Origin of the sequence: Glutamicibacter sp. NPDC127525, assembly GCF_042672105.1 — a bacterium.
In the GTDB taxonomy this organism is placed as follows: domain Bacteria; phylum Actinomycetota; class Actinomycetes; order Actinomycetales; family Micrococcaceae; genus Glutamicibacter.
The window spans coordinates 516,233-572,990 of sequence record NZ_JBHXVN010000001.1 but is presented as its reverse complement, the minus strand read 5'-3'; the positions used below and the strand labels follow the sequence as shown (position 1 = coordinate 572,990).

Sequence of the window (56,758 nt, the reverse complement as noted above, 5' to 3'; positions counted from 1 at the left end):
TGACCGCTGAGTATGAAGCAGTAAAACCCCCTGAGTCCGAACTCGTGATCGTAACCGGCATGTCAGGTGCCGGTCGCACCACAGTCGCGCATGCTCTGGAAGACCAGGGCTGGTACGTAGTGGAGAACCTTCCACCGGCCATGCTTGGACCCTTGACGGAGATGATGAGCCGTTCGCAGGGCTCCATCCCGAAGATGGCTGTCGTGATGGACGTGCGCTCCAAGGAAATGTTCCCGGAAATCCGCGATGCCTTGGCGAACCTGACAGCCAGCGGGGTGAAGTTCCGCCTGGTCTACCTCGACGCCAGCGACGAGGTGCTGATCCGCCGCTTCGAGCAGGGTCGCCGGCCGCATCCGCTGCAGGATGACGGCCGCATTGTCGACGGCATCAAGCGCGAACGCGGGATCACCGATCAATTGCGTGAAGCTGCCGAAATCATCTTGGATTCCACGACCATGTCGGTGCACGACCTGGCACGTGCAGTCAACGAACTGTTCAGCGAATCCGGGCCGATCATCCTGCGCATCAACGTGATGAGCTTCGGGTTCAAGTACGGCCTGCCCGCTGATGCCAACTACGTGGCAGATGTCCGTTTCATCCCCAACCCCCATTGGGTACCTGAACTGCGCCCGCAGACAGGCAAGGACAAGGAAGTGTCGGACTATGTGCTGAGCCAGGAAGGCACGAGCGAGTTCATCGAGAACTACCTCAAGGCATTGGAACCGGTCTTTGAAGGTTACCGCCGCGAGAATAAGCACTACGCGACTATTGCCGTGGGCTGCACCGGCGGCAAGCACCGCTCGGTAGCAACCACCATTGAGCTGGGCCGGCGCCTGGCGCAGTTCCCGAACGTCAGGGTGAATATCAGCCACCGTGATCTGGGGCGTGAGTAGCCGCCATGGCCTTTGCTACAGGTCCGATCCCGATCCAGGGACTGACTCGAAGTGATGATTACCGCAACCCATCGGTGGTGGCCTTGGGCGGGGGACACGGGCTGTCCTCGTCGCTCTCTGCCCTGCGCCGTCTGACTACCGACCTCACCGCCGTAGTAACGGTGGCCGATGACGGCGGCAGTTCCGGGCGGCTTCGGGGATCCTTCGATGTGCTGCCCCCGGGAGACTTGCGCATGGCGCTGGCTGCGCTGTGCGACGACAATGACTGGGGCCGTACCTGGCGCGATGTCATGCAGTACCGCTTTGAATCGACCGAAAACGCCGACGAGCCATTGAACGGCCATGCCGTTGGCAATTTGCTGATCCTGGCGCTGTGGGAGTTGCTCGATAACCCGGTAGCTGGCCTGCGTTGGGCAGGTGCCCTGCTTGGCGCGCGCGGGCAGGTCCTGCCAATGAGCACGGTTCCGCTGTCCATCCATGGCGAGGTTCTTGAATCCGACCCGGTGAACGACACCTTGGTGCGTCGCCGAATCGATGGGCAGGCCAAGCTGGCTCGCGCCGGTTCCGGCGGCCTGGTTACCCACGTGTACCTGGAACCGTCCGATGCGCCGGCCTGCTCCGAAGCGCTGGAATCCATCGATCTGGCGGACTGGGTGATTCTCGGTCCCGGTTCCTGGTACACCTCGGTGCTCCCGCATCTGCTGCTGCCGGATATGCGCCAGGCCCTGGCATCGACCACGGCCAAGAAGCTGCTGACCATGAACCTGGCCTTTGATACGGCAGAGACTTCCGGGATGGACGCCGCGGCGCACTTGGAGGTGCTGGGACGTTACGCACCCGAGGTCAAATTCGATGCAATTATTGCCGACGAATCAAAGATTCTTAACAGGGATCGATTTGAGCTGGCAGCGCAAAAACTCGGTGCGCGTGTCTTTTTTAGTACAGTAGGAGTATCTGACGGTCGTGCTGTGCACGACCCGTTGCGACTAGCGGCGGCCTATCACGAGGTGTTTACCGCGATCGGGTCTTAGGAAGATCCAAGTAAGGGAGTTTGATTCATGGCATTGACGGCTTCCGTCAAAGACGAGCTGTCGCGGGTAGAGATTCGCAAGCCATCGGTCCGCAAGGCCGAGGTTTCGACCATGCTCCGCTTCAGCGGCGGGCTGCACATCGTCTCCGGACGAATTGTCATCGAAGCAGAAGTGGACCTCGCGGCGACGGCCCGGCGGTTGAAGATTGCTATCGGCGAGCTGTACGGCCACGATGCCGAAATCGTCATGGTTTCCGGATCGGGCATCCGCAAGGGGAGCCGCTACATTGTGCGTGTTTCCAAGGACGGCGAAGTGCTTGCACGCCAAACTGGCCTGCTTGACCAGCGCGGCCGGCCGGTACGCGGCCTGCCCTCGGTGATCGTCAACGGTTCTACCGCCGACGCTGAAGCTGTATGGCGCGGCGCATTCCTGTCCCACGGATCGTTGACCGAACCCGGACGCAGCTCCGCTTTGGAAATCACCTGCCCTGGGCCAGAAGCCGCTTTGGCGCTGGTCGGTGCAGCTCGCCGCCTGGGACTGACGGTCAAGGCGCGTGAAGTGCGCGGTGTGGACCGCGTTGTGATCCGTGATGGCGATGCCATCGCCCAACTGCTGACCCGCATGGGCGCTCACGATGCGCTCATGGTCTGGGAAGAACGGCGCATGCGCAAGGAAGTGCGCGCGACGGCGAACCGCTTGGCGAACTTCGACGACGCCAACCTGCGGCGCAGTGCCCAGGCAGCGGTAGCTGCCGGTGCCCGCGTTGAGCGTGCACTGGGCATCTTGGGCGACGAGGTTCCCGAGCACTTGCGCTATGCGGGACTGCTGCGCCTTGAGCACAAGCAAGCCTCCTTGGATGAGCTCGGCCGCATGGCCGAACCGCCAATGACCAAGGACGCCATCGCTGGCCGAATCCGCCGCCTTTTGGCTATGGCGGATAAAAAGGCGAGCGATCTGGGAATACCAGGTACGGAGTCCAGCGTTCCAGGAGATGAACTGGAACATTAAAATGTCCCCGCGGGAGCCCTCCCGCGGAGATTCAACCAATTGAGAAGATTGAGGAGAATCATGGCTGTTTATTCACTGCCAGAACTGCAGTACGACTACGCCGCACTGGAGCCGAACATCTCGGCTCGCATCATGGAACTGCACCACTCCAAGCACCATGCAACTTACGTTGCTGGCGCAAACTCGGCACTGGAGCAGTTGGCTGAAGCTCGCGAAAAGGGCGAATTCGGCAATATCCCTAAGCTGTCCAAGGACCTGGCGTTCCACCTGGGTGGCCACACCAACCACTCGATCTTCTGGAACAACCTGTCCCCAGAGGGTGGCGACAAGCCTGAGGGCGAGCTGGCAGCGGCCATCGACGACTTCTTCGGTTCGTTCGACGCTTTCCGTGGCCACTTCACCGCTTCGGCCATGAGCCTGCAGGGCTCGGGCTGGGCAGTGCTGGCTTACGACGCACTGGGCGGCCAGCTGGTCATCGAGCAGCTGTACGACCAGCAGGGCAACATCCCAGTGGCAACCACCCCGCTGCTGATGCTGGACATGTGGGAGCACGCCTTCTACCTGGACTACGTCAACGTCAAGGCTGACTACGTCAAGGCATTCTGGAACATCGTGAACTGGGCAGATGTCCAGGCTCGTTTCGAAGCTGCCCGCAACGGCGCAGCAGCGCTGATCCTTCCAGGTAAGTAAGACTTATCTGGTAAGTTAGCTCACATTCTGCGCTAATGTAGCGTAGTATGTTTCAAGTGTGTTGCGGATCCCGGCAATTCGTTGGGATCCGCAAGCACGGCACAACGGAGTGTCCTCTTAAAGAAGGCCACCTCCGCTCGCGTGCGGTCGTGGCATCATCATCCCATTTAGAGGAGATAGTCACGTGACAACCCGTGTTGGAATCAATGGTTTCGGTCGTATCGGACGCAACTTCCTGCGTGCAGTTCTGGCCCATAAGGCAGACATTGAAATCGTCGCCGTCAATGACCTTGGTTCAATCGATTCGCTTGCTCACCTGGTGAAGTTCGATTCCGTGCTCGGCCCAGTGGGCGAGCCGGTATCCGTGGACGGCGATACCATCGTCGTCGGAGAACGCCGTATCAAGGTTCTGTCTGAGCGCGAGCCAGCCAACCTTCCATGGGGCGAATTGAACGTCGATGTCGTCATTGAATCGACCGGATTCTTCACCAACGCAGAAGACGCCAAGAAGCACGTAGCTGCTGGCGCAAAGAAGGTCATCATCTCGGCTCCTGCCAAGAATGAAGACATCACCATCGTGATGGGCGTCAACCAGGACAAGTACGATCCTGCAAACCACGCCATCATTTCGAACGCGTCATGCACCACCAACTGCCTGGCTCCAGTAGCCAAGGTGCTGAACGAAGAGTTCGGCATTGTTGATGGCCTGATGACCACCATCCACGCTTACACCGCAGACCAGCGCCTGCAGGATGCACCGCACAGCGACCCACGCCGTGCCCGCGCCGCGGCGCTGAACGTCATCCCGACCTCGACCGGTGCCGCAAAGGCCATCGGCGTGGTGCTCCCAGAGCTGAAGGGCAAGCTGCACGGTTACGCTATGCGCGTACCAGTTCCAACCGGTTCGGCCACCGACCTGACCGTGAACCTGGCCCGCACCGCAACTGTGGAAGAAATCAACGCAGCATTCGAGAAGGCAGCTGCCGAGGGTGCATTGAGCGGATACCTTGAGTACTCCACCGATCCACTGGTTTCTTCGGACATCGTGACCAACCCCCACTCGGCAGTTTTCGACTCCGGTCTGACCACCGTGATGGGCAACAGCGTGAAGGTCGTCGCGTGGTACGACAACGAGTGGGGCTACTCCTCGCGACTTGTTGACCTCGTTGAATTCGTGGGATCCAGCCTCTAGTCGATAACCTAGAGACATGTCTTCTCACACCATTGACGAATTGATCGCTGACAACGGCGTCCGCGGACGGTACGTTCTGGTCCGCAGTGACCTGAACGTACCGCTCGACGGTGCAACTGTGACCGATGAAGGCCGCGTCCGCGCGTCGCTGCCAGTCATCGGCAAGCTGGCTGAAGCTGGCGCAAAGGTCATCGTAATGGCCCACTTGGGACGCCCCAAGGGCCAGTTCGATGCCAAGTACTCCATCGCTCCTGCGGCTAGCCGCCTGGACGAACTGGCTGACTTCGACGTCGCTGTTGCCGAAGACGTGGTGGGCGACTCCGCTCGCCAGTTGGCGGCAAACCTCGAAGAGGGCTCCGTGCTGGTTCTGGAGAACGTCCGCTTCGATGCTCGCGAAACCTCCAAGGATGATGCGCAGCGCGAAGAGTTCGCCAAGGAATTGGCTGCGCTGACCGGTCAGAACGGCGCTTACGTGAACGACGCTTTCGGTGCTGTGCACCGGAAGCACGCTTCGGTCTACGACATCGCCAGTCTGCTCCCTAGCTACCAGGGCGACCTGGTTGCTACCGAGGTCAAGGTCCTCAAGACCCTGACCGAGGCCCCGAAGCGCCCATACGTTGTGGTGCTTGGAGGGTCCAAGGTATCGGACAAGCTCGCTGTCATCGACAACCTACTGGGCAAGGCCGATCAGCTGCTGATCGGTGGCGGCATGGCCTTCACTTTCCTCAAGGCGCAGGGCTTCGCCATTGGCAGCTCGCTGCTTGAAGAAGACCAGATCGCGACCTGCCAGGAATACCTGCAGCGGGCCGAGAAGCTCGGCTGCGACATCATCGTGCCTAGCGACGTCGTAGTGGCAAGCAAGTTCGGTGCCGACGCAGAGCACGAGGTGCTGGCCGCAGACAAGATCGAAGAAGCCAGCTTCGGCTCCAACGGCCTTGGCCTGGACATCGGACCAAAGTCCGCTGAACTGTTCGCAAGCTACATCACCAGTGCAAATACCGTATTCTGGAATGGCCCGATGGGCGTCTTCGAGATCCCTGCTTTCGCCGAAGGTACCCGTACCGTCGCGCAGGCTCTGGCGGACTCGGAAGCGTTCAGCGTCGTAGGCGGCGGCGATTCCGCTGCAGCCGTGCGCGCACTGGGCTTCTCGGAGGATGACTTCGGCCATATCTCCACCGGTGGCGGCGCTTCGCTGGAGTACCTCGAAGGCAAGACCCTGCCGGGTGTTGCCGCATTGGAAGGCTAATAATGACCATTTCGCAGAACGGCGCCTTTGTGCGCCAGCCGCTGATTGCCGGCAACTGGAAGATGAACATGGACCACGTCCAGGGCATCACCCTGGTGCAGAAGCTGGCGTGGACCCTGAAGGACCATGAGCACGATTACGATCGTGCCGAGGTCGCAGTGTTCCCTCCCTTCACCGACATCCGCGGCGTGCAGACTCTGACCCTGGGCGACAAACTGGATATCGTCTACGGTGCCCAGGATCTGTCCGCACAGGACTCAGGTGCGTACACTGGTGAAATTTCGGGGCAGTTCCTCAAGAAGCTCGGCTGCACCTACGTATTGGTAGGCCACTCCGAGCGTCGCGAGTACCACAATGAAACCAACCAGGTGATTGCCGCCAAGCTGGCTGCTGCCTACCGCCACGACCTGACCCCGATGCTCTGCGTCGGCGAAGGCCTGGAAGTACGCAAGGCCGGCGAGCATGTGGCATTCACCCTGGACCAGTTGGCTGAATCGCTGGAAGGCGTAACCGCTGAGCAGGCCGCAAGCCTGGTCATCGCCTACGAACCAGTCTGGGCCATCGGTACGGGTGAAGTTGCCGGACCAGCTGACGCGCAGGAAATGTGCGCCGCAATTCGCGGTGCGCTGGCTGAACGCTTCGGTGCAGAGATTGCCGAGAAGACTCAACTGCTCTATGGCGGTAGTGTTAAGGCAGCAAATGCCGCATCGATCATGCGCGAACGCGATGTTGATGGCGTGTTGGTTGGCGGTGCCAGCCTGGATGCCGAGGAATTTGCTAATATTGTCAGGTTCGAGCATCATCTCGTCACCGACTGAATCTAACTAAGGAACCGTCGACTTGGATATTATCAAGATCATTTTGCAGGTATTGCTGGGCATTACAAGCGTCCTGCTGACCCTGCTGATCCTTTTGCACAAGGGCCGTGGTGGCGGTATGTCCGACATGTTCGGCGGCGGCATGACCAGCTCAATGGGATCTTCGGGTGTAGCCGAGCGCAACCTGAACCGCATCACCATTATTCTTGGTCTGATCTGGGGTGCCGTGATTATCGGCCTCGCTCTGGTCCTGCGATTCAGCATCGAAGCCTAGGCAGTACCCTTCCGTAGCAGTCAATAGGCGCCTTCCACATCATGTGGAAGGCGCCTATTGCGCGTCTCAGGCCAGTTGCCCGAACTTCTCGGTATCGGCAATCGATCCCAGCACGAGGATCTTGTCTCCGGTCTGCAGGACGGTGTTTCCGTCCGTGTTCTTCCATTCGCCGGCCGCATTGGTCGTGGCAGCGATGGTCACCCGGTATTTATTGCGTACCCCGGCATCACTGAGTTTCACACCGTGCAATGTGGCTGGTGCGCTCATTTTCACCATGGCATAGCCTGGATCGACTTCCAGGTAGTCCATCATGGATCCGCGCACCAGGTGGGCGACTCGCTTGCCCATATCCTTCTCCGGGTAGACGATGTGGTGGATTCCGAGCTGCTCCAGGATCAGACCGTGCCGATCGTCCTGCGCCTTGGCCCAGATCTGCGGGATCCCCATGCTGACCAAGAGCGAGCAGCACAGGATGGATGACTGCAGGTGGCTGCCTACGGCAACCACCACGCGGTCGAATTCGTGGATCGCGAGCTGTTCAAGGATTTCCCGGCTTGAGGCGTCGGCGCGAACCACCTGAGTCAATTCCCCGTTCAGGGACTGGACGATGTTCTCGTGCACGTCAATGCCCAGGACATGGGTACCGGACTTCATCAGTTCCAGGGCCAGGGATTCGCCAAATCGCCCGAGCCCGATCACTGCAACGGAGTTCGCTTTCGACAGGCCCTTGGCGTCATTTCGAAAATTCAGTAGCTTAGCCAATTGAAGGCCTTTCCTTGGGGAGTTCGTAGAGCGCTTTTCGATCGCGCAGGGCCAGCGCGGAGCCCAGCGAGAGGACCCCGACGCGGCCCAGGTACATCAATGCAATGAGGATGCCCTTGGCAGGGTCCGGCAAATCCGGGGTAATGCCGGTGGACAGCCCGACGGTGCCGAATGCGGAGGTGGCTTCAAAGAGGCAGCGATCCAGGGAGTAGCCGGTCAGCAGGAGCAGTCCCATGGTGCCGACGAATACCGCCGCTACGCCCATCAGCGCCACCGTGATGGCCTGGCGATGGACCGAGCGGGACAGGCGCTTGCCCAGGACGTTGACGGCGGTCTCGCCGCGAAGTTCGGTCATGATGATGAACAGCAGGATCGCAGCCGTGGTGATCTTGATGCCGCCGGCGGTGCCGGCCGGCCCTCCGCCGATGAACATCAGCACATCCATGCCCAGCCAGGATGCTGGATGCATCGCGCCGATATCGATGGAATTGAAGCCAGCGGTACGTGTCTGCACTGAGTGGAAGAATCCAGCCAGGATCCGCTGGGCAGGTTCAAGCTCGCCCAGCGTCTTCGGATTGGACCATTCCATGGCGGTGATGAAAATGGTGCCCCCAAGCAGCAGCAATGCGGTCATGAGCAGGACCAGACGAGTGTTCATCGTCCACTTCAGCGAATTCCGCCAATGATGCCTGAGCTGGACCAGAACCGGGAAGCCCAAGCCGCCGAGCATGATGGCGATGCTGATGGGGATGCATAGCCACGGATCCGCCACGAAATCCATCAGGTTATTCGAGTAGAGGGCGAATCCCGCGTTATTGAAGGAAGAGACCGCATGGAACAGGCCATGCCAGATCGCCCTGGCGGGGTCGTAGTCGTAGGCCAGCCAGAAGCGGAGGGCCAAGACGAGCGCCACTGCGGATTCGATAGCCAGCGACAGCTTGATGATCATCAATGCCGAGGTGCGCACGTCGGCGCCGGAAACGGCGGAGCTTTCCCGCTGGGTGGAGAGCCGGGTCAGGTAGCCGATGCGGCCCATGACCAGCATGCTCAGCAATGATGCGACGAGCATCAGGCCCAGGCCGCCGGCCTGGATCAGGATCAGGATGACGATCTTGCCGAAGAGGGTGTAGTGGGTTGCCGTATCCAAGACAGTCAGGCCGGTGACGCACACCGCTGACGTCGCGGTGAAGATCCCGTCCACCAAGGATGTGAAGGTGCCTTGCGTGTTGGCCGCCGGTGAAGCCAGGAGCAACCCGCCAATGAGGATTGCGCCGGCAAAGGCGAAGGCTACTGCGCGTGCGGGTTTGGCCAGCACGCTGTGCTGCGCGGCGGACCGCGCATTGTGAAGATTCATGGAGATCGCAATGGTCGAAATAACGTCTCGCGAAACCGTGGGACGAGTAGTACGAATGAAATAATACGCTCGGAAAAGCCGGTGTCAATGGTGATTCCCGTCACCTGACGCGTGGTTGATGGCGGACCTGCGGGAGCGAGTGGGCGGATCTGCCGCAGCCGCGCCGCCGGTTAAAGCAGACCGGCAGCCTCGCGGAAAAGCGTAGCTGCCGGTTGGACGCTGGTGCTGCTAGGTTTCGAGCAATTCCACGACCCGCTGTGCGGTACCCCAGGAAAGGGTGACCCCAGCCCCGCCGTGGCCGTAGGCCGCAATGACAGGCACAGCGTGCCCGTCGACGCGCTCCAGGCGGATCGTCTCGCGTGCCGGGCGCAGCCCCACCTTGTGCTCCAGGATCTCGCAGCCGGCCAGCTGGGGGACCAAGACGATGGCACGGCGCAGCATGTCGGTGGCGGTCTGCGGGTCGACCTCGGCGTTGAAGTCGTTGGCCACGTCGGTACCGCCAACAATGATGTCATCGCGGCGCGGAATGATGTAGGTAACGCCCTGGGGATGCTCGTCATAGCAGAGCCAGTGGACCAACCCTGCGGTGTTTGCCAGGCGGATCACCTGGCCTCGGATGGGGTAGACAGTGCCGTCATCCCCGGTGAGTTCGCCGCCACGCAGGCCCGTGGCCAATACCACGGCGTCGGCCTCTTCCTGCAGCTCGTCGATGGATTCGATGGTGCGCTGGATGAACTTGACGCCCTTGGCCAAGGCTTGTTCATGCAGCCAGGAGAGGTAGAGAGGCATAGTGATCACCGGGACGGTGGCACGCATGCCGGCGGCGGCAATGCGCGGGATGTCTTCTGCCGGGGCTTCGGCGGCGTTGGCGACGATCTGTGCCCAAGAGCGGTCTTCCTCCGGGGACGCTTCCAGATTCAGGCCGCGGCGCAGGTCGATGCCGGTTTCCTTGATGCCGGAGAGCTCCTCGAAGCGTGCCAGCGAACGGGCGAGCAGCAGATCGGCGGCTGCGGAGTTCTCCGAGTGGTACGGGAACCAGATGGCTGCGGCCACCGCGGAGACGGTCTGCAGCGGCAGCTGGTCGGCGATGACGGTGACCTGGTGGCCGGCGGCAGCCAGCTCATGGGCGGTGGAGAGCCCGATGACGCCGGCGCCGATCACCGTGACCTTGCGGGATGGCTGCGCGGCATCGGGCAGCGGGGCGGAATGCATGGGAACCTTTCGGGCAGGTGGCGAGGGGAAAGCAAAGGCCGGTGCCGTGATCCTGGAGTGCAGGATCGCGGCACCGGCGATGCGGTGCAGGCTAGAGCAAGGTGGCCGCGGCGCGGTCGATGATCCAGCGGGTCGCTTGGGTGCCGTGCACGGCGGAGGCCGGGACAGCGGTCTCGTTGACCTCGTGCTGGGCCTTGGCCAGCGCCGGCGCCTTGTCGGCACCGGCCACGATCAGCCAGACCTCCTTGGCGGTGTTGATGGTGCCCATGGTGAGCGTGACGCGGTGCGCAGGCGGCTTGGGGGAGTCGTGGACCGCGATGACTCCTGGCTCGTCGGACCGGGTGTGGTTCGGGAAGAGCGAGGCGACATGCGAGTCCGGGCCCATGCCCAGCATCAGCACATCGAACGCGGGGTTCAAGGCGCTGTCTTCGGCTTCCCCGGCCAGTTCCTCGGCGTAGGCCGCGGCGGCCTGCTCGGCGGACTCGTACTTGTCGCTGGCGCCCATGGCGTGCACGGTGGCGCGGTCCAGGCCCAATTCATCCAGCGCGTCGAACAGGGCTGCGGCCTGCAGCACGTTGCGATCTGCTGAATCGGTGGCGACAAAGCGCTCGTCGCCCCACCAGAAGTGCACCTGCGACCAGTTGACCGAGGCCTTGGCGGGGTTGGCCGCGACGGCTTCCAGGGCGGCGATGCCCAGCGAACCGCCGGTCACCACCACGTGGGCAACTCCGCGGGCGGCCAGTGCATCGGCGATCGAGGTGATCAGCCGGGCCGCAATGGCGTGGGCGGTAGCTTCCGGGTTCTCATGGATCAGTATTTGCCTAGCGATCACTGGATCTGATGCTCCTCAGGTTGGTCAGGTTCAGGCCCTTGGTGATGACCTCGCCGAAGACGTCATCGGCGTCCAGGCGGCGCATCTCTTCGGCCAGGCATTCGGCCACCGAACGCCGTGGCAGGGAGATGCGTTGCGGGGCCGATCCGGGCAGGTAAAGGTGGGCTACCGCGCCGGAAGGGCGCGAAAGCTCCACGTCGCCGGCTTCGCGTGCCAGCCGGACGCTGGAGAGCCCGCCATTGGACTTGTCCGCGGCGATGGTCACCGGGACGTCCAGGCACAGGGTCAGCCAGGCGGCCAGCAAGGTGGTGGACGGGGAATTATCCGAGCCCTTCACGGTGATGCCCGAGAGCCCCTCGGTGCCGATCAGGTCGATGATGCTCGCCAGCTGGGCACGCCACAGGGTCAGCCGCGTCCAGGCGAGGTCGGTGTCGCCGGCCTGGTAGGTCTCGATGCGGCTGAACAGCGCGGCGGTGGGGTCTTCGGTTTCCGCCGAATCGGTGATGCGGCGGTGCGCCAGCTTGCCCAGCGCGGTGCCGGCCGGATCCTGCGGCACGCCATGCGGCCACCAGGCCACGATCGGCGCATCGGGCAGCAGCAGTGCGGAGATCAGCGCCTCGTCGGCCACGACATCCGGGCCGTAGGTGCGCATCACGATCACCTCGGAGGCGCCGGCGTCCCCGCCCACGCGGATTTGCACGTCCAGTCGGTTGGCCTCGGACTTGTTGCCGCGGACCACCACGATGATCCGGCAGGGGTGCTCGCGGCTGGCCAGGTTGGCCGCCTCGATCGCGTTCTCGGCGAACCCCTCGCGGGTGATGACCACCAGGGTCATCACGCGGGAGAGCGCTACCACGCCGTGGGTGCGGCGCGAGGAGATCAGCTTCTTGGCCACCTTGGAGGTGGTGGTGTTGGGAAGATCGATCATCATGGTCGTCTCCAGGTCCTTCCATCCTTGGCCATCAGCTCATCGCTGCTTTCGGGTCCCCAGGAGCCCGGAGCGTAGGGATCGGGCTGGGTGGGCTGCGAGGCCCAGAACTCCTCGAAAGGATCCAGGATGCGCCAGGACTGCTCGACTTCCTCATGGCGCGGGAACAGCGGCGGCTCACCGAGCAGCACATCGAGGATCAGCCGCTCGTAGGCCTCGGGCGAGGATTCGGTGAAGGCGTTGCCGTAGCCGAAGTCCATGGTCACATCGCGGATCTCCATCTGGGTGCCGGGCACCTTGGAGGAGAAGCGGATGGTCGCGCCTTCATCGGGCTGCACGCGGATCACGAACGCGTTCTGGCCGAATTCGTCGTCCTTGTGGTCGGTGAACAGCAGGTTCGGCGCCTTCTTGAAGACCACCGCGATTTCGGTGACGCGGCGGCCCAGGCGCTTGCCGGCACGCAGGTAGAACGGCACCCCGGACCAGCGGCGGGTATTGATGTTCAGGCGCACCGCCGCGTAGGTCTCGGTTTTGGACTTCGGGTTGAAGCCCTCCTCGTCGAGGAAGCCGACGACCTCCTCGGCGCCCTGCCAGCCAGAGGTGTACTGGCCGCGGGCACTGGCCGCGCCCAAGTCCTCGGGCAGCTGGACGGCGGTGAGCACCTTCTCCTTTTCGCTGCGCAGGTGGTCCGCGTCGAAGGAAATGGGTTCCTCCATGGCGGTCAGCGCCAGCAGCTGGAGCAGGTGGTTCTGGATGACGTCGCGGGCCGCGCCCACACCGTCGTAGTAGCTGGCGCGGCCGCCAATGCCGATGTCCTCGGCCATGGTGATCTGCACGTGGTCCACGTACTTGTTGTTCCACAGCGGCTCGAACATCTGGTTGCCGAAACGCAGAGCCAGCAGGTTCTGCACGGTTTCCTTGCCCAGATAGTGGTCGATGCGGAACACCGCGTCCGGCGGGAACACGGACTCCACGATCTCGTTCAGTTCGCGGGCGCTTTGCAGGTCGTGGCCGAAGGGCTTCTCGATGACCACGCGTTCCCAGCCCGGGTTCTTGTCCTTGGCCAGCTTGTGCTCGGAGAGCTTCTGGCAGACAACCTCGAACCAGCTCGGCGGGATCGAGAGGTAGAAGGCGTGGTTGCGCCCGGTGGACCGGGATTCGGCCAGTTCGTCCAGGGTCGCGGCCAGCTTCTCGTAGGCGCCATCATCGTCGAAAGCGCCGGAGATGAAGCGCATGCCGGCGGCCAGCTGGGCGAACACGGTTTCGTTGAAGGGGGTGCGGGCGCTGGCGAGGATCCATTCGCGGGCCTGGTCGGCGAAGTCCTGTGCCGTCCAGTCGCGGCGGCCGAAGCCGACAATCGCAAAATTCGGGGGAAGCAGTCCGCGGTTAGCCAGGTCGTAGACCGCTGGCATGAGTTTCTTGCGGGCAAGGTCGCCGGTGATTCCGAAGAACACCAGCGCGCCCGGACCGGCAATGCGGTTAAGCCGCCGGTCGCGGGCGTCGCGTAGTGGGTTGCTCATAGTGCCTTACTTCGCTGCCTCTAGCAGGGCAGCGATTCCGGCGGCGCGGTCCGTGAGGTTCACGCGCAGCACTGGGCGGTTATGTTCGGCGTCAGCCAGTACTGCGCCATCGCCGATCGCCTGGGCGGTGATCAGGCCGCCGAAGGAGTACGGACGCTCCGGGATCCCAAGGTCTTCCTTGTGATCCGCGGTGACCTGCAAGAACACGCCCTGTGCCGGGCCGCCCTTGTGGTACTGGCCGGTGGAGTGCAAGAAGCGCGGACCCCAGCCGAAGGTGACTGGACGGCCGGTCTTCTTGGCGAGCAGATCGCGCAGCGCGGCAAGCTCCTGGTCCGCATTGCGGTTCAGGTATGCCTGGATGGCGAGGTAGCCGTCTGCCGGAAGCTGCGCGGCGAGTTGCTCCACAGCCGCTTCCAAGGTCTTGGCCCCGGTGCCGTAGAGCTCAACTGGTCCGTCCACTGCATCCGGTGCGCTCTGCGCCGGAGCATCGAGCATGGAACGGGCGGCGATCTTCGCGGCCTCGACATCAGGCTGGTCGAAGGGGCTGATGCCCAGCAGGTAGCCGGCCACGGCGGTGGCGTACTCGAAGATCATGAAGGCGGTGCCCAGCGGTGCACTGAAGTGCACGGCGGTGGCGTCCTCGTCGAAATCCTCAGGCAGCGCGTCGTAGACGAACAGCGGCAGCACGTCCTGGGCCGGGTTCGCCAGCTCCGGTGCATCCACATGCGCGGGAACAGGCAGCACGCCCTTGCCTTCCTTGCCGGTGGACTCGGCGATCAGCTGCTCGGCCCAGTCGCCGAAGCCCGGCAGGGCATCGCCCACACAGGCAATCAGCAGCTTGTCGCGGCCCGCGGTAGCCATGGCGGCACCCAGGTGCAGCGCGAGGTTGTCCTCGTCGTCCAGAGCCAGCACATCGTTGATCAGCCCGGATTCTTCAACCAGGGCTTCGATGTCCGCGCCGGCCAGGCCCGAAGGGACCAGGCCGAAAGCGGTCAGCGCCGAGTAGCGCCCGCCGACATTCGGATCCGCAGTGAATACCGCGCGCACGCCATCAGGATTATCCATGGGCGAGCCCGGATCGGTGACCAGCACCAAGCGGGTCGCCGGATCGATGCCGGCAGCCTGGAAAGCTGCGGTGAACGCACGGCGCTGCGAATCGGTTTCCACGGTGGAACCCGACTTGGAAGCAACCACCACGACGGTGCGCTGCAGGTCGGTTTCCACGATCTGCTTGACCATCGACGGATCGGTGGTGTCGCAGATGACCAGTTCCACCTCGTCATGGGCCGCGATGACCTCAGGAGCCAGCGAGGAGCCGCCCATGCCGCACAGCACGATGCGGGTCAGGCCCTCTTCTTGCAGCTCATCGCGCAGATCCAGGATCTGCGGGATCAGTTTGCGAGCTGCCTCGAAGGGGTTGACCCAACCGAGGCGGATGGCCGATTCAGCTTCTGCCTCAGGACCCCAAATGGTCGGGTCCTGGGCGGCGATGCGGCTGCCGATCTTCGCTTCGATCAGCTTCGGGAGCAACGCATCGACGGAGGCCAGGGCCTCGCCGGAGGTTACCAGACCAAGCTCCATCTACTTGGCTCCCTTCAATGCCACAGCCATGTCCTCAAGCAGCTCGTTCCATGCGACGTCGAACTTCTGAACGCCTTCGACCTCGAGCAGGTCCACGACCTCGTTGTAGTCGATGCCCAGTGCAGCGAGCTTGTCCAGCACGCGGTTGGCCGCATCGTAGCCGCCGGCGATCGCGTTGCCGCGCACCTCGGCTTCAGCCGCGGTGGCGTCCAGGGTCTTCTCCGGCATGGTGTTCACGGTCTGCGGCGCGACCAGTTCGGTCACGTACAGGGTCGATGGGTAGGCAGGATCCTTCACGCCGGTCGAAGCCCACAGCGGACGCTGGACGTTGGCGCCGGCAGCTGCCAGCACCTCGTAGCGTGCCGAAGCGAAGGACTCTTCGAAGACCTGGTAAGCCAGGCGGGCATTGGCCACGCCGGCCTGGCCGCGCACGGCGGCCGCGGCATCGGTGCCGATGGCGTCCAGGCGCTTGTCGATTTCCGAATCCACGCGGGAAACGAAGAAGGAAGCGACCGAGTGGATCTTGGACAGGTCCACGCCGGCAGCGTGGGCCTTCTCCAGACCCAGCAGGTAGGCGTTGATGACCTCGCGGTAGCGTTCCAGCGAGAAGATCAGGGTGACGTTCACCGAAATGCCGGCGGCAATGGTTTCGGTGATGGCTTCCAGGCCCTCGACGGTTGCCGGGATCTTGATCAGCACGTTCTCGCGGTTCACGCGCTCGTACAGGGCCTTGGCCTGGGTGATGGTCGGTGCGGTCTCGTGAGCCAGGCGGGGATCGACCTCGATGGACACGCGGCCGTCGAAGCCCTGGGAGGACTCGTAGACGCCCTTGAACAGATCGCAGGCAGCTGCCACGTCGTCGCTGGTGATCTCGGTGATCGCGTCTTCCACCGAGCGGTGCTTCTGCTCGGCGATGGCCTCGCCGTACACCTCTGCCTTGGACAGCGATGCCGCGAAGATTGCCGGGTTGGTGGTCACGCCAACCACGTTCTTCTCTTCGATCAGCTTGGCCAGCGAGCCGCTGGTCAGCCGTTCACGCGAAAGGTCGTCCAGCCAGATGGAGACGCCGGCATCGGACAGGGCCTGGGTATTCGGGTTGCTCATAATCTTTACTTCGGTTCCTTACTTGGCAGCGTTCTGCATGGAGGTTTCGGCAGCGGCTACAACAGCCTCGGTGGTGATGCCGAACTCGGAGTACAGCTTCTTGTAATCGGCGGAAGCGCCGAAGTGATCCAGCGAAATGATTTCGCCGTGCGCGCCGACCAGCTCGCGCCAGCCCTGGGCCACGCCGGCTTCAACCGAAACGCGGGCGGTGATGGCTGCCGGCAGGACCTCTTCGCGGTAGGCCGCGTCCTGCTTGGCGAACCATTCCAGCGACGGCAGCGAAACGACGCGGGCCGCGACGTTCTTGGCAGCCAGGGCTTCGCGGGCCTCGATAGCCAGCTCGACCTCGGAGCCGGTGGCCAGCAAGATGACATCCGGAGTGGTCTCCGCGCCATCGCGCACAGCCTCGGCGAGGATGTAGCCGCCCTTCAGCGTGCCTTCGGCGCCGCGGAAGCCGGTGGCCGCGCGGTCGTAGATTGGCAGGTTCTGGCGGGAGAGGACGATGCCCGACGGGGTGTCGGTCAGCTCGAGGATGCCGCGCCATGCGTAGGCGACTTCGTTGGCATCCGCTGGGCGGACGACGTCGAAGTTGGGGATGATGCGCAGCGAAGCGAGCTGCTCCACTGGCTGGTGGGTCGGGCCGTCTTCGCCCAGGCCGATGGAGTCGTGGGTCCACACGAAGATCGAGGGGACACCCATCAGCGCGGCCAAGCGGATCGCCGGACGCTGGTAGTCCGAGAAGATCAGGAAGGTTCCGGAGAATGCACGGGTCGGGCTGGAGAGCACGATGCCGTTCACGATCGAGGCGGCGGCGTGCTCGCGGATGCCGAAGTGCAGCACGCGGCCGTACGGGCTGGCGGACCAGGAATCGGTGGAGCGGCGCTCGGGAGCGAAGGACTTCGCGGTCTCGATGGTGGTGTTGTTCGAACCGGCGAGGTCGGCAGAGCCGCCCCAGAGTTCTGGCAATTCATCGGCGATCGCGTTGATGACCTTGCCCGACGCGGCGCGGGTAGCCATGGTGGAGCCTGGCTCGAAGGCCGGGATCTTCTCGGTCCAGCCCTCTGGCAATTCGCCAGCCTGCAGGCGCTCAAGCAGGGCGGCTTCTTCCGGATTGGCTGACTTCCAGGCCTCGAAGGTCTCGTTCCACGAGGCGTGCAGCTGCGCACCGCGGGTTACGACCTCGCGGGCGTGAGCCAGTACATCGTCCTCGATCTGGAAGTTCTTCTCGGGGTCGAAGCCCAGGATCGTCTTCAGGCCGGAAACTTCCTCGGTACCCAGCTTCGAGCCGTGGATGCCGCCGGTGTTCTGCTTGGTCGGCGATGGCCATCCGATGATGGTGCGCAGGCTGATGATCGATGGGCGGGAGGTCTCGGCCTTCGCGGCGCGCACAGCAGCATCGAGTGCGGCCATGTCCTCGACGTATTCTCCGGTGACGGTCCAGTCCACGCGCTGGGTGTGCCAGCCGTAGGACTCGTAGCGGCCCAGCACGTCTTCGGTGAAGGCGATGTCGGTGTCGTTCTCGATGGAGATCTTGTTGTCATCGTAGATCACAACGAGGTTGCCCAGTTCCTGGTGGCCGGCCAGCGAGGAGGCCTCGGAGGTGACGCCTTCCTGCAGGTCGCCATCGGAAGCGATGACGTAGACAGTGTGGTCGAACGGGCTGGTCCCTGCCTCGGCAGCTGGATCCAGCAGGCCGCGCATGCGGCGCTGGGAGTAGGCGAAACCAACGGCGGAAGCCAGGCCCTGGCCCAGCGGACCGGTGGTGATCTCAACGCCGGCGGTGTGGCCGAACTCCGGGTGGCCCGGGGTCTTGGCGCCCCAGGTGCGCAGCGCTTCGATGTCTTCCATCTCCAGACCGTAGCCCGAGAGGAACAGCTGCAGGTACAGGGTCAGCGAGGTGTGGCCCGGGGAAAGCACGAAACGGTCGCGGCCGATCCAGTTCGGATCCTTCGGATCGTGGCGCAGGTGCTTCTGGAAAATCAAGTAGGCGGCCGGAGCCAAGCTCATTGCGGTACCGGGGTGGCCATTGCCAACCTTTTCGACGGCGTCGGCTGCCAGGACACGGGTGGTGTCGATGGCCTTACGGTCCAACTCGGTCAGTGAGAATTCTTCAACTAAGGATTCAGTCGCCACAGCGGCGTTCCTTCCATTCAGGCTTGGACGGGAGATATCTCCCGCTGACACGCAATACGCCGTCGCCTCCTGCTTCCTCCGGCTGTGCTTTATTCAGAGGGATGCAGGTCGCGACGGCGCAATCTGAGTCAACTCTATCGCGAAAAGGCGTATTGGGGCGTTGGATTTAGCAAGATGACACAGAATTATTCGGTTTGCGCAGAAGGTGGACTTGATACGGCTATTCATGCCATGGCGTGAGCGAATTGCTCAGGCATTCTGCGCATTCGTGCGCAGGTGGCAGCCGGGGGATATGGGTGGCCGGGCACTTCTGCCAGCCGGTGCACGGCAACCAGCCAACGCTACAAAGAACAAGATTTGTTCCACTAGCGGCCATCAGTTGCCATCTTTGTTCATTTGGGAGCAGGGTCCGGGGGACCGCGCGCAATCTGCCGAAATGCTGTTGGGCATTTGGAACTGGATGAGTTCTCCCGCCGCGCGGGGTTATTCCATCGAAGGCTCCCGGCTTGTCGACTTTGGCGTGCTGCAACGGTACGCGGGAAACGCTGTTTGGGGCGGGGGCTGCCTGCGGAAGATCGGTTCGAGGAGCAGAATCCGATGGGAGCGTGAAGCCGCAAAGGTGCATGGCTAGCCGCCGGGCAGGCGATTGTAGCGTCTTGAATTGAGCCAAATCACCATTTTTCAACTGTGATCCTCTCCTGGGGAGTTTCAATCAATTTCTATCCAGCGTAGAATGACAGTGTCTGTCTTGTACCCGTGAAGAACTGAGTGCGTTTAATTGAAGACTCAAAGTGTCGCCGCAGCATCAGTGCCCCGCGCATCGCGTCAGCCTGATGAAAATGCCGGCGATTTTCTGAAGCGCAAGGCCAATGCCTACGTGGCGTTGACGAAGCCTCGCGTAATCGAGTTGCTGCTAGTGAGCACCCTTCCGACCATGATCTTTGCCGAACGGGGTTTCCCCTCCGTCTGGCTCATGATCTCCACCCTTGTTGGTGGAGCTATGGCCGCAGGTGCTTCTGGTGCATTCAACTGCTATATCGATCGCGATATGGATAAGTTGATGAAGCGTACCAAGGGGCGCCCTTTAGTCACTGGGGACCTCACCCCGAGGGAAGCACTGGTCTTCTCTTGGGTATTGGCCATAGCCTCCCTGGTGGTTCTCTGGGTTGGCACCAATCCGCTGACGACCGCCTTGGGCCTGGCTGCAATCCTCCTCTACGTCGTGTTCTACACTTTGATCCTCAAGCGCCGTACCGCTCAGAACATTGTCTGGGGTGGCATCGCCGGCTGCATGCCTGTGCTGATCGCTTGGGCCGCAGTGACCAACACAATTGAATGGCCAGCGATCATCCTGTTCCTGGTGATCTTCCTCTGGACCCCGCCGCATTACTGGCCGCTGTCCATGAAGTATGCGGATGACTACAACGCGGCTTCAGTGCCTATGCTGGGCGCGATCGCCAACGCTCGCCGCGTTTCGGTACAGGTTGTGCTCTACGCTTGGGCCACTGTCGTTTGCTCGATGCTGCTGGTCCCACTGGGTAGCGCAGGAATCGTTTACACCGCAATCGCTGGTGGCGCGGGCATCTGGTTCGTCTACGAATCGCACGTGCTCTACCGCGAAGCGCAGAGCGACCATAAGCCGGCTGAGATCAACCGCAAGGCCATGAAGGTCTTCCATATCTCCATTACCTACTTGTCGATCGTATTCCTGGCCTTGGCCATTGACCCGTTCGTGGGTAGCCCGCTGTTCGGCTAGGTTCAACGCCGCAGCTGAGCGTCGGTTAGCGCCCTTCCTGGAATCCAAATGAAAATGGATTCCAGGAAGGGCGCTTTTCTGCGTTCGAGCGTAGTTGCCCTTCGCATCGGCCAATGCATGCGCACTATGAGTTTAGGCAGAAATTACTCTCATCGAGGGAAATAAGACTAGATCTTGCTATGCAAGTCTTGCTACGCAAGGTATGGTTATCGCATGTCCGATCAACGCGAGAAAATCGCCACGAATATACGCAAGGGCGTCCTTGAGTACTGTGTGCTGGCTTCGTTAGCCAGCGGAGATAAATACGGGTTGGAGCTGGCAGAAGAGCTCACCGCGCGGAAGCTTACCGCCGGCGAGGGGAGCCTGTATCCGTTGCTGGCGCGCATGAAAGCCACTGGGCTGGTAGAAACCTACTGGGAAGAAGGCGCGTCGGGACGCAAACGGAAGTACTACACCATTACCGAGCACGGGCATCTGATGGTTGGCGAGTTCCGCGGGGTATGGGAAGCAATTTCAATGCAAGTCACCGATCTACTTGGAGAGCAACATGGCATCGACAGCTGAGCAGTACAGTGCGGAAGCGTATTTGCGGGAATTGGGGAAGCTCCTGCGCGGTGCTCCAAGGGATATGGGCTTAGAGCTTCTGGAGGATGTGGCGCAGCATATCGAGGATGGCCGAGCCCTAGGCAGGGATGATGACCAAATCCTCGCCGCGCTAGGCAGTCCTGAAACTGTTGCAGCCCCTCTGATGGCCGAGTACGCGGCTCCGCAGGAGCGGGCCATCCTACGCAGGAATAGCTTGGTGCTCGGTGCGGTGGCACTGGTCCTCGGTGTCCTTGTCTCCATCATCGATACGACTCTGGCAGATACCCTGGGTGACCTGATTTTTGGCGCTTCTGTGCCAGAAGGTGAGGGCAGTAGCTACGACTCGATATATGAGCAAGGCGCATTGCAACTGCTGATCTTCGCAATATTCGGACTTGGCGTAGCGGCCACCGCGGTCATGAAGGGAAAAACGGCACGAATCTACGGCTACGCGGCGGCCTTGTGCATGACAGCGCTCGTTGCCGGATTAATTACCAGCAGTGGAATCTTCTATATCCCGTCAATGGTCGCAGCATGGATGCTAGTCGGAATCAATGGGCGTTCGTCCAAATCGGTGAATCGAGAACCGCGTTCAAAGTTGATCCGCATCATTGGTGGCACTGCTCTGCTATTGCCAGTCGTGCTCCTGGGAGCCGCATCGTTCACGAGTATCGAGCCGAACGTCGCCGTATACGCATACCTTGCCCTGGGCTTGGCCTGCGGCATCGGGTTCTTGTCCAATTCCCGGATTGCTCTATGGGCTACCTGCGCTAACGGCGCCGCCCTTCTTGCGGTTTCCACCGTGGATCAAGGCCTGCTGCTTGCGGCATTCTGGCTAGCCGGAACAGTCTATTTCTTCTTTGGACTTTATGGTTTGATGTGGTTCACGCGCCGTGGAACGGCCGGGGGACAGCGTTAAGCAACTGGGGGTTGCCTTGCACATCGAGTGCAGGGCAACCCCCAGTCATTTACTCAGGATTCTAGGAATCGTTGCGCTGGTATTCCGGAAGGATGGCAGCCCGATCCCAGACGTTTGCGGAGGCGGCAAGCAGCAAGCTCGCGCCGAGCATGTGGGAGAGTACCAGGGCGACTGGCAGCCCATTGAAATGCTGGATGTAGCCAATTGCTGCCTGGACCGCAATTGCCGCGACAAGCCACCAGATGGCGATGCGAAGCTGGATGTTTCCGCCCTGCTTGTAGGCCAGAATCAGCACCACGATGGTTGCGGCAACGAGCAAGTACACCGGAGCAGTATGCATGCGGGTTACCAGCAGTGGATCGAACAAGTGGCGCGGGGCATCGGCATCGCCTGCATGCGGTCCGGTGCCGGTCACGATAGTTCCGAATGCCACTGCGAGCAGGGAGAAGATCCATGCGGCGAAGGAGAGCTGGCGGATCGACTTGCTGCTCTGATCGAACTTGCGGTTCTTCAGTTCCTTGGCGGTGCGGTTCACCTGGAATGTTGCCATGATGACCAGTGCGCCGGAAATCAGGAAGTGCACCGAAACGACCCAAGCGTTCAGTCCGGTCCACACGGTGATGGCTCCGATGAGTGCCTGCAACGCGATGCCGGCGAGCAAGCCGATGGACAACTTGAACAGGGTGCGGTGGGTAGGGCGCATCTTCCAGATGGAGATCAGGAACGCGACAGCGATGACCAGCAGGACAAAGGTCAGCAGGCGGTTGCCGAACTCGATGATTCCATGGATGCCCATTTCCGGGACAGGGGTCATCGAACCGGGAACGCAATTGGGCCAGTGGGAGCAGCCGAGGCCCGAATTCGTCAAGCGTACGGCTCCACCGGTGACGATAATGCCAATCTGCGAGATCAGGGATGCGATCGCGAGACCATGCACGAGGCGAGTGACCTTCGTGGGCAGTTTATCGGCCCAGCTCTGGGTGGCTTGGGCTGAAGACATTGAAATCTCCCTTTTCGGAATTTGGGTGGTGGTCAGCTCCATTTGAACAGCTTGATGGCTGCAAAGGAGCCAACTGCTGACCAAAGGATCAAGAAGATAAGGCCAGCAATGCTGAACTGGCCGTGGATCAGGGCATCGCGCATGGCATCGCCCAGCGCTGCCGATGGCAGCGCATTCAGGGTTGGCTGGGCCCAATCAGGGGCCATGCTCAAGGGGTAGAGGACACCGCCGGCACCGGCCAGCAGGATCCAGGCAAGGTTGGTGATCGCCAACGTCGCTTCAGGGCGGACGGTGCCGGCAATCAGCAGGCCTAGCGCGGTAAACGCGGCTGCGCCCAAGAGCAGGAAGAGTATAGCCGGAGCAATGCCCCAAGGGTTCGGATGCCAGTCCAGGAACAACAAGGAGACAGAGCAGATTAAGACGACCTGGATCAGCAGGACCGACAGCACGGCAATGACCTTGCCGAAAATCAGTCCGGTTTTCCCCAGCGGCGTAGTGGAGAACATGGTCAGCACGCCATAGCGGCGGTCAAATCCGGTGCCAATTCCCTGCCCGGTGAAAGCCGTCGAAATGACGCACAAGGCCAAGACGCCAGGAACGGCGGCATCAATGCTGCGGTCTGCGACATCCTTGACCAGATCGGTCAGGGTGAGCACGAAGAGCGCAATGAGCGGCATGACAACAGCGAGAATGAGCTGTTCGCCATTGCTGAGCATCTGGATGGATTCGTATTTACCCTGGTTCAGGATTCGGCGCAGTGGCGAGACAGCATTGGAGCGTGCCTGTGTTTGGCTCATGCCCTTCCCTCCTTCTGTGCGATTTCAAGGAAAACGTCTTCGAGGCTTCGTGACTGCAAGTTGAGCTCGGTTGGCAAAATGCCCTCCTGGAGCCACCAATGGGTTAGCCAGTTCAAGTGTTCGGGGGAGTTGACCCCGTCGAGCCGGTATTGGCCGGCTCCGGTCTCCTCCAGGTGCAATCCTGCCGGTGGTTCAGGTAGGCGCAGCCCTGCTGGGGCGGAGAAGGACACCGGGCGGGTGTCCTGGTCTTCGGCAGCGCGGGCCGTCAGCTCGGCCACGGTGCCTTGCGCCACGGTGCAGCCCTTGTCGATGATGTAGACGTAGTCGCTGAGGCGTTGCGCGTCATCCATGAGGTGGGTGGTGAGGATGATGGCCTTTCCTGCATCGCGAAGTTCGGCAATGAGGTCGAAGACTACCTGGCGGGACTGCGGATCCAGCCCAGCACTTGGTTCATCGAGGAAGAGCACTTCCGGATCTCCGGCCAGCGCCAGGGCCAAGGCGACGCGCTGCTTCTGGCCACCAGAGAGACGGCGGATCGTGCGGGTGCCAAATGATTCGAGATCCAACCGTGTGATCAACGCATCAATATCAATGGGCTTCTGATAGAGGGAAGCGACGTGCCTCAAGAGCGGAACCGGTCGCATTGAGGGTGGCAACCCTCCGTCTTGGAGCATGACTCCGACGCGGGAACGCAATTCGGGATTGTCGCCGAAGGGGTTCTGGCCCAGGAGTTCGACGGTTCCGCCTTCGGGCTGAAGCAGCCCCTGGGCACAAGCGAGGGTCGTGGATTTGCCGGCTCCGTTAGCTCCTAAAAGCGTGGTGACCTGACCCGGATAAGCTTTTAGGGACACCGACTCCAGGACTCGCAACATGCGATTGTCCAAGGCGGGGACTGGACCTAAATCTTTAGCCAGCTCGTTGATGACAAGGCTGGGAGTTACAGAAGACACTGAAACATTCTACGACATGTCGAACTGGCTGAGCTGAGTGTTTTGTCACCAACCCTCGAGTTCCGTTGAGGTGGGCGGGACAATGGGAGTGTCAGAGGTTCGATTCAAGTAACGCACTAGTCGGGCAAGCATGTCCTTAGTAAGTCCTTCCTTACTAGACCTAGAGCAAAAATTTACGCATGATTGTGTTGTGTATTCATCAAATTCAGAATCAGCTAGTGGCTCCACTGCCGCGACAGTTGGCGCAGTTGGGGATACCGAGGAGCGTACGCGCGACCGCGTCCTGTACGCAGTACTCGAGGACGGGCCGGTCAGTGCTGCCGAGCTTGGAAGCAAGCTGGGCTTCACGCCTGCTGCGGTCCGCCGTCACCTCGACGCGCTCTCAAAATCGGGACTCGTAGAGGTGAAACTGGTAGCCAACCAGAAAACCGGTGCTGGACGTCCGTCGCGTCGCTACGTGCTTTCGCACCGCGGGCAGACGAAGTTGGGCAACGATTACCTGGAGATTGCTTCCGACGCATTGAAGATGCTCGGCGATGCGGCCGGAGAGGACGCGATTCGCAAGTTTGCGCGTAACCGCTTCGCATCAATGGAAGATCGATACGCCAAGGCGCTGGTCGGCGTTGAAGGGCTGGAAGCACGAGCCGAGGTGCTGGGCAATTTGCTCAGTGCAGATGGATTCGTGGGATACACCCGAAAAGTGGATACCAAAGTGGCAACTGCCCTGATGCATAGCGTGCAGCTATGCCAGGGACACTGCCCGATACAAGACTTGGCACGAGAGTTTCCAGTGTTTTGCGACATGGAAACGGAAATGTTCGCCCGCTTGCTAGGCGTCGACGTCCGACGACTGTCGACCTTGGCCGGTGGAGGACACGTGTGCACGACCCACATCCCTGTGGGGCGTGAAAAGGCGCCAATGCGCGCTGAGAAAAGAACTCGAATTCAGTTCACGAAGCAGGAGAGGCCGCGATGACGGATCAGATTGCACAGGAGTCTGCCGACCCGGGTGTAATTTCCGAAATTCTGGAGAAGAACCCCGAACTCCACGGAATCGGCAATTACGAATACGGCTGGTCAGACAAGAACGACGCGGGTGCAAATGCGCGCCGTGGCGTCGACAAGGACGTAGTGGCGAATATTTCCGCCCTGAAGTCCGAGCCAGAATGGATGCTGGAGCGTCGCCAGAAGGCGCTGAAGTACTTCGATCGCAAGCCAATGCCTACCTGGGGTCCAGACCTCTCGGGTATTGATTTCGACAACATCAAGTACTTCGTGCGTTCCACCGAGAAGCAGGCGACCTCCTGGGAAGAACTTCCAGAAGACATCAAGAACACCTACGACAAGTTGGGTATTCCAGAGGCTGAAAAGCAGCGTCTGGTGTCCGGCGTTGCCGCCCAGTACGAGTCCGAGGTTGTCTACCACCAGCTGCGTGAAGACCTTGAAGCCCAGGGCGTCATCTTCCTTGACACCGACACTGGACTGAAGGAGCACCCGGAGATCTTCCAGGAGTACTTCGGCTCGGTCATTCCAGCGGGCGACAACAAGTTCGCTTCGCTGAACACTGCCGTGTGGTCCGGCGGCTCGTTCGTGTACGTCCCGAAGGGCGTACACGTGGAGATCCCGCTGCAGGCTTACTTCCGCATCAACACGGAAAACATGGGCCAGTTCGAACGCACCCTGATCATCGCTGATGAGGGCTCCTACGTTCACTACATCGAGGGTTGCACCGCACCGATCTACCAGTCGGATTCGCTGCACTCTGCCGTTGTGGAAATCATCGTGAAGAAGGACGCCCGCGTTCGCTACACCACGATCCAGAACTGGTCGAACAACGTCTACAACCTGGTGACCAAGCGTGCCGTCTGCGAAGAAGGCGCCACCATGGAATGGGTCGATGGCAACATCGGCTCGAAGGTCACCATGAAGTACCCAGCCGTTTACCTCGTTGGCGAACGCGCCAAGGGTGAGACCCTGTCCATCGCCTTCGCCGGCGAGGGCCAGCACCAGGACACCGGATCCAAGATGGTCCACATCGCTCCGAACACCTCTTCGGCCATTGTGGCCAAGTCGGTGGCTCGTAACGGTGGCCGCTCGGCTTACCGCGGCCTGGTCCAGGTCCAGGAAGGCGCCAAGGGCACCAAGAACTCGGTGGTCTGCGACGCGTTGCTGGTCGACCAGATCTCGCGTTCGGATACCTACCCGTACATCGACGTCCGCGAGGACGACGTAACCATGGGCCACGAGGCGACCGTCTCGCGCGTTTCCGAAGAGCAGCTGTTCTACCTGATGTCCCGCGGCATGGCCGAGGACGAGGCCATGGCAATGATCGTGCGCGGCTTCGTTGAGCCAATCGCACGCGAGCTGCCTATGGAGTACGCGCTGGAACTGAACCGCCTTATTGAACTTCAGATGGAAGGATCGGTCGGCTAAGAATGTCGGAGACCACCACCCATATCCCAGCAGAGAAGGCGCGCATCGGCGCACCATCGATTCCTGGATTCACCGAAGAGGGCGAAGACCTTTCGCCGATCAACGACAACGACAGCTCGCCGCTGGCCGGTGCCTCCACCAAGGCGCACAGCCACGGCGGCGGAGTTGGAGTTCCCGATTCATCGCGTGCCGGTCGACTGACCAGCACCAATGTAGATGACTTCGCCAAGCTGACCGGTCGTGAAGAGGACTGGCGCTTCACCCCGCTCAAGCGCCTGAAGGGCCTGCACAGCGATGACCTCACCGGCACGGCTCCCAAGATAGAGCTCGCCGGCAACGGAATCGCCAAGCTGTCGGTTGTTCCGGCTGGCGACGCGCTGAACGGTGTTGCGCATACCCCGGATGACCGCGTGTCGGCCAACGCTTGGAAGTTCGCTTCCGAGACCCACGTTGTGACGATCCCGAAGAACGCCGAAGGTGCCAACGCAACCCTGCGCATCACCGGCGAGTCGCTGGCAGCGGCGGCTCAGCACCTCATCGTTGTTGCCGAGGAAAATTCCGAGGCTACTGTTGTGCTGGACCACGTCGGTTCGGCAGTGCTGGCACAGAACGTCGAGTTCGACGTCCAGGCCAACGCCCGCTTGACCGTGATCTCCCTGCAGGCTTGGGAAGATGACGCCGTTCACGCTTCCTCGCAGCAGGCGCTGGTAGCTGCTGGCGCTTCGTTCAAGCACATTGTTGTTTCCTTCGGTGGCGACCTGGTTCGCGTGAACCCGTCGGCTCGCTTCACCGGCGAACGCGCTGAGATCGAGCTCTACGGCTTGTACTTCGCAGATGCCGGCCAGCACCTGGAGCACCGCTTGTTCGTTGACCACGCTGTGGCCAACTGCAAGTCGAACGTGCTGTACAAGGGTGCGCTGCAGGGCAAGGACGCACACACCGTGTGGGTTGGCGATGTGCTGATCCAGAAGGCTGCTGTTGGTACCGACTCCTACGAAGCCAACCGCAACCTGGTTCTGACCGATGGCGCCCGCGCTGATTCGGTTCCGAACCTTGAAATCGAAACCGGTCTGATCGATGGTGCTGGCCACGCATCGACCACCGGCCGCTTCGACGATGAGCACCTCTTCTACCTGATGGCTCGCGGCATCGATGAAAAGACCGCACGCCGCTTGGTAGTTCGCGGATTCCTGAACGAAATCGTTCAGCAGATCGGCGATGAGGCTCTGCAGGAGCGACTGACCGACACCATCGAAGAAGAATTGGCTGCTACCGAGAACTAGGTAGTGCTCGCTTCACCAGCTTTTTAGCCTTAGCGCTTTTTAGAAAGAAACGGAACGACGTATGTCTACTCTGGAAATCAAGGACCTGCACGTCTCGATTGACACCGAGCAGGGCGAGAAGGAAATTCTCAAGGGTGTAACCCTGACCATCAAGACCGGCGAAACCCACGCAATCATGGGCCCTAACGGCTCGGGCAAGTCGACCTTGGCTTCGACCATCGCTGGCCACCCGCGCTACAACGTCACCTCCGGCTCCATCACCCTCGATGGTGAAGATGTCCTGGAGATGAGCGTCGACGAGCGCGCCAAGGCTGGCCTGTTCCTGGCTATGCAGTACCCGGTAGAGGTACCAGGCGTAACCATGACCAACTTCCTGCGTACCGCCAAGACCGCCATCGACGGCGAAGCTCCAAAGCTGCGTACTTGGACCAAGGACGTCAAGGAAGCTATGAGCAAGCTGAAGATCGATGCCGACTTCGCTGGCCGTAACGTCAACGAAGGCTTCTCCGGCGGCGAGAAGAAGCGCGTCGAGATTCTGCAGCTGGAACTGTTCAAGCCCAAGTTCGCAGTGCTGGACGAGACCGACTCCGGCCTGGACGTCGACGCTCTGAAGGTTGTCTCCGAGGGCGTTAACCGCGCACAGGACGAGAACGAAATGGGCACCCTGCTCATCACCCACTACACCCGCATCCTGCGCTACATCAAGCCAGAATTCGTGCACGTGTTCGTGGATGGCCGAGTTGCAGAACAGGGCGGCCCGGAACTGGCTGACCGTCTGGAAGAAGAAGGCTACGACCGTTACCTGAACGTCAAGGCCTAAGGTTACAATCATGAGCGAATCGACCGAACAGAGCACGGGAGCCGCTACGACTCCTCTGGAAGACGTTGAGGAAGCGCTCAAGGACGTCATTGACCCTGAACTGGGTGTCAATATTGTCGACCTGGGTTTGCTGTACGGCCTGAAGTACGCGGATGACGGCGTACTCTTGCTGGACCTCACACTGACAACCGCCGCTTGCCCGCTCACCGATATTATCGAAGAGCAGGTCGGCCAGGCGCTGGAGAGCGTTGTGGACGACCACCGTTTGAACTGGGTCTGGATGCCGCCTTGGGGTCCAGAACGAATCACCGATGACGGTCGCGATCAGATGCGAGCCCTGGGCTTCAACATCTAATTTAGGCTGTTTCAAGCAGAACCGCTTGCTCCCTACGGGGGTGAGCGGTTCTGTTCGTTAACGCCCGAGGGGCCTGCATTCCTTCTGGTATCTCGTGGAAGAGCCGAAAGGGAAAGGGGTACCCGGGGCAGAATCGGGGAGCAGCGCATGTCCGAAGCCGCAAATGGTGCACATGAGAGCGCAACGTGGCCGATCGCAGAAATCGACGAAGCACCCAAGGACGTGAATGACCTCGAGCTGGGAGTCAACATTGTTGGCCTGGGCCTGCTTTACGGACGGTGTTTCGACGGCGATTCAGTCCTGGAAATCGACTTGACGTTGACGACGCCTGCCTGCCCGCTGACCGATCTACTCGAAGCGCAGATTGATGAAGTGCTGAAGAACCTTGTCGACGGCCGGAATCAGATGCAGACCTAGGGGTTCAACATCTAGGCCAATGCCCCAAGGGCTCAATGCGGTACTGACTCGAAAGCAACCGCGCTTCCGGTGCCACCCGCGGCGGCCATGAGCGCGATCGCCCTTTGCCCAGGTATCCGAGCCTGGTTGGCCTGCCAGAACAGCCGAGTCGCAAGAATCGCGCCGCTAGCACCGTAGGGGTGTCCCAACGCCAAGGCCCCGCCACCCTGGTTCACCGTCACCTCGGTGATCCCTAGCTCATCGAGGCATGCCAGGGCCTGGACCGCAAAGGCTTCGTTGAACTCGATCAGTGGAGTGCTGGAAGCAGCAGCGGATGGCAGCAGGCCGATGAGCTTGCGGTACGCCGGTACCGCCGCCATGCCGAGAATGCAGGGATCGCAAGCACCTGAAGCAGAAGCAAGGTAGCGCATTGCGAAGGTTGAGTTCAGTCTCTGGCGCATTTGTTCGCTCACCAAGATTACCGCGGCTGCACCATCGTTAATCGGGCAGGAGTTTCCCGCAGTCACGGTGCCACCGGGTAGGAATGCCGGCTTGAGCGCAGCGAGCTTGCGAAGTGTCAGTCCGGGCCTGGGGCAGGTGTCGGCCGCTACTTGCCCGTTGCTTGTATCCACGGTGACAAGCTCGCGATCAAAGAGTCCAGCCGCTTGAGCGCGCAGCGCACGCTGGTGGCTCTGCAATGCGAAAGAATCTTGCCGCTCTTGTGCAATGCCGTAGGACTGGGCAATATTCTCCGCAGCTTCGCCCATTTCGGGGTCCGGGTCTCGCTTTGGAGTGAATCGGGCACGCGAGTAGAGGCGCGGAGGCTGGATTACGGAGGTTTGCTTTTCAACCCGCCATGGCGCGGTACTCACCGACTCCACGCCACCGGCCACCACGACATGCGCTTCACCGCAACGTATCATCCGCGCAGCGGCGGCAATTGCGTCCAGTCCACTGGCACATTGGGCATCGATGCTGGTCGCGCTGACGGTCTTGGGCAGCACCGACGCCAAAGCAGACACTCGCGCTATATTTCCGCCCGGTCCCGCCGCATTGCCGGCAAATACGTGGTCTACATCCGCAGGGGAGATGCCGCTTCGATCTATTAGCGCGTTGATCACCCGAGCCAGCAGTTGGTCTGCGGTAATGCGGGAATACTCCTTGCCTGCTCTGACGATGGGCGTGCGTGCTGCATTGATAATGAAGGCGTCATTCATCTGAGCCAGTCGCTCCGTTCAATGTTCAGATCCTGGAAGTCCAAAGCCGAGGCATTCAATTTTCCGCTGAAGGTCTCGGGCCACGATCGCAAGTAGATGATTTGGTGCGGGATCTTGTACTGGGGCAAATGCTTCTGCAGGCCTGTGAGAAGAGCGGACGGATTGCGGGGTGGCGAAACCGTGTAGGCCAGCAACCTGGCTGGTGCGCTCGATGCATCGATCCGCACTACGGCATTGGCCAGCCCCTCGGCATTAAGCGCTGCGCCCACTTCGCCCGGGTGGATATTGTTTCCGTTGAGATTCATCATCCCGTCGTTGCGACGGGACAGGACGATGCGATTTGAACCCAGGAGCTTCGCCTGATCACCAATGCCGATTGCTGTGCCGCACCGAGCGATGACAGAGTCCGAGCTAAGGTCGTACCCCTTGGCGTTGAACGGGCTATCGATATAGAGCGAGCCAAAGCCTGAACCCGGCGTTGCCTCATGGGTGTGAGCCTGCACCCCGGGAAACAGCTGACCGTCGAAATAGGGAGTTCGCGGATGGTTGGCCAGTCGCTCGCGATACGCGATGAGGCTGTGCTCGCTGCTCCCGAAATATTCAACGCAGCGCGCCGACGGAGCCATCTGGTGAAGCGCTTGAACGGTCGCCTGGTCCAGGGATTCCCCGCCGCTGATGACCAATCGCAGGCTGGAGAACAGTGCCGGGTCATCCAGGGCCAGCACCTTGCCAAGAATTGTCGGTACGCTGACGATACGGGTGCAGCTGACGCGCGCCAGCAAAGACGCAACGCCCTTTTGATCCCATTTTCCGGAAGCCATGAAGGTGCCGCCAGCATGCAGGGACTCGACCATCGCGTAGAGGCCCAGACCGTGGGAAATGGGACTCGGGCAAAGAGTGGAATCCTCTGGCGAAGCGCCCAAAATCGTGGCGCCGGCACTCAGGGACGCTTCCCACGATGCAGCACTCCGGAGCACAGGCTTGGGACGCGATGAGCTTCCAGAAGTGCAAATGATCAGCAGGACTTCAGCGCAATGAGTCTTGGTCGCGGGCACAATGTATTCACCGGGCTCGGGTGGCTCGGGCGGCAAGGCGAATCTTGGGACGCCGGGCAAAGGCCGCGGAACCGTCGATTCAAGCACAAAATCGCATAGAAGAACTGCTGCCATGGAAGTGGCCAGATTTCCGGGCCAAGCAGGGTCAATCACCACCAATGTCTTGCCACTGCGCGCGATCGCATAAAAAGCGATGGCCATCTCAATCGGATCGCTGGTGTGCACAGCGATCCGATTGCCTGGAACGGATTCTAGCCGCTTGGCCAGAGCACCGCTTCTGCTGGCCAACTGCGCATAAGTCAGCCGGCTTTCAACCGTGAGCAGGGCAAGATGATCCGGTCGTTGATTGGCCCACCTTGCCAGTGCCTGCCACAGTTCCATCGAGCTACTTCATCAACCCGCGGTAGCTACGGTGCACGGTCAGGGCCACCAGGGTGGCGACTACGGCTTTGAGGACGTCCCCGGGCAGGAATCCGAGAGACCCCAGCAAGGATGTGCCCAGAGCAAGCCCGGTAACAGCAGCGGTCCACGGAACGCCAAACAGATAGATGACGACGATTCCGCCAAGGAGAGCCGAGGCCAGTCCGGACATGAATCGGGCGACCTTGTTTTCGTAGCGCAGAACCCAGTATTTGAAGAGGGCTCCAATAACGAGTGACCCGAAAATCCATCCAATGAGATATCCGCCGGTCGGCCCGAACAGGACTCCAAGCCCACCACGCCCACCAGCCAACAAGGGCAGCCCTGCCAAAGACAGGACTACGACAACCAGTGAGGCCAATGAACCTCGCCAAGGTCCCAATAAGGCGCCGGCCAGCATGACACCCAGGGTTTGCAGGGTAATGGGTACCGGGATGATCCCCAATGTAATAGGGGGAAGGAGCCCCATGGCCGCGATCATGGCGGCAAAGACTGCGACGTATACCGTATTGCGAGTTTGCGAAGTTGAGTCGGTGCGAGTTGGCATTGTGTTTCCTTGGAAGTGCGAGCGAGATGGAAGTAGCTGACGCGCTTAGCGTCGGTAAGGTGCTGAATCGTAGCCGCGGGCGTCTAACGCTTCGGCTGTCTCGTCAGCGATTTTTAGTGATCTGATAACTAATGGGACACTCACGGCCAACGGATTGTTGCCCAGACCCCGAGCATGCTGGGCTTCGCGGACTTCGAGGTATACCTTTTTCAATTCCGGAATGAACCGTATTGTCATGGACAATCCCAATGCGATTTGCGCTGGATTAGCTCCAAGGAATCGTAATGGAGAGGCAACCTGTTGGAAGAGCTCGAGCATCGCGTCAAAGCTTGTGGTGAGGCTGACGGCGTAGGCCATCAGGCACATGGTCAGCAGCCGCAGGACCGAGACCACGGCGTTGGCCCAATCGGTTTGCAGGGCGAGAAGAATGAAGACGATGCCGAGAATCATGGCCAATGAGAACAGTGGCATGCGCAGTTGCTTGAGGTCGACCCTAGCCGAAAGCAGCAGTATCGCACTGAGAATGAACAGGGGCAGCAAGACCTGCCACGAGCTAATCAAGTAAAGCCCGATGCTCAGAACCAGCAATGTTCCGAATTTCCATCCCGGCTTAACACGCGCTAGATACGAAGTATTCTTGGCCGCGATCATGCGTGGCTCCATTGGCGGTAATGGGCGATTGCTTCTTCCGGTCGGCCATCGAATGCGATAGCTCCGTCGGTGACCACGAGAACGCGGTCGAAATCTTCAAGTATTTCCAAATCGTGCGTCACCACAATTGCACGTTGCGCCAGCTTGGCTATTTCGCGTTGGAACGCGAGTCGATTGCGCAGATCCAGCATCGTAGTGGGTTCATCGAAAACAATGGTTCGTGGCCGCATGGCAAGGACGGAAGCGAGTGCGACCATTTGCTGCTCGCCGCCGGAAAGAGTGTGGCTTTCGCGATCTGCCAGATGCGAGATGTTGAGCTCTGCCAGTGTCTCATGCACGCGCAATTGGCGCTCTGCTTTGGGAATTTGCAAATTCTTCAGTCCGAACGCAATGTCTTCAGAGACCAGCGGCATGATGATTTGATTTGCTGGATTCTGGAAGACAAAACCAACATCGCGGCGGATCTGCTTTGCATGATTCCGAGTGTTCAGGTCGCCAACGTGCACGGATCCTTCAGTAGGCAAAACGAGGCCATTGATGAGCCGGGAGAGCGTACTCTTCCCAGCACCGTTTGCCCCGATAATGCCGATGCGCTGTTCGTTGAGAGTCAATCGCACATCTTTGAGGACATCGCGCTCTTCAAAGCGGACAGTGACATTCTCAAATCGAATTGGGGGTAGTTCCACGAGTGCTCCAGCGCAAGGTTCGTAGCTTGAACGGCGGGCTCCATGATCGGACAGCCATTCATGCTTGCGTTACAGATGACCGAAGAGCCATCGATTAAGAGCATACTTGATCACCGTTCAATTGTCTTGATCAGTGTTCAATAAATTCTTATGCGACGAAGAATTGTTCGTAGACCAAGCCCAGGGCCAAGAGGATCATTATGGTTCCGGAGCACATGGTTACGATGCGTGCCGCCATGGGCCGGGAGCGAAGCAGCACCCTGGCAGCCAATGCAACGGAGAAGTACACGAGGATCGATACCGCGAAATGAGTAAGCCCAAGAGCGCCGGTTTGCAGGGAGAGCGGAAGATCCAGGGATGAATCCAGGTACTGCGGGATGAGGGCCACATACAGCAGTAGTGCCTTGGGGTTAGTGCCGCTGGTGAGCAGGCCCTTGAGGAATTGGCCGCGTAGCGATCGATGACGGACCTTGTCCAACAGCGCGACGGTGCTATCGGTAGGTTCGGGATTGCTCCGAGGGTAATCGCCATCGAGTGCTTCAATTTCGGAGGTAGATGGAGCATTGGCATCAAAGAACCTGGCGTTCCTGCAGGAACGCAGGGTCGCAATGCCTAGCCACAGCAGATAGACCGATCCGGCTGCCGTGAGCCAGAGGAGAAGTGACGGGGAACTCGCGACCAGGGCCGCAATTCCGCACACCAGCAATGCAGTATGAACCAGGTATCCCGAGAGCAATCCCCATACGGCTGGGCGATAGCTGGTTTTGCCCAGTGCAGAGGAAATGATGTACGCCCAGTCGGCGCCGGGCGTGCACGCCAACGTCACCGATACCAAGAGGAACCCGGTGAACTGCGAGAGATCCATTGCTTCTCCAAATCTAGAAACCTGTGCTCTGATAACAGTAAGGAAAAAATCGTGAAATGTGCTTGCCGATTCTTTGGGGATACCCGGCCCTTCGGCAAGAAAAAATTGCTCTGGCGTTAAATGGCGCAAATTATTTGTGCTGTAGTCTGATTTCATGGATGAACTAGACCGTGCGATCTTGGCCGAGTTGCAGAATGACGGACGGATGAGCGCTACCGCGGTAGCTGCAAAAGTTGGGCTATCGGTGGCTCCCTGCCATCGCCGGATCAAAGATCTTGAGCGCAGGGGAGTCATCAGCGGCTACCAAGCGGTGATTGACCCGGAGAAGGTTGGACTGGGATTCGAGGCCCTGGTTTTCGTCACGTTGAAAGACAGAGCGCAGCTTAAGCATTTTGAATTAGCAGTAGAGAGGGAAGAGCTAATAGTTGATGCGCAGCGCCTTTTCGGCGAGCCAGACTTCCTATTGCGAGTCTTTGCCAAGGATCTGCCGCATTACCAGCGTGTATACGACGAGGTCCTAGTTGATCTACCGGGCGTGGAAAAATTGACGAGCACCATAGTCATGCGAAACATCAAGGAGCGTGCGGTTCTGCCCGTCTAGGACGTCTTGTCGGACGGCTTCCGGTTGCGGGTTACCGCCGGCGTCAAGGACAACGAAATAATCAGAACTACCGCGCAAATCCATAAGGCCTGAGGCAACTTCAAGGTATCGACGACGAAACCAATAAATGGTGGACCGCCAAGCATTGCTCCATATCCAAACGCACTGACGATGCTCACCGCTTTTGGACCCAGGCGTTCTCCGCGGGAAGCAGCGATGCTCATGCCCAAGGGGAAGCCGAGCGAGCTACCGAGGCCCCACAATGCTGCACCGAGGCCTACTAGGGAGGGACTTGTGCCGGTGATGAACAAGCCGACGCCGAGAAGGCCGATAATTCCCATGATCAGGAGTGTATTTTTCGTGCCGAAGCGGTCCACAAGGCGACCGCCGACAAAGCGTCCCAGCGTCATTGCTGCGACGAACAAGGTGAACATGAGCGCGCCAATTTGATGCTTGAAACCGTGCCCGTCAACCGAAGTAACGGCAATCCAATCATTGGCCGCACCCTCGCTGAAACTTAAACCGGCGACCATTATGCCAAGCAGCAGCAAGAGTCCCATTTTGTGCGTTGATTGAATTCGGTTCTGGGGGACATCCTTGTTGATTGGAACCAAATTTTCGTTTTCCCAGCAGGTAATACCTCGATGGGCAACGTAAGCGAGAAGAAGAATGATGACCGCGACAAACGAGAAGTGCCAAAGGCTCGAGATATTCAAGGAAATGGTTGCTGTTGCCACCCCGGCGCCAATTAGGGTTCCCAGGCTGAAGAACCCATGAAGGGAAGGCATGATGCTGCGGCCGACACGACGTTCAACCTGTGCGCCGCTGACGTTCATCATGATGTCCAAACAGCCAAAAGTAAGCCCGTAAAAGAACAGGGCTACGTAGGCAAGAGTGGCTTCCTCGGTTATCGAAATGGCTATGCCCAGTACGACCAAACATGCTGCTAATCCGATGGGCAAACAGCACAACAGGCGGCGTGTTGGAACGAATTTGCTCACCGACGGAATAAGGGAGATTCCGAGCAAAGTTCCGATGGTGCTGCAAATCAAGAACGATCCGAGGTTCAAGCCAGAGAAATCGAAAACAGCGTCGATAATGGAGAGGCGGCCTGCCCAAGTCGCAAAAGATAATCCTGCAAGAAGGAATATTAGATTGATGCTGGTGCGTTCCGTGATTCTCTGTCGCGCGAGGTGGGCGACCAGTTGGGTCATCGGGCACTGTCCCTTTCGATTTCTACAATTCCTAGAGTTTATCTCAAATTAGGGGGATAAGTTACTGTTCAGTCGGGATTCTGAGTGATTATGCGCCGCTGCACGGCTCACGATCATGACATTCACAGATTCGACGGCCGGACCAGGAAGAGAAACGGTGGTGAAGAACGAAAGTTCTCGCTAGTCAGCAGATTTCTTTGCGGAAAATACGGGTATGGTGGCATTGCCCACCGGGAAGTACGCTCGAGATGAAAACTCGTAAATTTCTTGCGTGCAGAGGTGGGATCGTGAAGTTGAGTTCCGAACAATGCGGAGTGATCATCGTGGGTGCTGGATTGGCCGGGCTGGTTGCAGCGTCCGAGGCACTTGATGCAGGACTGAGAGTCCGAATCCTGGATCAGGAAAACAGGGGTAATCTCGGCGGCCAGGCTTACTGGTCTTTTGGGGGACTGTTTCTCGTTGATACTCCTGAACAGCGCCGCTTGGGAGTTCGTGATTCTTTTGACCTTGCCTGGTCGGATTGGCAGCATAGTGCACAATTTGACCGGTTGGACGATGAGGACCTGTGGGCGCAACGTTGGGCCAAAGCCTACGTGGAGTTCGCAGCTACTGAAAAACGGTCCTGGATCAAGCAAAAAGGCATAGATCTGACTCCAGTTGTGGGCTGGGCAGAGCGCGGCGATGGTCGCGCCGAAGGGCATGGGAATTCTGTACCCAGATTTCACATCGCCTGGGGAACTGGCACCGGGGTATCGATGCCATTTGTGAATAGGGTGCTCGACGGACTGCAAACGGGACATGCCGAGTTGCTCAACCGCCACAGGGTTACTGGATTGGTGACCACTGACGGTTCAGTTACCGGCGTTCGCGGTGAGGTCTTGTCGCCTGATGACGCTCCACGCGGGCAACAGTCGTCAAGAAACGTGGTTTCGGAGTTCGAGTTTTCGGCTGAAGCAGTGGTGATTGCAACCGGGGGAATAGGCGGAAATCAGGACCTGGTTCGGAAACTCTGGCCCGACAGGCTCGGCATCGCGCCGGGGCGCATGATTACCGGCGTTCCGAATTATGTTGACGGCAGCGGCATTGAACTCTCGCAGGAGGTGGGGGCGCGTCTTGTTAACCGCGATCGAATGTGGCATTACACAGAGGGAATCCAGAATTGGAACCCAATTTGGCCCGCTCATGGAATTAGAATTTTGCCCGGTCCAAGCCCGATGTGGTTCGATGCCGAAGGGAACCGCCTTCGTCCTCCTTGCCTTCCGGGGCACGACACTTTGGGCACGTTGAAATACCTGCGCACCGATCCCACTGCGCGAAAGTACGACTATTCATGGTTCGTGCTAAATCAGCGAATTATCGAGAAGGAGTTTGCGCTGTCAGGGTCGGAGCAAAATCCAGATCTGACTAATCGGGATAAAGCCGGAGTTATCAAGGACCGGTTCTTTGGCAAGGGTGCTCCGGGGCCGGTCACGGATTTCTTGAACAAAGGTGCGGATTTCGTTTCAGCGACTACCGTCGAGGAGCTCGTGACGAAGATGAATGCAATCGCGCCGGAAGCACATATTGATCCGATGCGGCTTCACCAGCAACTAATGGTTCGTGATTCGCAAACTGAAAATCCATTTAGCAAAGATCGCCAAATTCAATCTATCCGCAATGCCCGAAAGTACATCGGAGACCGTTTGACCCGAGCAGTTGCTCCGCACAGGATACTCGATCCTGCGGCGGGGCCATTGATAGCTGTGAAGCTGCACATTCTGACGCGAAAGTCATTAGGCGGACTGCAGACAGACCTATCTGGGCGAGTCCTCAAATACGACGGAACAGTTCTTGACGGGCTTTATGCGGCCGGTGAAGCTTCTGGATTCGGGGGCGGCGGGATGCATGGGTACAACGCGCTGGAAGGAACTTTCTTGGGCGGGTGCTTATTTAGTGGCCGGCAAATAGGACGAGGGCTGGCTGACAGGCTCGGCCGGAAAGGGCCTCAAGCTAGAAATGAGGCCTAACACTGGTCAAATTCCTAGATCTGGATAGATGCGAAAACCGCCGTTCACTTGTATTACCAAGTGAACGGCGGTTTATTTCGTACCCCCGGCCGGATTCGAACCGGCGACCTAGAGATTAGAAGGCTCTTGCTCTATCCAGCTGAGCTACGGAGGCATAACCGAAAATAGTTTAGCTCATTGATCACCAAAAATACGACTTGAGGCCGATAGGCTGGAGAAACGAATGTAGATCATCATCTGATTAGGAGTAGTTAAGTTGCCGAAATTGAGAATCGGTAGCGTGTTGAGCATCGTGTGCTTCTGTGTGCTAAGCGTGGTTTTAGCTTGGGCCGTAGCGTTGCCGCTTTGGATGGGAGAAGGCATAAATGATGCCAAGCTTCCAGGAATCGCCATGGCAATGATGTTTACCCCGACCATCGCTGCTCTAGTGATTGCCATTGTCGAACGCCGGCTAACGAGCTTCACCTCCGAGGTTGGGCTCTGGCCAATCAAGCGTCCGGGGAAGTTTGCCATCGCACTGGTGCTGTCCTATGTGATTCCGCTCGGGCTCATACTTCAAGCGCCCTTCATCGGAACATGGCTAGGGGTCTTCCCTGGTGATCTGCAGAATTTCACCGTACTGCGCGTTGTCTCCGGCCAGGAAGGCCCGACAATCTACCTTCTCGGACAGGCGGGGTTGATAGTTGTCGCTGGCCTCATGAATTCCTTGTTTGCTTTAGGAGAGGAGATTGGTTGGCGGGGATGGCTTTGGATTCGCCTGCAGCCTTATGGGCAACTTGTATCAATTCTTGTATCCGGCGTCGTCTGGGGGATCTGGCATGCACCATTGGTGCTTCTGGGCTACAACTATCCGATGGCTACGGGCGCGTGGGGAGTCATGGCTATGTGCGGCATGTGTACCGTATTTGGCGCCTTCCTTGGCTGGTTGCGTACCTACAGTGATTCCGTATGGCCAGCGGCTTTGGCGCATGGAGCCTTCAACGCCAGCGTGGGATTGGTTTCACTGTTTATGGTGATGGGAGTTCCTTTGGACGCAACAAAAGCATCAATCATGGGTTGGTCCGGCTGGATCTTGCCAGGAATCGTCATAGCCGCCATGCTATTGAAAGGCGCATTCAAACCTCAATGGGCTAAAGATTTATCCACAGGCCGTTGACTTTGCGTCCGACCGGATCTTGCGGTGCGCCATCATCGGATTCAATGGCAGAAAAGGCTTCTGCCATTTGTATCCAATAGGAGGCAGTCCAATGAGCGATCTTGTGACAATCCGCGGAATTGTCGGAACGGAACCTCAACTCAGCATTACGCCCAAGGGCGTTTCTATCTTGAAATTCCGAGTAGCGACGCATGAGCGAAAACGCGATCTTGAAACAGGGCAGTGGGTCGACGGGCCGACCAATTGGTATGCGGTTTCGGCGTTCCGTGCCCTGGGAGAGAATTCCATGGAATCCCTGGGGCAAGGCGACCATGTAATGATTTTCGGAAAGTTGCAGATCCGAGAATTCGAACGAGCAGATGGCTCGCGAGGGAATAGCGCAGATATCGAGGCTTATTCAATTGGTCACGATCTGCGTTTTGGAACGAGTTCCTTCAACCGTGTACGGACAGATACCGGCGAAATGGAGCGTGTGCAGCACCCGTCACGTTCGTCCGACACTGAAGCGAGCTGGCAAAGCGAGGATGGGGAAGCGGCCTGAAGACGCGTGTTCTGGTGGTGTTTGAGGGTTTCGTGTGAATCCGGGCACCACCAACCCAAAATAGTGGTGTGTGGATTCGGAAATGACCCCCGCAACAGACTAGCCTTAAGAACATGGCGGAATTCATTTACACGATGACCAAGGCTCGCAAGGCCGTTGGCGACAAAGTCATCCTTGACAATGTCAGCATGTCGTTCTTCCCCGGTGCCAAAATTGGCGTCGTGGGACCCAACGGTGCTGGTAAGTCAACGATCCTAAAGATCATGGCGGGGATCGATACTCCCTCCAACGGTGAAGCGCGTCTTTCACCGGGCTACTCGGTAGGCATCCTGCTGCAGGAACCCCCACTGAATGAAGAAAAGACCGTCCTGGGCAACGTCCAGGAAGGTGTTGGCGAGATCTATGAAAAGATCACTCGCTTCAACGAAATCTCGGAAGAGATGGCACAGGACGGTGCCGACTTCGACACGCTCCTGGAAGAAATGGGCAAGCTGCAGGAAGCGATTGACGCTGCCGACGCTTGGGACATTGACAATCAGCTCGAACAGGCAATGGACGCGCTGCGCTGCCCACCAGGCGACGAGAAAGTTACCCACCTCTCCGGTGGTGAACGTCGACGTGTAGCACTGTGCAAGCTTCTCCTGCAGAAGCCGGACTTGCTGCTGCTCGATGAGCCTACTAACCACTTGGACGCAGAGTCCGTACTGTGGCTGGAACAGCACCTGGCATCTTACCCGGGCGCCGTGCTGGCCGTAACCCACGACCGCTACTTCCTGGACCATGTCGCCGAATGGATCTGTGAAGTTGACCGCGGTCGCCTGCACCCATACGAGGGCAACTACTCCACTTACCTGGAGAAGAAGCGCGAGCGCATGGAAGTTCAGGGCAAGAAAGACCAGAAGCTTGCTAAGCGTCTGGCAGAAGAACTCGAGTGGGTTCGTTCGAACGCCAAGGGCCGTCAGACTAAGTCGAAGGCTCGTCTGGCGCGCTACGAGGAAATGGCTGCGGAAGCCGAGCGCACCCGCAAGCTGGACTTCGAAGAAATCCAGATTCCGCCAGGCCCGCGCCTGGGCCAGCTGGTAATCGAAGCCGAAAACTTGAAGAAGGGATTCGGCGATCGTGTATTGATCGATGGTCTGTCCTTCTCGCTACCGCGCAACGGCATCGTGGGTGTCATTGGTCCCAACGGCGTCGGCAAGTCGACCCTGTTCAAGACCATCGTTGGCATGGAAGAGCTTGACGGTGGCACCCTGAAGGTCGGCGACACGGTCAAGATTTCCTATGTCGACCAGAATCGCGAAAATATCGACCCAGAGAAGTCGTTGTGGGAGGTCGTTTCTGACGGCCTCGATTACATCAACGTCGGTCAAGTTGAGATGCCATCGCGTGCCTACGTTTCGGCGTTCGGGTTCAAGGGCCCAGACCAGCAGAAGAAGGCAGGTGTTCTCTCCGGTGGTGAGCGCAACCGTCTGAACCTGGCACTGACCCTCAAGCAGGGTGGCAACCTGTTGCTGCTCGATGAGCCTACTAACGACTTGGACGTTGAAACCCTGTCGTCGTTGGAAAACGCGCTGCTTGAGTTCCCGGGTTGCGCTGTAGTGGTCTCCCACGACCGTTGGTTCCTGGACCGAGTCGCGACCCACATCTTGTCGTACGAGGGCACTGAGGAGAACCCATCGAACTGGTACTGGTTCGAAGGCAACTTCGACTCTTACGAGAGCAACAAGGTTGAACGATTGGGTGCCGACGCGGCTAAGCCGCACCGTGTTACCCACCGTCGCCTGACCCGCGACTAATCCACGGGCATGAAAATAGCCGCCACATTTGTGGCGGCTATTTTTATGCCGCAGGAGGCATCGTTCAATTAGCTCGTCGTCGAATCGGCACGCAATCCGGACAATTTCAGATACTCGCGATCCTGGTAAAGCAGGTGTTGCTGTTGCGCATGCCCGAAGAGTACCGCATGGACTTCAGCAGCAATCAGGCGGGAGCCTCCAACGCTGATGGAGGAGTGGATACTGGCGCGGAAAGCAACGGGAGCCTCGATGAAATGTGGCTCGCCGGTGGGCAAGACCCGGAAATGTTGATCGCTGGTAAATCGTGGGGCACCCGGGCGCGCGAAATTATTTGCCAGCTCGTGCTGGTCTTCGCCGAGCATATGGATCACGAAACTCGGTGCTGCTAGCACAGCGCCGGCAGCGCCGGATTCTTTGGCCAGCGAGAACGAAACGGCAACGGGATCAATGGAAAGTGAAGCGAGGGAAGAGATAGTTAAACCGTAGAATGCCCCGTCGACCGCTGCAGTAATCACTGCTACTCCAGCAGGATGGTGACGGAAGGCTGTACGGAATCCATCTGATAATTCGCTCACTGAGCCGCTCCTTTGCCTGGAGTTGGAATAAAACTCCAGTAACTGATGCAAAAGCCCGAGCTTTTGCCAACAACTTTGAATACTTCCACCCTAAGACCTCAAGTAAACTTGAGGTCAAGGAAAGGGGTGGTGATGCTTCACACAGCGGAATCTGGGGATTGCGAAAAAAATTTTCCCGGGCGTGAGCTGCTAAGCATCGGGCAGGTTAGCGAACGCACTGGTGTGGCCAGATCTGCACTGCATTATTACGAAGATATTGGGCTGATCGTTTCCATGCGGACAGCGGGGAATCAGCGACGCTATCCTCGCCACTTGCTGCGTCGTATCTCGTTGATCAGTGTCGGCAGTAAGTTGGGCATCCCACTCAGCGACATCAAGCGTGCTTTGGCACCAGTGCCGATGGGAAAAATCCCCGAGGAAAGAGACTGGCTTCGCGCGACAGAGGAATGGAAGAAAGTACTCGAAGCGAGGCGGCGTGCCATCGAGGAATTAGAAGATCGGCTTATGGGATGCATTGGATGCGGCTGCCTGTCGATGCAGGCCTGCAGCCTCCTGAATCCGGAAGACCAATTGGCGCGTGAAGGTGTGGGCGCGCGGCGATTGGAAGCACCCGCAGATGCCGGGGAGCAGTCCATGTAGCCGGAGGGGCAGAACATTACCTGTTTTGAAATTCCGATATCCTCTGGCGCCTTCGATTGGCGCCGCCTGGAACTCCCGTACTGAACTCGGCACTTACTAGAATGTAATCATGAAAATTGCTCAAATATATCGCTTTCCTGTTAAAGGGCTACCAGGCGAAGCAGTCAGTTCGGTCGCAGCCAAAAAGGGAAGCGGGCTAGAGGGCGATCGCTGTGTCGCCTTCGGAAACGGCACAATTGAGCACCAAGACGGGCAGTGGCAGAGCTGCCTAAGCTTCACTATTCTCAAGAACAACAAGAGCCTGCAAAAGTGGCAAGTTGAATCCAGTTTTCCACTTATCACCATGACCGCGCCAGCATCTACAGGTGCGGCACCATTGACCTTTGATGCCAGTAGCCATCATGGCAGGGATGCCGCCAGCGCCTATCTGTCGAATCACTTGCCGGCGCAGGGGCCAAAACCGCGAAGATTGGTGTCTGCACCGCAAGGAATGTTCGATTCGCGACTGTCGGGCATTTCGATTATTAACCCCAATACGGTTGCGGAGCTGTCGCGAGTATCCGGGGTGCACTTGGATCCCCGGCGGTATCGAGGCAACCTTGTGGTGGAAGGCCTGCCCGCATACTCGGAATATGGGCTTATTGGCAAAGTGCTGCGCATAGGCGAAACCCGTATTGCCATTACCAAATCAATCGCCCGTTGCTCAGCAACCTCGGTAAATCCGGATACTACCGAAGTCGATACCAACGGACCCCGTTTGCTGGCAACGCACTTTGGCCACGTTCACTGTGGCATTTATGGAACCGTTCTGGAATCCGGGGTCTTGGAGACTGGCGCCTCAATTGAAATAGAAAACGAAGCAACAGAAGCCGAAGAACTGGTTCCAGTGAAGATCTCTCCACGGTTCATGACCATACTTCGAAACGAGGACTTGGGCTCAGGAGTAGTCGAACTGCTGCTTCACGATCCTTACGGATGGATTAAGTCTGAGTATGAACCGGGCATGCATCTAAGGGTTCACTTGCCAGATCCGCTGTGGAGAAATTACACCATCACCTCGGTGAGCGACCGGGGCATTAGTATCGCCGTTCGCATCCAAGGTGAAGCTTCAGCGAAAATAGCACAGCTGCAGGAGGACGAGCAACTTCTTGTCTCAGGGCCGTACGGTGTGCTGACCTCGGCTAATGTACTAGGCTCCAGCACTGCCATCGTCAGCGCTGGAATTGGCATCACTCCTGCTTTGGGGCTGCTCGGGGATGCTGCAGCGGTGAATGGCAGCCAAGATCTGAGGTTCATCCATGTCGAACGTGGCGGAGCCAGTGCCTTGTACTGCCGGCTGGAACAGATGGCTGCCGGGCTGAAGGCGCCAATCAGCTTGGATCGCATCGACACCTCCGAGGGGCGGCCAGCGGCTGCTGCGATCGCAGCACGACTACGCGGTTGCAGCAGGGTGGTGGTGTGCGGGCCTGAAGAGTTCACCAAGATGGTATTCGAGGCGTGCGAGCAAGCGGGAATTTCTGCTTCGCAGATTTACAGCGAAACCTTCGCATCACCAGCGACCGATCTGGAACGCCTTTTTGAGAACTATCCGCCCGCAGAAGTCTCTTGTCGTGGGAGCGAAAAGAATTTCACCTGGAGTGCGGAGAATGGAGTGTTGCTTGATGCGCTGGAAGAGCAAGGGCTTGAACCGGCTAGTCTTTGCCGCTCGGGTTCTTGCGGCGAATGCGCCGTTAGCCTGCTCAGGGGCAGGATTTCCTACCCGTTGGAGCCGAGCGCCCGCGTAGCGCCGGGCCAGATCCTCGCCTGTATGGCCGTACCAGCAGGCGATATTGAACTGGACGCATGAACCACGCGGGCGGTGCGCTATCGATTGAGGGCTAGTGCCCCTCTGCGAACTCAGGCAGGCGGATCATGCCTTCCTGGGCGACGGTCGCGACGAGCTCGCCTGCCTTGTTGTAGAACTTTCCCGCACCAAGTCCGCGGGCCGACGAGGCCGATGGCGAATGAAGTACGTAGAGCAGCCATTCATCGACTCGGAAATCCCGGTGCCACCACATTGCGTGATCGAGGCTGGCGATGCTCAAGCCGCGATGTACCCATGGCACTCCATGGGCTCGCAGGGCAGGCTCAAGTAGCATGTAGTCGCTCGCGTAAGCCAAGGCAGCTCGGTGCAGGGCGGGCTCATTGGGCATTGCCGAGGTGGTGCGCAGCCAAACCGCACTATCGGCAAGCTTGGCCGAATTTCCTGGAAGGTAGATCGGTTCCGAAACATGCCGGACGTCGAAAGGCCGTTCGAAAGCCCATTCCTTTGCCACTGGATGGTCCAGGTGCCCCACGAGATCTGCGGTAGTCGGAAGCGACTCGGGATCCGGGATTCCGGCAGGCATTGGATCATGGTGTTCGAGGCCGTTTGCCGGTTCCTGGAATGAGGTGATCATTGACAGGATCGGTTCGCCATTTTGGTAGGCGTGCACTCGACGTGCGGAAAATGAGCGGCCATCGCGCAGGCGCTGTACGCCGAAAGTGATGTTCTGGTTCGGGTCTCCCGGACGCAGGAAGTAACCGTGCAGGGAATGGATCGCACGGGTCGCTTCAACTGTACGCGTGGCGGCCATGATCGATTGGGCCAGAACCTGCCCGCCAAAGACGCGAGGTCGAGTCTGCCCAGGGGTATGGCCGATGAAGATATCCTCATCCGTGCGCGCCTGGTCTTCTCCATCCAGATTCAACAGATCCAGCAGGATCTGGGTGGTGCCTAGGTCTTCGGTCACTGTGCGGGCTCCTTGGAATGCGATAGCGGAACAAAACCAAATTTAATGCTACTCGAAAGTAATATTTTCAGTTGAGATTCGGGCTCATAGGAAAACTATACGTTTCACGGAGCAGCATCACGCCATGAGCAAAGTCGCCACGCGTAGTTGCCGCTCCGTGAGACGATAAATATATGGCTAGTGATGCGGTGATTTTCGACGACAGTAATTCAGTAAGCGACTTAGCGAACTTTATTAGCCGGGCGAAAACAATTGAAGATGATGCGGCCCAATTCGTCGCTCGAAATACGGCCTTGGCTGTCTATGTACCTGTTTTGGTCCCTTCCGACCTCGGTCAAGGCGGCTATACCATCCTCGGAATGCGAGTTCATCGCTTGGCGCAGCCTGCAGATCTCAAGGCCAGCTATTCCTTGGCATCGATCCAGGATCGCCTTGCTCGCATGGGGGAGTCAACCGTCGACTTCGCGCTCCCACCGGTTGAAGAGAACCCTAAATGGGCTGGGATCTCCGTGCCGGTCTCAGGCTGGGAAGATGCAGGAGCCGTAGCGAACGACATGCTAACTTCCTCAGCTCAAAACGGCATCGACGCCGTCGCCCAAGCATTGCCGGAAAACCCGGGATTGCCTGTGCTTGTGCAGATACGGCAGCGAATTTGGGCTGCGGATGTGCAAGGAGAAGATTTGAAGATTCCTATGGGCTCCGCATTTGCCATGCATGCCTTGGGTTTCCTGGCGCCTGGCGGGCAAAGCCGAGTACTCCGCAATGGCAGTTGGACTCGACTGAGTAACGAGCGAGGGCATGTCCTTGTCCGCAAAGCCTCTTTGCTCGGCTAAGCAGTAATAAGGATATGGACTAGAACTCGCCCGTGGCGGTTCTAGTCCATAAATTCTTAGAGCAGATTCCGGTGTTCATCCGGAGTGTTCAGCAACGAGTGAGCCGCACGCTCGAAGTAGTCCCGAAGGGTTTCGGCCTGCAGCATTGGCAGCTCTAGCTGGTCGATAGCCTTGTTCATATGGCCCAGCCAGACATCACGGTAGTGGCCGTTCACCGGGTAATTTGCATGACGCATGCGGAGCCGAGGGTGGCCACGATGCTCGGAGAACGTTGTCGGACCACCCCAGTATTGTTCCAGGAACAGCTGGAGGCGAACTTGGGCAGCCCGAAGCTCCTTCTCTGGATACATCCGACGGAAATCCTCGTCTTCGGCAACGGAACTGTAGAAATTCTTGGTCAGCTGAGCGAAAATCTCGCGACCGCCAACCTCTGCGTAGAAGGTACCGGGATAGTTGGCAACGTCGATCGGCGTTTCGGCGGCATCCAAGAATTCTTGGCTGGATCGGCCTAGAACCAGGGGATTGCTGAAGGGATCCTTTTTCGGGTCATGTGCAAGTGGCAGGTTTTCAGTCATTCGTAAAAATCCTCAGGAGGAGCTAGGGGATACCGGCTCGTGGAGAACCGGGAAGTTGACGGACCGGGCGATGAAGCAAACCTTGTTCGCCTGGGAGTGGAGCGAATCGGCAAGTTCTCGTTGGGATTCATCGGCAAGGTAAACGACGGGCCGCAAGATGGCTTGGGTGAATTCACCGCTGTTATCCCGATTGAGACGCAGTGTTCCAGAAGCATCGTCCGTATAACCCGTGATATTCACGCCGTGGGTAACTGCTACATGCAGATACGAGAGCATGTGGCATTGGCTCAGGGCAGCAAGCAGGAGTTGTTCTGGATTCCAGCGATCGCGATCCCCATGGAATGTTGGATCCGCGGTGCCCGGCAAATCTGGCAAGCCCGATGCGCGCAATACATGGTCCCGGCCGTAGCTGCGGTAGCTTTCCGTTCCGGTTCCACGATTGCCTGTCCATTCGAGCCCTACCCGATATTCATGTTGCGAGAGGTCCATAGGTCTATTCTCCCACTTTTAACCGAAAGGTGGCGGCGGCTTCCGCATTGAGCAGAAGCCGCCGCCACCATCCGAGCGACCCTAGATTTCTAGTGCCTCGGCGTCCGCCCGACGCGCAGCGAGAGCCCGGACCACGTCGGCACGCGATTCCACCAGCAGACGGCGCATCGCCGCGTGCTTGGATCCCAGGGATTCCAGGAATGCATCCGTCTGGTCCAAAGTTTCCTGCGAGACGTTGGAGCTGGGGTAGAAGCCGATCACAATCTGCTTGGCCATCTCATGCGAGTAGGATTCCCACGCGTTGACGAGCAGCCCGAAGTAGTCCTCGGCGTATCCGGAGATCAACGCGTTCTGGTGCACGTTGTTGAAACCGGAAATGACGGCGCTTTGCTGATCGTTGGACAAGGTAGCAGCGGTTGCCGCCCCGAATGCCTCTGCCTTTGCTTCTGCAGTTGGGCGGGAAGCTCGCGCGGTGTACCACGACGCCTTGCCCTTGGCCGTGTCGTCGCTGGCCAGAACTGCGTCGAGATCAGCATCGCTCAGGTAGCCGCCGGCACTCAGCGCGATTGCGAAGGACCAGCGCAAATCGGTGTCAACGGCCAGGCCTGGCAAGCTTGCCGAGCCGTCGAACAAGTTCCTGACGCGATCCAACTGGGCGGCGGCGCGCGAGCGGTGCGCGAAGGCCTTGACGAACTGCAGCTGCGCGTCGGAGCCTGCTTCAGCATTGGAAGCCAGCTGCCACAGCTGGTCGGCAGCCTGCACCGAAAGTTCTTCGCTGCGTTCTGCAGCAACAAAAAGATCCAGCGAGGTGTTCAGCTGGCGCAACAGCACCATGATCACCGTGGAATCCACCTCGTGGCCAATATTGTTCAGCAGCAACTGGACGTAGGTGCTTGCAGGGGCTTCGGCATCACGTACAGAGTCCCACGCGGCTGACCAAACAAGAGTGCGCGGCAGCGACTCCTGGAAGTCCTTCAGATGCTCGGTGGCAGTCGCCAAGGAAACTTCATCCAGGCGGATCTTCGCGTAGGTCAGGTCATCGTCATTGAGCAGAACCAAATCCGGGCGCTTCATGCCGGCCAGCGCGGGAACGAAGGTGAGCTCGCCATCGATATCAAGTTCTTCGCGGTGCACGCGCTGCAGCGTTCCGGCCTCATCGAGCGAGTAGAAGCCAACAGCAAGTCGGTGCTGGCGCAAAGTCGGGAACTGGGCAACGGCGGACTGGCGAATGGCAAAGGACGTAATAGCACCGTCATTGCCGGTTTCAATTTCGGCTTTGAGGGTGTTCACACCAGCGGTTTCCAGCCAGGATGCGCCCCAGCCGCTGAGATCGCGGCCGCTGGCGGCTTCCAGTTCCTTGAGCAGGTCTGGCAGCTCGGTGTTCTTCCAGGCATGCTTGGCGAAGTACTCGCGTACGCCAGCCATGAATTCTTCCTGGCCTACGAAAGCTACCAGCTGGCGCAGAACGCTGGCCCCCTTGGCATAGGTGATTCCATCGAAGTTGACCTCTACGTCTTCAAGGTCATTGATCTCCGCGACAATGGGGTGGGTGGAAGGCAACTGGTCCTGGCGGTAGGCCCAGTTCTTCTCCAACGTATTGAAGGTGGTCCAAGCGCTGGTGAACTCGGTGTTCTGCGCGGCCGCCAGAGTGGACATGAATTCTGCGAAGGACTCATTGAGCCACAGATCGTTCCACCACTTCATGGTGACCAGGTCACCGAACCACATGTGTGCCAGCTCATGCAGGATGGTGATCGCGCGGCGCTCAATCATGGCACCGGTTGGACGGGAACGGAAGATGTATTCCTCGAGGAAGGTCACCGCTCCAGCGTTTTCCATGGCGCCTGCGTTGAATTCGGGAACGAACAACTGATCGTACTTCTCGAATGGGTATGGGGTGCCGAAGTTCTTCTCGTAGAATTCGAAACCCTGACGGGTCACGGTGACGATGTTCTCGACGTCCAGGTACTGCATCATGGATGCGCGGGCGAAGACACCCAGCTCGATGGTGCGGCCGCTGGAGGAAACCAGCGAATCGCGGGCGACCTGGTAGGGGCCTGCGATCAGGGCAGTGATGTAGCACGAGATCCGCTGGGTTGGGGCAAAGGCCCAAGTTGCTGAATTCCCGTTTTCCTCTGGCGCAGGAGTCGGGGCGTTGGAAACAACGTTCCAGTATTTTGGCGCGGTGACCGAGAACTGGAAGGTGGCCTTCAAATCAGGCTGCTCGAAGACGGCGAACATGCGCCGGCAGTCCGCGACCTCGAACTGGGTGTACAAGTAGACTTCCTGGTCCACTGGGTCTACGAATCGATGCAGGCCTTCGCCGGTGTTCATGTACAGCGCGTCCGCGTCGATCACGAGTAGGTTTTCTGCGGCGAGGTTCGGCAACTGGATACGGATGCCATCTGAATGCTGCGCTGGGTCCAGCTCGACGCCATTGAGATTGATGGAGCGTACCGAGTCGGTGACTGCATCAATGAATGTCGAAGCGCCGGCGGTGGCGGAGAACCGCACCGTAGTCTTGGAAGTGAAGACGCGCTCACCGCGAGTAAGATCCAGGCTTACCTCATAGCTGTCAACGTTGAGCAGATTTGCGCGTTCGCTGGCCTCGGCGCGAGTGAGGTTCATTCCTGGCATGGGTTCTCCAATTCTTGGCGATGGCTATCCACCGGTGGAAGTTGTGAAATGAATATTGAATATCTGTCTATTGTGTCACCTTTGACCGGGCATTGCGCAAGTCATCGGGCCGAACAATTTACTCAATTTTCCAATAGCGTCCCGAAATTGCACGCTTTGGGACGCCTCGGAGACTTATTCGGTTCATACTCCGTGATGCGCAGCTGAGAAGTAGCCGGAGCGCGTGCCGCGGTCGCTATCCTAGATAGGAAAGTAAAAGAACCCTCCCTAGTAAATGAGGCAATCGACTATGCGCGTGCATATCGCTACTGACCATGCAGGACTTGAGCTCAGCGACTACCTGGTAAAGCACCTGACCGCCAAGGGCTACGAAATGGTCAACCACGGCCCGAAGTCCTATGACCCGGAGGATGATTACCCGGCATTCTGCATCAACGCGGCACAAGCTGTTGTTGATGACCAGCGCGCGGGCGTGGACGCACTGGGTATCGTCTTGGGCGGCTCCGGCAACGGCGAACAAATTGCTGCCAACAAGGTCGAAGGGATTCGCGCCGCACTGGCGTGGAACATGGATACCGCGAAATTGGCCCGTGAGCACAACAACGCCAACGTCATAGCCGTTGGCGGGCGCCAGCACTCAGTAGAAGAAGCTGCGGAACTTATCGAGGCCTTCCTCGCTGAACCATTTAGCGAAGCGGAGCGCCACGTACGCCGCATCGGCAAGATCGCCACGTATGAAACGACCGGCGAGGTCATCGACTAGTCGTGCCTGAAGGTCATTCCCTTCACCGACTTGCCCGCCAGTTCGACGATGTCTTTGGCGGGCAAACGGTCCTGGTTACTTCTCCGCAGGGCCGTTTCAGCTCCGATGCCGCGCGCATCGACGGCCATCAGCTGGAACAGGCCTTTGCCAAGGGCAAGCAGCTCTTCTGCCGCTTTTCCAACGATCTCTATCTGCGAGTGCATCTGGGGCTCTATGGCGCGTTCAATTTCGGGGGAGACAGCTACTTTACGGGTGCTTCCTCGATTGGCGCCCCTCGGAAGATTGGTGAAATCGAAGCCAGTGCCAGTACGGATGCTGAGAAGTACACCGGCCCGCCCGCACCGGTAGGAGCAGTTAGAGCGCGGATCGTTTCCGAACACGGCTGGGCTGATTTGCGCGGGCCAACTGCATGCGAGGTTCTGGAATACGAACAGGTCCAGATTCATCTGGATAAGCTCGGCCCGGATCCATTGATTGGGTCCGCAGTGCGTTTCAGGGCAGCCAAAGGCCAGGCTGATTTAGCGGACGCAGATATTCGGCTTGAAGCGGGCTTCAAGGAATTCCGGGCGAACCTGATGAAGACCAAGACAGCCATTGGCATCGTGCTCATGAACCAGGCGCTCATTTCTGGTGTCGGCAATATCTACCGAGCGGAAGCCCTATTCCGGAATCGAATCGCTCCGGAATTGCCGGCGAATGAACTTAGTGCTCAAAAGGCCAAATCACTTTGGTGGGACATCGTATCGGTAATGGAAGACGGCGTTCGCGATGGCAAGATCATCACTACCTTGCCCGAAGACCGCGACCCACAGGGCGTGGTTTGGCCCGATAACGCGTACTACGTTTATCAGCGGCAGGGAATGGGGTGCCGGAAATGTTCGGCGCAGATTTCCCTGGCCGAAATCGCGGCTCGCAAGCTGTACTGGTGCCCTCGTTGCCAGAAGCTTCCGCGCAAACATGTGAAGGCATAAGCTGCAGATTCGTCGATGGGACGAGCGGAGTTCTTTTCGTTCAGGCTCGTCGGCGTGTTTTGCTAACCATCACCGTACGGCAGTGATAAGGGAGAGGTGCCAAGTGAGACATGGAATCCCCGATTTGCAAAGCAAGAGTTTTATGGTCTAGACTGAATCTTGTTCGAAGCGCAGAAGCTTCGAAATGGGGATGTAGCTTAGTGGTAAAGCCTTAGTCTTCCAAACTAATGATGCGGGTTCGATTCCCGTCATCCCCTCCAAATGAAAAGGTCTCGCCGTGCGGGGCCTTTTCGCGTATCTGGACGAAGGCCGCTCTTTTCCTGGCCTCCTCTGCGTAGTGCAGCCATTTCGGGTCACTGCAGAAATGAGGCTCCGATAATGTTTGCGGCTTCCATTTTTTTCTGCTCCTGGACGTCAAATCGCATTCTTATGCATCGGCGGGGAGCGTTTTTCCCAGGCCCCTTCACTTCGTCAGCGGCGGAGAAGAGTCGTCGCCGAACGTCGCTAATTGATTCGATGAGCCTCGCGTTCCGGGGTGCAGCTTCGGGAATTGGCGATTTCCCGCTTTCAAATATGCCAAACTCGCACCCTCCTCACGCCTGCCTGGGAGCTGTTGGCATGGCGTCAGGTTTGCAAGCGTGACGCGTGGTTTCGACCGGGGTTCAGTCCAGCAGCCACGGATTATGTGCCGGGTCGCCGAGCAAAGCAACAGTCGCTGCTTGAACACCTGGAAAAAATAATCGGCCGCATCTGGGTCCCAGTCAATGCTTCAAAGGAGAATGGGTGGTTCTTGTCTTCCAGTCGGCCGGCGGCACTGGTGTTGCGGTCGTTCGAAAATCCACCTGTAATTCAACTCACGAAAAAGCGAGTTTTGGCTAAATTCTGGCTTGTGAAACGAGGAAAACCGCTAAATCATGCGGATGTCTTTCTGCAACATGCAAAATCCTCGATTTTGCTTTTGGTTCGAACCCGTGTAACTTAGTTTCTTGTGATCAGCACGGGAAACAAAACATTCCCGGACCGATTGCAAAACGGTTAGTCCAGATGAAACAAGCTTTCTTCTGAACTTTACCGGGGTGTAGCTCAGCTTGGCTAGAGCGCGCGCTTTGGGAGCGTGAGGTCGCAGGTTCGAATCCTGTCACCCCGACTTTATGGCTGAAGCAATTCAGCCGTAGAATTGAGAACTGAGAGATCAGTCCTCGTGAGTGGCGGAAATTGAAAAATTCTCGGTATTCAAGGAAAACGGTTAGTTGGAGCAAAGCATCGCTTGATGCGGCTTCCTGGCTAATCGGGGTGTAGCTCAGCTTGGCTAGAGCGCGCGCTTTGGGAGCGTGAGGTCGCAGGTTCGAATCCTGTCACCCCGACTTTACGAGTGAAAAATCTTCGGATTCAGCTCGTGAAATTTGAGAGCTAAATATAATTTAGATCTTGTGATCACTAAGAACCGTAAAAAGTAACTAGTAAGCATCACAAACGATTAGTGGATACAGGATAACTCGGGTTAGACTGTTCACTGCTAATCGGGGTGTAGCTCAGCTTGGCTAGAGCGCGCGCTTTGGGAGCGTGAGGTCGCAGGTTCGAATCCTGTCACCCCGACTCTGTCGAACAACCCCGCAACGCCACCATGTTGCGGGGTTTTTTGCAGATTAGACCTAATATTAGACAACTCAGGAGTACAACGCTGTGAAGAGCGCCGTCGAAAACGTCAACCCGACCCGGGTTAAGCTGACCGTTGAAGTTCCTTACGAGGAACTGAAGCCCCGCGTCGATGAGGCGTACAAGACCATCGCTCAGCAGATTCAGATCCCAGGCTTCCGCAAGGGCAAAGTTCCTGCAAAGATGATCGACCAGCGCGTCGGTCGCGGCCATGTCATCGAGACTGCCGTCAACGAAGGTCTGAACGAGTACTACCAGAAGGCAATGGTTGAGAACGAACTCACCCCGCTGTCCCGCCCAGAGGTAGACATCACCGAATTGCCATCCCTCGAAAAGGAAGGCGAAGGCCAGCTGGTCTTCACCCTCGAGGTAGACGTACGTCCGAAGGTTGAACTTCCGGACTACAAGGGCATCGAAGTTTCTGTTGAGGCCAAGGAAGTTGCTGACGAGGACATCGAGAAGGCTCTCGACGATCTGCGCGGCCGCTTCGGCACCCTGAAGGAAGTTGAAGCTCCAGCAGCTGCAGACTCCTTCGTGACCATCGACCTGACCGCTGCTGTAGAAGGCGAAGAAGTCGACTCCGCACAGGGCCTGTCCTACCAGATCGGTTCCGGCAACATGCTTGAGGGCATGGACGAGGCTGTTACCGGCCTGTCTGCCGGCGAAGACGCAACCTTCGAGACCACCCTGGCTGGCGGCGAGCACGCCGGCAAGACCGCAACCGTCAAGGTTGTCGTCAACGCTGTGAAGCAGCGCGAACTGCCAGAAGCTAACGATGACTTCGCTCAGCTGGCTTCGGAATTCGACACCATCGCCGAGCTGCGCGAGAACCTGTCGAAGGACGCTGCAGAGGGCAAGGTTGTCGAGCAGGGCGTAGAGGCTCGCGAGCTGGTTCTGGACAGGCTGGTTGAACTGGTTGAGGTTCCTGTTCCTGCATCGGTTATCGATGAGCAGATCGAGCAGCACTTCAACGCACCAGACGCTGAAGCAGACCACGACACCGAAGAGCACCGCGCAGAGGTTCGCGAGAACACCGAGCGTGCTTTCAAGAACGAGATCATCCTCGACGCTGTTGCAGATGCTGAAGAAGTTGGCGTCGAGCAGTCCGAGCTGATCGACTACATCGTTCAGACCGCAGGCCAGTACGGCATGGAGCCAAACCAGTTTGCACAGATGCTGGACGGCGCAGGCCAGGTTCCAATGCTCATGGGAGAAGTTCGCCGCCGCAAGGCACTTGCAAAGGTTCTCGAGTTCGCTAAGGTTACCGATTCCAACGGTGCCGCAGTTGACCTGACCTCCTTCGTCAAGCCAGCCGGTGAAGAAGAAGCTGCTGAGGTTGAGGCCGAAGAGGCCAAGTAGTCTTCACTAAACTCTGATGGCCATCGGCCGCTTGTTCAAAACAAGCCGCCGATGGCCATTTTTGTTCGCTGCGGGCGTGCATCATGCGCCGTGAGCGAAACAGGGGCATGAAACGGCCCAAGAATGGCTTGAAGTAAGTAATCTCAAAGTAACCAGTTGTAGCTATGGGATTAGAAACAGAGATTCCAGAAACTGATCTACACGTTTGGAAGAGGTAGAGAACATGTCAAATGATTCGCGCACTCCCACTATGGCAGCCGCAGAGCCGGCCGGCCGTGATGACTACATCTACAACCGCCTGCTCAAGGAGCGCATCATCTGGCTGGGCTCCGACGTCCGCGACGACAATGCGAATGCCATTTGCTCGCAGTTGCTGCTGCTCTCGGCAGAGGATCCTGAGAAGGACATCTACCTGTACATCAACTCGCCAGGTGGATCGATCACCGCTGGCATGGCCATCTACGACACCATGAACTTCATCCCGAATGACGTCGTGACCGTAGCAACCGGTCTGGCCGCATCGATGGGCCAGTTCCTGCTGTCCTCGGGCACCCCGGGCAAGCGTTTCGCTACGCCGAACGCCCGCATCCTGATGCACCAGCCATCGGGCGGCATCGGCGGTACCGCCTCGGATATCAAGATCCAGGCTGAACTGATCATGCACATGAAGAAGGTCATGAGCGAGTTGACTGCAGAACAGACCGGTCAGACCGTGGAGCAGATCCTCATCGACAACCAGCGTGATAAGTGGTTCACCGCAGAAGATGGCTTGAAGTACGGCTTCTTCGATCAGATCGCAACCCACGCAGGCTCGGTCAACGGTTTCGTAGGCGACGACAACAAATAGTCGCACCGCATCGCTT

At 58.8% G+C, this 56,758-nt stretch carries 53 protein-coding genes and 5 tRNA genes (1 of these 58 only partly in view); 33 read left to right on the top strand and 25 right to left on the bottom strand.

Annotated features, from left to right (window positions below; translation table 11 throughout):
- The 8 genes from rapZ to secG all read left to right on the top strand — a co-directional run.
- On the top strand, positions 1-893 hold the 3' portion of the coding sequence (rapZ, locus tag ACFVHU_RS02635) for an RNase adapter RapZ (protein WP_105656669.1). Its footprint begins 1 nt before the window's first position; 893 of the gene's 894 nt are visible here — the last part of the coding sequence; the start codon is cut by the window's left edge — 2 of its three bases fall inside, at positions 1-2; its stop codon occupies positions 891-893.
- A gap of 5 nt (positions 894-898) precedes the next feature.
- Positions 899-1,924 carry a uridine diphosphate-N-acetylglucosamine-binding protein YvcK gene (yvcK, locus tag ACFVHU_RS02630; RefSeq protein WP_105656668.1) on the top strand — a complete coding sequence of 342 codons (1,026 nt, stop codon included), beginning with the start codon at positions 899-901 and terminating at the stop codon, positions 1,922-1,924.
- Between the two features lie 27 nt (positions 1,925-1,951).
- Positions 1,952-2,932 carry a DNA-binding protein WhiA gene (whiA, locus tag ACFVHU_RS02625; RefSeq protein ID WP_105656667.1) on the top strand — a complete coding sequence of 327 codons (981 nt, stop codon included), beginning with the start codon at positions 1,952-1,954 and terminating at the stop codon, positions 2,930-2,932.
- Between the two features lie 60 nt (positions 2,933-2,992).
- Positions 2,993-3,622 (top strand): superoxide dismutase, encoded by a 630-nt coding sequence (locus tag ACFVHU_RS02620; RefSeq protein WP_105656666.1) that lies wholly within the window; start codon positions 2,993-2,995, stop codon positions 3,620-3,622.
- A 184-nt stretch (positions 3,623-3,806) separates the two neighbouring features.
- Positions 3,807-4,814 carry a type I glyceraldehyde-3-phosphate dehydrogenase gene (gap, locus tag ACFVHU_RS02615; protein WP_105656665.1) on the top strand — a complete coding sequence of 336 codons (1,008 nt, stop codon included), beginning with the start codon at positions 3,807-3,809 and terminating at the stop codon, positions 4,812-4,814.
- A gap of 16 nt (positions 4,815-4,830) precedes the next feature.
- Entirely contained in the window at positions 4,831-6,060 is a 1,230-nt protein-coding gene (locus tag ACFVHU_RS02610; protein WP_388022278.1) for a phosphoglycerate kinase, read from the top strand.
- Positions 6,061-6,062: 2 nt separating this feature from the next.
- Complete coding sequence (gene tpiA / locus ACFVHU_RS02605) at positions 6,063-6,878, top strand: triose-phosphate isomerase (protein WP_388022275.1); 816 nt, start codon at positions 6,063-6,065, stop codon at positions 6,876-6,878.
- Between the two features lie 22 nt (positions 6,879-6,900).
- A complete protein-coding gene (gene secG / locus ACFVHU_RS02600) occupies positions 6,901-7,152 on the top strand; it encodes a preprotein translocase subunit SecG (RefSeq protein WP_105656662.1) in 252 nt (83 codons plus the stop codon).
- 66 nt (positions 7,153-7,218) lie between these two features.
- On the opposite strand, the gene ACFVHU_RS02595 is transcribed toward secG, so the two are convergent.
- The 9 genes from ACFVHU_RS02595 to tkt form a co-directional block, all read right to left on the bottom strand.
- Positions 7,219-7,914, bottom strand: coding sequence for a potassium channel family protein (locus ACFVHU_RS02595; RefSeq protein ID WP_388022272.1), 696 nt, complete (start codon positions 7,912-7,914; stop codon positions 7,219-7,221).
- Positions 7,907-9,268 (bottom strand): TrkH family potassium uptake protein, encoded by a 1,362-nt coding sequence (locus ACFVHU_RS02590; protein ID WP_388022269.1) that lies wholly within the window; start codon positions 9,266-9,268, stop codon positions 7,907-7,909. The genes ACFVHU_RS02595 and ACFVHU_RS02590 overlap by 8 nt, the downstream gene beginning before the upstream one ends.
- A gap of 228 nt (positions 9,269-9,496) precedes the next feature.
- Complete coding sequence (locus ACFVHU_RS02585; RefSeq protein ID WP_388022266.1) at positions 9,497-10,480, bottom strand: FAD-dependent oxidoreductase; 984 nt, start codon at positions 10,478-10,480, stop codon at positions 9,497-9,499.
- A 91-nt stretch (positions 10,481-10,571) separates the two neighbouring features.
- On the bottom strand, positions 10,572-11,312 hold the full coding sequence (gene pgl, locus ACFVHU_RS02580; protein WP_133834203.1) for a 6-phosphogluconolactonase: 741 nt from the start codon (positions 11,310-11,312) through the stop codon (positions 10,572-10,574).
- A complete protein-coding gene (locus ACFVHU_RS02575) occupies positions 11,302-12,243 on the bottom strand; it encodes a glucose-6-phosphate dehydrogenase assembly protein OpcA (RefSeq protein WP_105656658.1) in 942 nt (313 codons plus the stop codon). The genes pgl and ACFVHU_RS02575 overlap by 11 nt, the downstream gene beginning before the upstream one ends.
- Positions 12,240-13,760 (bottom strand): glucose-6-phosphate dehydrogenase, encoded by a 1,521-nt coding sequence (gene zwf / locus ACFVHU_RS02570; RefSeq protein WP_105656657.1) that lies wholly within the window; start codon positions 13,758-13,760, stop codon positions 12,240-12,242. Before zwf ends, ACFVHU_RS02575 begins: the two co-directional genes overlap by 4 nt.
- 6 nt (positions 13,761-13,766) lie before the next feature.
- A complete protein-coding gene (locus ACFVHU_RS02565; RefSeq protein WP_388022262.1) occupies positions 13,767-15,341 on the bottom strand; it encodes a glucose-6-phosphate isomerase in 1,575 nt (524 codons plus the stop codon).
- The gene (gene tal / locus ACFVHU_RS02560) at positions 15,342-16,445 is read right to left on the bottom strand and encodes a transaldolase (RefSeq protein ID WP_388022260.1); all 1,104 of its coding nucleotides are present in this window, start codon (positions 16,443-16,445) and stop codon (positions 15,342-15,344) included.
- A gap of 18 nt (positions 16,446-16,463) precedes the next feature.
- A complete protein-coding gene (tkt, locus tag ACFVHU_RS02555) occupies positions 16,464-18,578 on the bottom strand; it encodes a transketolase (protein ID WP_332594700.1) in 2,115 nt (704 codons plus the stop codon).
- A gap of 808 nt (positions 18,579-19,386) precedes the next feature.
- Between tkt and ACFVHU_RS02550 the strand changes: the two genes are divergently transcribed.
- The 3 genes from ACFVHU_RS02550 to ACFVHU_RS02540 all read left to right on the top strand — a co-directional run bounded on the left by ACFVHU_RS02550 (position 19,387) and on the right by ACFVHU_RS02540 (position 21,838).
- On the top strand, positions 19,387-20,334 hold the full coding sequence (locus ACFVHU_RS02550) for a heme o synthase (RefSeq protein WP_105656652.1): 948 nt from the start codon (positions 19,387-19,389) through the stop codon (positions 20,332-20,334).
- Positions 20,335-20,547: 213 nt separating this feature from the next.
- Positions 20,548-20,898, top strand: a complete 351-nt coding sequence (locus ACFVHU_RS02545) for a PadR family transcriptional regulator (protein WP_105656651.1) — start codon at positions 20,548-20,550, stop codon at positions 20,896-20,898.
- A complete protein-coding gene (locus tag ACFVHU_RS02540; RefSeq protein WP_332727184.1) occupies positions 20,882-21,838 on the top strand; it encodes an HAAS signaling domain-containing protein in 957 nt (318 codons plus the stop codon). The genes ACFVHU_RS02545 and ACFVHU_RS02540 overlap by 17 nt, the downstream gene beginning before the upstream one ends.
- Positions 21,839-21,899: 61 nt before the next feature.
- On the opposite strand, the gene ACFVHU_RS02535 is transcribed toward ACFVHU_RS02540, so the two are convergent.
- The 3 genes from ACFVHU_RS02535 to ACFVHU_RS02525 are packed head-to-tail and all read right to left on the bottom strand — an operon-like array spanning position 21,900 to position 24,585.
- Complete coding sequence (locus tag ACFVHU_RS02535) at positions 21,900-22,838, bottom strand: heme A synthase (RefSeq protein WP_105656845.1); 939 nt, start codon at positions 22,836-22,838, stop codon at positions 21,900-21,902.
- A gap of 32 nt (positions 22,839-22,870) precedes the next feature.
- Positions 22,871-23,635, bottom strand: a complete 765-nt coding sequence (locus tag ACFVHU_RS02530) for an ABC transporter permease (protein ID WP_105656649.1) — start codon at positions 23,633-23,635, stop codon at positions 22,871-22,873.
- On the bottom strand, positions 23,632-24,585 hold the full coding sequence (locus ACFVHU_RS02525) for an ABC transporter ATP-binding protein (protein ID WP_133834196.1): 954 nt from the start codon (positions 24,583-24,585) through the stop codon (positions 23,632-23,634). Before ACFVHU_RS02525 ends, ACFVHU_RS02530 begins: the two co-directional genes overlap by 4 nt.
- A gap of 190 nt (positions 24,586-24,775) precedes the next feature.
- Here ACFVHU_RS02525 and ACFVHU_RS02520 point away from each other — a divergent pair, with 190 nt between their 5' ends.
- The 6 genes from ACFVHU_RS02520 to ACFVHU_RS02495 all read left to right on the top strand — a co-directional run bounded on the left by ACFVHU_RS02520 (position 24,776) and on the right by ACFVHU_RS02495 (position 29,893).
- Entirely contained in the window at positions 24,776-25,561 is a 786-nt protein-coding gene (locus tag ACFVHU_RS02520) for a metalloregulator ArsR/SmtB family transcription factor (protein WP_105656647.1), read from the top strand.
- On the top strand, positions 25,558-27,018 hold the full coding sequence (gene sufB / locus ACFVHU_RS02515) for a Fe-S cluster assembly protein SufB (RefSeq protein WP_133834195.1): 1,461 nt from the start codon (positions 25,558-25,560) through the stop codon (positions 27,016-27,018). Before ACFVHU_RS02520 ends, sufB begins: the two co-directional genes overlap by 4 nt.
- Positions 27,019-27,020: 2 nt before the next feature.
- Complete coding sequence (gene sufD / locus ACFVHU_RS02510; RefSeq protein ID WP_388022252.1) at positions 27,021-28,301, top strand: Fe-S cluster assembly protein SufD; 1,281 nt, start codon at positions 27,021-27,023, stop codon at positions 28,299-28,301.
- A gap of 61 nt (positions 28,302-28,362) precedes the next feature.
- Positions 28,363-29,121 (top strand): Fe-S cluster assembly ATPase SufC, encoded by a 759-nt coding sequence (gene sufC / locus ACFVHU_RS02505; protein WP_105656644.1) that lies wholly within the window; start codon positions 28,363-28,365, stop codon positions 29,119-29,121.
- 10 nt (positions 29,122-29,131) lie between these two features.
- Positions 29,132-29,476: a metal-sulfur cluster assembly factor gene (locus tag ACFVHU_RS02500; RefSeq protein ID WP_133834193.1), complete on the top strand. Its 345-nt coding sequence runs from the start codon at positions 29,132-29,134 to the stop codon at positions 29,474-29,476.
- 147 nt (positions 29,477-29,623) lie between these two features.
- Positions 29,624-29,893: a metal-sulfur cluster assembly factor gene (locus tag ACFVHU_RS02495; protein WP_388022248.1), complete on the top strand. Its 270-nt coding sequence runs from the start codon at positions 29,624-29,626 to the stop codon at positions 29,891-29,893.
- 32 nt (positions 29,894-29,925) lie between these two features.
- On the opposite strand, the gene ACFVHU_RS02490 is transcribed toward ACFVHU_RS02495, so the two are convergent.
- From ACFVHU_RS02490 to ACFVHU_RS02465, 6 genes are all read right to left on the bottom strand, one after another.
- On the bottom strand, positions 29,926-31,089 hold the full coding sequence (locus ACFVHU_RS02490) for a thiolase family protein (RefSeq protein WP_388022245.1): 1,164 nt from the start codon (positions 31,087-31,089) through the stop codon (positions 29,926-29,928).
- Positions 31,086-32,525 carry a class I adenylate-forming enzyme family protein gene (locus ACFVHU_RS02485; RefSeq protein ID WP_388022243.1) on the bottom strand — a complete coding sequence of 480 codons (1,440 nt, stop codon included), beginning with the start codon at positions 32,523-32,525 and terminating at the stop codon, positions 31,086-31,088. The genes ACFVHU_RS02490 and ACFVHU_RS02485 overlap by 4 nt, the downstream gene beginning before the upstream one ends.
- A 4-nt stretch (positions 32,526-32,529) precedes the next feature.
- Complete coding sequence (locus tag ACFVHU_RS02480) at positions 32,530-33,111, bottom strand: biotin transporter BioY (protein WP_105656639.1); 582 nt, start codon at positions 33,109-33,111, stop codon at positions 32,530-32,532.
- Positions 33,112-33,156: 45 nt separating this feature from the next.
- Positions 33,157-33,762, bottom strand: coding sequence for an energy-coupling factor transporter transmembrane protein EcfT (locus tag ACFVHU_RS02475; RefSeq protein ID WP_166650789.1), 606 nt, complete (start codon positions 33,760-33,762; stop codon positions 33,157-33,159).
- Positions 33,759-34,448, bottom strand: coding sequence for an energy-coupling factor ABC transporter ATP-binding protein (locus ACFVHU_RS02470; protein ID WP_105656637.1), 690 nt, complete (start codon positions 34,446-34,448; stop codon positions 33,759-33,761). Before ACFVHU_RS02470 ends, ACFVHU_RS02475 begins: the two co-directional genes overlap by 4 nt.
- A 148-nt stretch (positions 34,449-34,596) precedes the next feature.
- A complete protein-coding gene (locus ACFVHU_RS02465) occupies positions 34,597-35,313 on the bottom strand; it encodes a LysE family translocator (protein WP_105661450.1) in 717 nt (238 codons plus the stop codon).
- Positions 35,314-35,467: 154 nt separating this feature from the next.
- Here ACFVHU_RS02465 and ACFVHU_RS02460 point away from each other — a divergent pair, with 154 nt between their 5' ends.
- Positions 35,468-35,914 (top strand): Lrp/AsnC family transcriptional regulator, encoded by a 447-nt coding sequence (locus ACFVHU_RS02460; RefSeq protein ID WP_105659214.1) that lies wholly within the window; start codon positions 35,468-35,470, stop codon positions 35,912-35,914.
- Here the strand turns inward: ACFVHU_RS02460 and ACFVHU_RS02455 are convergent.
- Entirely contained in the window at positions 35,911-37,128 is a 1,218-nt protein-coding gene (locus ACFVHU_RS02455) for an MFS transporter (RefSeq protein WP_105659215.1), read from the bottom strand. The two genes, ACFVHU_RS02460 and ACFVHU_RS02455, sit on opposite strands and share 4 nt — an antisense overlap.
- Positions 37,129-37,421: 293 nt before the next feature.
- Here ACFVHU_RS02455 and ACFVHU_RS02450 point away from each other — a divergent pair, with 293 nt between their 5' ends.
- Entirely contained in the window at positions 37,422-39,134 is a 1,713-nt protein-coding gene (locus ACFVHU_RS02450) for an FAD-binding dehydrogenase (protein ID WP_286134578.1), read from the top strand.
- Between the two features lie 80 nt (positions 39,135-39,214).
- On the opposite strand, the gene ACFVHU_RS02445 is transcribed toward ACFVHU_RS02450, so the two are convergent.
- Positions 39,215-39,288 (bottom strand) — tRNA-Arg (locus ACFVHU_RS02445).
- 126 nt (positions 39,289-39,414) lie between these two features.
- Here ACFVHU_RS02445 and ACFVHU_RS02440 point away from each other — a divergent pair.
- The 3 genes from ACFVHU_RS02440 to ettA all read left to right on the top strand — a co-directional run bounded on the left by ACFVHU_RS02440 (position 39,415) and on the right by ettA (position 42,627).
- On the top strand, positions 39,415-40,290 hold the full coding sequence (locus ACFVHU_RS02440; RefSeq protein ID WP_133834188.1) for a CPBP family intramembrane glutamic endopeptidase: 876 nt from the start codon (positions 39,415-39,417) through the stop codon (positions 40,288-40,290).
- A 91-nt stretch (positions 40,291-40,381) separates the two neighbouring features.
- A complete protein-coding gene (locus ACFVHU_RS02435; protein WP_105659229.1) occupies positions 40,382-40,831 on the top strand; it encodes a single-stranded DNA-binding protein in 450 nt (149 codons plus the stop codon).
- A 113-nt stretch (positions 40,832-40,944) separates the two neighbouring features.
- On the top strand, positions 40,945-42,627 hold the full coding sequence (gene ettA / locus ACFVHU_RS02430) for an energy-dependent translational throttle protein EttA (protein WP_105661447.1): 1,683 nt from the start codon (positions 40,945-40,947) through the stop codon (positions 42,625-42,627).
- Positions 42,628-42,695: 68 nt separating this feature from the next.
- Here ettA and ACFVHU_RS02425 read toward each other — a convergent pair whose 3' ends face one another.
- Positions 42,696-43,202 carry a flavin reductase family protein gene (locus tag ACFVHU_RS02425; RefSeq protein ID WP_166650788.1) on the bottom strand — a complete coding sequence of 169 codons (507 nt, stop codon included), beginning with the start codon at positions 43,200-43,202 and terminating at the stop codon, positions 42,696-42,698.
- A gap of 132 nt (positions 43,203-43,334) precedes the next feature.
- On the opposite strand from ACFVHU_RS02425, the gene soxR reads away from it, so the two are divergent.
- Together soxR and ACFVHU_RS02415 are read left to right on the top strand one after the other, a co-directional pair.
- A complete protein-coding gene (gene soxR, locus ACFVHU_RS02420; protein WP_105659195.1) occupies positions 43,335-43,841 on the top strand; it encodes a redox-sensitive transcriptional activator SoxR in 507 nt (168 codons plus the stop codon).
- A gap of 109 nt (positions 43,842-43,950) precedes the next feature.
- On the top strand, positions 43,951-45,687 hold the full coding sequence (locus tag ACFVHU_RS02415; RefSeq protein ID WP_105659196.1) for an MOSC domain-containing protein: 1,737 nt from the start codon (positions 43,951-43,953) through the stop codon (positions 45,685-45,687).
- Between the two features lie 31 nt (positions 45,688-45,718).
- Here ACFVHU_RS02415 and ACFVHU_RS02410 read toward each other — a convergent pair whose 3' ends face one another.
- Entirely contained in the window at positions 45,719-46,612 is an 894-nt protein-coding gene (locus ACFVHU_RS02410) for an acyl-CoA thioesterase II (RefSeq protein ID WP_105659197.1), read from the bottom strand.
- Positions 46,613-46,785: 173 nt separating this feature from the next.
- Between ACFVHU_RS02410 and ACFVHU_RS02405 the strand changes: the two genes are divergently transcribed.
- Positions 46,786-47,445, top strand: coding sequence for a hypothetical protein (locus tag ACFVHU_RS02405; RefSeq protein ID WP_332498343.1), 660 nt, complete (start codon positions 46,786-46,788; stop codon positions 47,443-47,445).
- 56 nt (positions 47,446-47,501) lie between these two features.
- Here the strand turns inward: ACFVHU_RS02405 and ACFVHU_RS02400 are convergent, their stop codons facing one another.
- From ACFVHU_RS02400 to pepN, 3 genes are all read right to left on the bottom strand, one after another.
- Positions 47,502-48,020, bottom strand: a complete 519-nt coding sequence (locus ACFVHU_RS02400; protein ID WP_105659199.1) for a globin — start codon at positions 48,018-48,020, stop codon at positions 47,502-47,504.
- 12 nt (positions 48,021-48,032) lie between these two features.
- Positions 48,033-48,509, bottom strand: coding sequence for an OsmC family protein (locus ACFVHU_RS02395; RefSeq protein WP_332486839.1), 477 nt, complete (start codon positions 48,507-48,509; stop codon positions 48,033-48,035).
- Positions 48,510-48,590: 81 nt separating this feature from the next.
- Positions 48,591-51,146, bottom strand: a complete 2,556-nt coding sequence (pepN, locus tag ACFVHU_RS02390; protein WP_105659201.1) for an aminopeptidase N — start codon at positions 51,144-51,146, stop codon at positions 48,591-48,593.
- Positions 51,147-51,435: 289 nt separating this feature from the next.
- Here pepN and ACFVHU_RS02385 point away from each other — a divergent pair, with 289 nt between their 5' ends.
- The 8 genes from ACFVHU_RS02385 (at position 51,436) to ACFVHU_RS02350 (ending at position 56,742) form a co-directional block, all read left to right on the top strand.
- Positions 51,436-51,909: a ribose-5-phosphate isomerase gene (locus tag ACFVHU_RS02385; protein ID WP_105659202.1), complete on the top strand. Its 474-nt coding sequence runs from the start codon at positions 51,436-51,438 to the stop codon at positions 51,907-51,909.
- Positions 51,910-51,911: 2 nt separating this feature from the next.
- On the top strand, positions 51,912-52,880 hold the full coding sequence (locus ACFVHU_RS02380) for an Fpg/Nei family DNA glycosylase (RefSeq protein ID WP_105659203.1): 969 nt from the start codon (positions 51,912-51,914) through the stop codon (positions 52,878-52,880).
- Positions 52,881-53,066: 186 nt separating this feature from the next.
- Positions 53,067-53,140, top strand: a tRNA-Gly gene (locus tag ACFVHU_RS02375).
- 812 nt (positions 53,141-53,952) lie between these two features.
- Positions 53,953-54,027 (top strand) — tRNA-Pro (locus ACFVHU_RS02370).
- Between the two features lie 142 nt (positions 54,028-54,169).
- A tRNA-Pro gene (locus tag ACFVHU_RS02365) sits at positions 54,170-54,244 on the top strand.
- Positions 54,245-54,401: 157 nt separating this feature from the next.
- Positions 54,402-54,476, top strand: a tRNA-Pro gene (locus ACFVHU_RS02360).
- Between the two features lie 87 nt (positions 54,477-54,563).
- On the top strand, positions 54,564-55,895 hold the full coding sequence (tig, locus tag ACFVHU_RS02355) for a trigger factor (RefSeq protein WP_388022234.1): 1,332 nt from the start codon (positions 54,564-54,566) through the stop codon (positions 55,893-55,895).
- Between the two features lie 223 nt (positions 55,896-56,118).
- Positions 56,119-56,742, top strand: coding sequence for an ATP-dependent Clp protease proteolytic subunit (locus tag ACFVHU_RS02350; RefSeq protein ID WP_286134321.1), 624 nt, complete (start codon positions 56,119-56,121; stop codon positions 56,740-56,742).
- Positions 56,743-56,758: the final 16 nt, after the last annotated feature.

What these genes read in the sequence shown, in the direction of transcription:
- yvcK (WP_105656668.1), top strand. Translation starts at nt 899, where the DNA reads ATGGCCTTTGCTACAGGTCCGATCCCGATCCAGGGACTGACTCGAAGT.
- whiA (WP_105656667.1), top strand. Translation starts at nt 1,952, where the DNA reads ATGGCATTGACGGCTTCCGTCAAAGACGAGCTGTCGCGGGTAGAGATT.
- ACFVHU_RS02620 (WP_105656666.1), top strand. Translation starts at nt 2,993, where the DNA reads ATGGCTGTTTATTCACTGCCAGAACTGCAGTACGACTACGCCGCACTG.
- ACFVHU_RS02610 (WP_388022278.1), top strand. Translation starts at nt 4,831, where the DNA reads ATGTCTTCTCACACCATTGACGAATTGATCGCTGACAACGGCGTCCGC.
- tpiA (WP_388022275.1), top strand. Translation starts at nt 6,063, where the DNA reads ATGACCATTTCGCAGAACGGCGCCTTTGTGCGCCAGCCGCTGATTGCC.
- ACFVHU_RS02590 (WP_388022269.1), bottom strand. Translation starts at nt 9,268, where the DNA reads ATGAATCTTCACAATGCGCGGTCCGCCGCGCAGCACAGCGTGCTGGCC.
- ACFVHU_RS02585 (WP_388022266.1), bottom strand. Translation starts at nt 10,480, where the DNA reads ATGCATTCCGCCCCGCTGCCCGATGCCGCGCAGCCATCCCGCAAGGTC.
- ACFVHU_RS02575 (WP_105656658.1), bottom strand. Translation starts at nt 12,243, where the DNA reads ATGATGATCGATCTTCCCAACACCACCACCTCCAAGGTGGCCAAGAAG.
- zwf (WP_105656657.1), bottom strand. Translation starts at nt 13,760, where the DNA reads ATGAGCAACCCACTACGCGACGCCCGCGACCGGCGGCTTAACCGCATT.
- ACFVHU_RS02565 (WP_388022262.1), bottom strand. Translation starts at nt 15,341, where the DNA reads ATGGAGCTTGGTCTGGTAACCTCCGGCGAGGCCCTGGCCTCCGTCGAT.
- tal (WP_388022260.1), bottom strand. Translation starts at nt 16,445, where the DNA reads ATGAGCAACCCGAATACCCAGGCCCTGTCCGATGCCGGCGTCTCCATC.
- ACFVHU_RS02545 (WP_105656651.1), top strand. Translation starts at nt 20,548, where the DNA reads ATGTCCGATCAACGCGAGAAAATCGCCACGAATATACGCAAGGGCGTC.
- ACFVHU_RS02540 (WP_332727184.1), top strand. Translation starts at nt 20,882, where the DNA reads ATGGCATCGACAGCTGAGCAGTACAGTGCGGAAGCGTATTTGCGGGAA.
- ACFVHU_RS02535 (WP_105656845.1), bottom strand. Translation starts at nt 22,838, where the DNA reads ATGTCTTCAGCCCAAGCCACCCAGAGCTGGGCCGATAAACTGCCCACG.
- ACFVHU_RS02530 (WP_105656649.1), bottom strand. Translation starts at nt 23,635, where the DNA reads ATGAGCCAAACACAGGCACGCTCCAATGCTGTCTCGCCACTGCGCCGA.
- sufB (WP_133834195.1), top strand. Translation starts at nt 25,558, where the DNA reads ATGACGGATCAGATTGCACAGGAGTCTGCCGACCCGGGTGTAATTTCC.
- sufD (WP_388022252.1), top strand. Translation starts at nt 27,021, where the DNA reads ATGTCGGAGACCACCACCCATATCCCAGCAGAGAAGGCGCGCATCGGC.
- sufC (WP_105656644.1), top strand. Translation starts at nt 28,363, where the DNA reads ATGTCTACTCTGGAAATCAAGGACCTGCACGTCTCGATTGACACCGAG.
- ACFVHU_RS02500 (WP_133834193.1), top strand. Translation starts at nt 29,132, where the DNA reads ATGAGCGAATCGACCGAACAGAGCACGGGAGCCGCTACGACTCCTCTG.
- ACFVHU_RS02495 (WP_388022248.1), top strand. Translation starts at nt 29,624, where the DNA reads ATGTCCGAAGCCGCAAATGGTGCACATGAGAGCGCAACGTGGCCGATC.
- ACFVHU_RS02490 (WP_388022245.1), bottom strand. Translation starts at nt 31,089, where the DNA reads ATGAATGACGCCTTCATTATCAATGCAGCACGCACGCCCATCGTCAGA.
- ACFVHU_RS02485 (WP_388022243.1), bottom strand. Translation starts at nt 32,525, where the DNA reads ATGGAACTGTGGCAGGCACTGGCAAGGTGGGCCAATCAACGACCGGAT.
- ACFVHU_RS02480 (WP_105656639.1), bottom strand. Translation starts at nt 33,111, where the DNA reads ATGCCAACTCGCACCGACTCAACTTCGCAAACTCGCAATACGGTATAC.
- ACFVHU_RS02475 (WP_166650789.1), bottom strand. Translation starts at nt 33,762, where the DNA reads ATGATCGCGGCCAAGAATACTTCGTATCTAGCGCGTGTTAAGCCGGGA.
- ACFVHU_RS02465 (WP_105661450.1), bottom strand. Translation starts at nt 35,313, where the DNA reads ATGGATCTCTCGCAGTTCACCGGGTTCCTCTTGGTATCGGTGACGTTG.
- ACFVHU_RS02460 (WP_105659214.1), top strand. Translation starts at nt 35,468, where the DNA reads ATGGATGAACTAGACCGTGCGATCTTGGCCGAGTTGCAGAATGACGGA.
- ACFVHU_RS02455 (WP_105659215.1), bottom strand. Translation starts at nt 37,128, where the DNA reads ATGACCCAACTGGTCGCCCACCTCGCGCGACAGAGAATCACGGAACGC.
- ACFVHU_RS02435 (WP_105659229.1), top strand. Translation starts at nt 40,382, where the DNA reads ATGAGCGATCTTGTGACAATCCGCGGAATTGTCGGAACGGAACCTCAA.
- ettA (WP_105661447.1), top strand. Translation starts at nt 40,945, where the DNA reads ATGGCGGAATTCATTTACACGATGACCAAGGCTCGCAAGGCCGTTGGC.
- soxR (WP_105659195.1), top strand. Translation starts at nt 43,335, where the DNA reads ATGCTTCACACAGCGGAATCTGGGGATTGCGAAAAAAATTTTCCCGGG.
- ACFVHU_RS02415 (WP_105659196.1), top strand. Translation starts at nt 43,951, where the DNA reads ATGAAAATTGCTCAAATATATCGCTTTCCTGTTAAAGGGCTACCAGGC.
- ACFVHU_RS02405 (WP_332498343.1), top strand. Translation starts at nt 46,786, where the DNA reads ATGGCTAGTGATGCGGTGATTTTCGACGACAGTAATTCAGTAAGCGAC.
- ACFVHU_RS02400 (WP_105659199.1), bottom strand. Translation starts at nt 48,020, where the DNA reads ATGACTGAAAACCTGCCACTTGCACATGACCCGAAAAAGGATCCCTTC.
- ACFVHU_RS02395 (WP_332486839.1), bottom strand. Translation starts at nt 48,509, where the DNA reads ATGGACCTCTCGCAACATGAATATCGGGTAGGGCTCGAATGGACAGGC.
- pepN (WP_105659201.1), bottom strand. Translation starts at nt 51,146, where the DNA reads ATGCCAGGAATGAACCTCACTCGCGCCGAGGCCAGCGAACGCGCAAAT.
- ACFVHU_RS02385 (WP_105659202.1), top strand. Translation starts at nt 51,436, where the DNA reads ATGCGCGTGCATATCGCTACTGACCATGCAGGACTTGAGCTCAGCGAC.
- ACFVHU_RS02350 (WP_286134321.1), top strand. Translation starts at nt 56,119, where the DNA reads ATGTCAAATGATTCGCGCACTCCCACTATGGCAGCCGCAGAGCCGGCC.